54 protein-coding genes and 1 pseudogene (1 of these 55 running past the window's edge) are annotated in these 56,147 nt (G+C 62.6%); 34 read left to right on the top strand and 21 right to left on the bottom strand.

Annotated elements, in window-relative coordinates; all coding sequences use genetic code 11:
- Positions 1-348, bottom strand: partial view of an OB-fold domain-containing protein gene (locus IV091_RS04905; RefSeq protein WP_293465908.1) — the 5' portion only. 66 nt of this gene lie to the left of the window's left edge; 348 of the gene's 414 nt are visible here — the first part of the coding sequence; its start codon is at positions 346-348; its stop codon lies off the left edge, out of view.
- Between the two features lie 187 nt (positions 349-535).
- On the opposite strand from IV091_RS04905, the gene IV091_RS04900 reads away from it, so the two are divergent.
- The 15 genes from IV091_RS04900 to IV091_RS04830 all read left to right on the top strand — a co-directional run bounded on the left by IV091_RS04900 (position 536) and on the right by IV091_RS04830 (position 16,493).
- Positions 536-1,231, top strand: coding sequence for an SDR family NAD(P)-dependent oxidoreductase (locus IV091_RS04900; protein WP_293465905.1), 696 nt, complete (start codon positions 536-538; stop codon positions 1,229-1,231).
- On the top strand, positions 1,231-1,704 hold the full coding sequence (locus IV091_RS04895) for a hemerythrin domain-containing protein (protein ID WP_293465902.1): 474 nt from the start codon (positions 1,231-1,233) through the stop codon (positions 1,702-1,704). Before IV091_RS04900 ends, IV091_RS04895 begins: the two co-directional genes overlap by 1 nt.
- Entirely contained in the window at positions 1,701-2,705 is a 1,005-nt protein-coding gene (locus tag IV091_RS04890; RefSeq protein ID WP_293465899.1) for a fumarylacetoacetate hydrolase family protein, read from the top strand. The genes IV091_RS04895 and IV091_RS04890 overlap by 4 nt, the downstream gene beginning before the upstream one ends.
- 214 nt (positions 2,706-2,919) lie before the next feature.
- Positions 2,920-3,891: a tripartite tricarboxylate transporter substrate binding protein gene (locus tag IV091_RS04885; protein WP_293465896.1), complete on the top strand. Its 972-nt coding sequence runs from the start codon at positions 2,920-2,922 to the stop codon at positions 3,889-3,891.
- 110 nt (positions 3,892-4,001) lie between these two features.
- Positions 4,002-4,955, top strand: coding sequence for a porin (locus IV091_RS04880; RefSeq protein ID WP_293465893.1), 954 nt, complete (start codon positions 4,002-4,004; stop codon positions 4,953-4,955).
- Between the two features lie 17 nt (positions 4,956-4,972).
- Complete coding sequence (locus IV091_RS04875; protein ID WP_293465890.1) at positions 4,973-7,246, top strand: CoA transferase; 2,274 nt, start codon at positions 4,973-4,975, stop codon at positions 7,244-7,246.
- A 29-nt stretch (positions 7,247-7,275) separates the two neighbouring features.
- Positions 7,276-8,013: an SDR family oxidoreductase gene (locus tag IV091_RS04870; protein WP_293465887.1), complete on the top strand. Its 738-nt coding sequence runs from the start codon at positions 7,276-7,278 to the stop codon at positions 8,011-8,013.
- 23 nt (positions 8,014-8,036) lie between these two features.
- Positions 8,037-9,332 carry an acyl-CoA dehydrogenase family protein gene (locus IV091_RS04865; protein WP_293465884.1) on the top strand — a complete coding sequence of 432 codons (1,296 nt, stop codon included), beginning with the start codon at positions 8,037-8,039 and terminating at the stop codon, positions 9,330-9,332.
- Positions 9,329-10,384, top strand: a complete 1,056-nt coding sequence (locus IV091_RS04860; protein ID WP_293465882.1) for a phosphotransferase family protein — start codon at positions 9,329-9,331, stop codon at positions 10,382-10,384. Before IV091_RS04865 ends, IV091_RS04860 begins: the two co-directional genes overlap by 4 nt.
- Before the next feature lie 42 nt (positions 10,385-10,426).
- Positions 10,427-11,197, top strand: a complete 771-nt coding sequence (locus tag IV091_RS04855; RefSeq protein ID WP_293465880.1) for an SDR family NAD(P)-dependent oxidoreductase — start codon at positions 10,427-10,429, stop codon at positions 11,195-11,197.
- Positions 11,198-11,261: 64 nt separating this feature from the next.
- The gene (locus IV091_RS04850) at positions 11,262-12,281 is read left to right on the top strand and encodes an amidohydrolase family protein (protein WP_293465878.1); all 1,020 of its coding nucleotides are present in this window, start codon (positions 11,262-11,264) and stop codon (positions 12,279-12,281) included.
- Positions 12,282-12,293: 12 nt separating this feature from the next.
- Positions 12,294-13,262, top strand: coding sequence for a Rieske 2Fe-2S domain-containing protein (locus IV091_RS04845; RefSeq protein ID WP_293465876.1), 969 nt, complete (start codon positions 12,294-12,296; stop codon positions 13,260-13,262).
- A gap of 37 nt (positions 13,263-13,299) precedes the next feature.
- Positions 13,300-14,343 (top strand): oxygenase, encoded by a 1,044-nt coding sequence (locus IV091_RS04840; protein WP_293465874.1) that lies wholly within the window; start codon positions 13,300-13,302, stop codon positions 14,341-14,343.
- Positions 14,344-14,382: 39 nt separating this feature from the next.
- Positions 14,383-15,204 carry an SDR family oxidoreductase gene (locus IV091_RS04835; RefSeq protein ID WP_293465872.1) on the top strand — a complete coding sequence of 274 codons (822 nt, stop codon included), beginning with the start codon at positions 14,383-14,385 and terminating at the stop codon, positions 15,202-15,204.
- 92 nt (positions 15,205-15,296) lie between these two features.
- Positions 15,297-16,493: an MFS transporter gene (locus IV091_RS04830; RefSeq protein WP_293465870.1), complete on the top strand. Its 1,197-nt coding sequence runs from the start codon at positions 15,297-15,299 to the stop codon at positions 16,491-16,493.
- Positions 16,494-16,525: 32 nt separating this feature from the next.
- On the opposite strand, the gene IV091_RS04825 is transcribed toward IV091_RS04830, so the two are convergent.
- On the bottom strand, positions 16,526-17,458 hold the full coding sequence (locus tag IV091_RS04825) for a LysR family transcriptional regulator (protein WP_293465868.1): 933 nt from the start codon (positions 17,456-17,458) through the stop codon (positions 16,526-16,528).
- Positions 17,459-17,564: 106 nt separating this feature from the next.
- Here IV091_RS04825 and IV091_RS04820 point away from each other — a divergent pair, with 106 nt between their 5' ends.
- From IV091_RS04820 to can, 3 genes are read left to right on the top strand one after another with little or no spacing between them, the layout of a single operon-like run.
- Positions 17,565-21,080, top strand: a complete 3,516-nt coding sequence (locus tag IV091_RS04820; protein WP_293465866.1) for an indolepyruvate ferredoxin oxidoreductase family protein — start codon at positions 17,565-17,567, stop codon at positions 21,078-21,080.
- Between the two features lie 42 nt (positions 21,081-21,122).
- Entirely contained in the window at positions 21,123-22,307 is a 1,185-nt protein-coding gene (locus tag IV091_RS04815; protein ID WP_293465864.1) for an isovaleryl-CoA dehydrogenase, read from the top strand.
- 20 nt (positions 22,308-22,327) lie between these two features.
- Positions 22,328-23,011, top strand: coding sequence for a carbonate dehydratase (gene can, locus IV091_RS04810; protein WP_293465861.1), 684 nt, complete (start codon positions 22,328-22,330; stop codon positions 23,009-23,011).
- Positions 23,012-23,209: 198 nt separating this feature from the next.
- Here can and IV091_RS04805 read toward each other — a convergent pair whose 3' ends face one another.
- Positions 23,210-24,457, bottom strand: coding sequence for an MFS transporter (locus IV091_RS04805; RefSeq protein ID WP_293465858.1), 1,248 nt, complete (start codon positions 24,455-24,457; stop codon positions 23,210-23,212).
- Positions 24,458-24,901: 444 nt separating this feature from the next.
- Between IV091_RS04805 and IV091_RS04800 the strand changes: the two genes are divergently transcribed.
- Both IV091_RS04800 and IV091_RS04795 read left to right on the top strand, forming a co-directional pair.
- On the top strand, positions 24,902-26,302 hold the full coding sequence (locus IV091_RS04800; RefSeq protein WP_293465855.1) for an aromatic ring-hydroxylating dioxygenase subunit alpha: 1,401 nt from the start codon (positions 24,902-24,904) through the stop codon (positions 26,300-26,302).
- A 34-nt stretch (positions 26,303-26,336) separates the two neighbouring features.
- Positions 26,337-26,903 carry a 3-phenylpropionate/cinnamic acid dioxygenase subunit beta gene (locus IV091_RS04795; RefSeq protein WP_293465852.1) on the top strand — a complete coding sequence of 189 codons (567 nt, stop codon included), beginning with the start codon at positions 26,337-26,339 and terminating at the stop codon, positions 26,901-26,903.
- Positions 26,904-26,966: 63 nt separating this feature from the next.
- On the opposite strand, the gene IV091_RS04790 is transcribed toward IV091_RS04795, so the two are convergent.
- Positions 26,967-27,734, bottom strand: a complete 768-nt coding sequence (locus tag IV091_RS04790; protein WP_293465849.1) for a DUF2889 domain-containing protein — start codon at positions 27,732-27,734, stop codon at positions 26,967-26,969.
- 138 nt (positions 27,735-27,872) lie between these two features.
- On the opposite strand from IV091_RS04790, the gene IV091_RS04785 reads away from it, so the two are divergent.
- Positions 27,873-28,673: an SDR family oxidoreductase gene (locus IV091_RS04785; protein WP_293465846.1), complete on the top strand. Its 801-nt coding sequence runs from the start codon at positions 27,873-27,875 to the stop codon at positions 28,671-28,673.
- Positions 28,674-28,720: 47 nt separating this feature from the next.
- On the opposite strand, the gene IV091_RS04780 is transcribed toward IV091_RS04785, so the two are convergent.
- Both IV091_RS04780 and IV091_RS04775 read right to left on the bottom strand, forming a co-directional pair.
- Entirely contained in the window at positions 28,721-29,443 is a 723-nt protein-coding gene (locus IV091_RS04780; protein WP_293465843.1) for an SDR family oxidoreductase, read from the bottom strand.
- A gap of 235 nt (positions 29,444-29,678) precedes the next feature.
- The gene (locus tag IV091_RS04775; RefSeq protein WP_293465840.1) at positions 29,679-31,307 is read right to left on the bottom strand and encodes an ATP-dependent acyl-CoA ligase; all 1,629 of its coding nucleotides are present in this window, start codon (positions 31,305-31,307) and stop codon (positions 29,679-29,681) included.
- A gap of 142 nt (positions 31,308-31,449) precedes the next feature.
- On the opposite strand from IV091_RS04775, the gene IV091_RS04770 reads away from it, so the two are divergent.
- The 7 genes from IV091_RS04770 to IV091_RS04740 all read left to right on the top strand — a co-directional run bounded on the left by IV091_RS04770 (position 31,450) and on the right by IV091_RS04740 (position 38,165).
- Entirely contained in the window at positions 31,450-32,223 is a 774-nt protein-coding gene (locus tag IV091_RS04770; protein ID WP_293465837.1) for a TetR/AcrR family transcriptional regulator, read from the top strand.
- A gap of 220 nt (positions 32,224-32,443) precedes the next feature.
- Positions 32,444-33,538 carry an amidohydrolase family protein gene (locus tag IV091_RS04765; protein ID WP_293465834.1) on the top strand — a complete coding sequence of 365 codons (1,095 nt, stop codon included), beginning with the start codon at positions 32,444-32,446 and terminating at the stop codon, positions 33,536-33,538.
- The gene (locus tag IV091_RS04760; RefSeq protein ID WP_293465831.1) at positions 33,535-34,386 is read left to right on the top strand and encodes a fumarylacetoacetate hydrolase family protein; all 852 of its coding nucleotides are present in this window, start codon (positions 33,535-33,537) and stop codon (positions 34,384-34,386) included. The genes IV091_RS04765 and IV091_RS04760 overlap by 4 nt, the downstream gene beginning before the upstream one ends.
- 13 nt (positions 34,387-34,399) lie before the next feature.
- A complete protein-coding gene (locus IV091_RS04755) occupies positions 34,400-35,302 on the top strand; it encodes a 3-hydroxyacyl-CoA dehydrogenase (RefSeq protein WP_293465828.1) in 903 nt (300 codons plus the stop codon).
- The gene (locus IV091_RS04750; protein ID WP_293465825.1) at positions 35,299-36,471 is read left to right on the top strand and encodes a thiolase family protein; all 1,173 of its coding nucleotides are present in this window, start codon (positions 35,299-35,301) and stop codon (positions 36,469-36,471) included. The genes IV091_RS04755 and IV091_RS04750 overlap by 4 nt, the downstream gene beginning before the upstream one ends.
- A gap of 13 nt (positions 36,472-36,484) precedes the next feature.
- A complete protein-coding gene (locus IV091_RS04745; RefSeq protein WP_293465823.1) occupies positions 36,485-36,994 on the top strand; it encodes a carboxymuconolactone decarboxylase family protein in 510 nt (169 codons plus the stop codon).
- Positions 36,984-38,165, top strand: coding sequence for an MFS transporter (locus tag IV091_RS04740; protein WP_293465821.1), 1,182 nt, complete (start codon positions 36,984-36,986; stop codon positions 38,163-38,165). The genes IV091_RS04745 and IV091_RS04740 overlap by 11 nt, the downstream gene beginning before the upstream one ends.
- A gap of 163 nt (positions 38,166-38,328) precedes the next feature.
- Here the strand turns inward: IV091_RS04740 and IV091_RS04735 are convergent, their stop codons facing one another.
- From IV091_RS04735 to IV091_RS04720, 4 genes are all read right to left on the bottom strand, one after another.
- On the bottom strand, positions 38,329-38,739 hold the full coding sequence (locus tag IV091_RS04735; RefSeq protein ID WP_293465819.1) for a nuclear transport factor 2 family protein: 411 nt from the start codon (positions 38,737-38,739) through the stop codon (positions 38,329-38,331).
- Between the two features lie 11 nt (positions 38,740-38,750).
- Positions 38,751-39,098, bottom strand: coding sequence for a nuclear transport factor 2 family protein (locus IV091_RS04730; protein ID WP_293465817.1), 348 nt, complete (start codon positions 39,096-39,098; stop codon positions 38,751-38,753).
- Between the two features lie 35 nt (positions 39,099-39,133).
- The gene (locus IV091_RS04725; protein WP_293465814.1) at positions 39,134-39,733 is read right to left on the bottom strand and encodes a glutathione S-transferase family protein; all 600 of its coding nucleotides are present in this window, start codon (positions 39,731-39,733) and stop codon (positions 39,134-39,136) included.
- A 205-nt stretch (positions 39,734-39,938) separates the two neighbouring features.
- Positions 39,939-40,970 carry a hypothetical protein gene (locus tag IV091_RS04720; RefSeq protein WP_293465811.1) on the bottom strand — a complete coding sequence of 344 codons (1,032 nt, stop codon included), beginning with the start codon at positions 40,968-40,970 and terminating at the stop codon, positions 39,939-39,941.
- A gap of 200 nt (positions 40,971-41,170) precedes the next feature.
- Here IV091_RS04720 and IV091_RS04715 point away from each other — a divergent pair, with 200 nt between their 5' ends.
- From IV091_RS04715 to IV091_RS04705, 3 genes are all read left to right on the top strand, one after another.
- Entirely contained in the window at positions 41,171-41,899 is a 729-nt protein-coding gene (locus IV091_RS04715; protein ID WP_293465808.1) for an SDR family oxidoreductase, read from the top strand.
- Positions 41,900-41,985: 86 nt separating this feature from the next.
- Positions 41,986-42,690: a TetR/AcrR family transcriptional regulator gene (locus tag IV091_RS04710; protein ID WP_293465805.1), complete on the top strand. Its 705-nt coding sequence runs from the start codon at positions 41,986-41,988 to the stop codon at positions 42,688-42,690.
- Between the two features lie 173 nt (positions 42,691-42,863).
- Complete coding sequence (locus IV091_RS04705) at positions 42,864-44,138, top strand: cytochrome P450 (protein ID WP_293465802.1); 1,275 nt, start codon at positions 42,864-42,866, stop codon at positions 44,136-44,138.
- 200 nt (positions 44,139-44,338) lie between these two features.
- On the opposite strand, the gene IV091_RS04700 is transcribed toward IV091_RS04705, so the two are convergent.
- The 5 genes from IV091_RS04700 to IV091_RS04680 form a co-directional block, all read right to left on the bottom strand.
- Positions 44,339-44,662, bottom strand: coding sequence for a 2Fe-2S iron-sulfur cluster-binding protein (locus IV091_RS04700; RefSeq protein ID WP_293465799.1), 324 nt, complete (start codon positions 44,660-44,662; stop codon positions 44,339-44,341).
- Positions 44,663-44,699: 37 nt separating this feature from the next.
- Entirely contained in the window at positions 44,700-45,824 is a 1,125-nt protein-coding gene (locus IV091_RS04695; RefSeq protein WP_293465796.1) for an acyl-CoA dehydrogenase family protein, read from the bottom strand.
- 44 nt (positions 45,825-45,868) lie between these two features.
- On the bottom strand, positions 45,869-46,672 hold the full coding sequence (locus IV091_RS04690; RefSeq protein ID WP_293465793.1) for a crotonase/enoyl-CoA hydratase family protein: 804 nt from the start codon (positions 46,670-46,672) through the stop codon (positions 45,869-45,871).
- 141 nt (positions 46,673-46,813) lie between these two features.
- Entirely contained in the window at positions 46,814-48,121 is a 1,308-nt protein-coding gene (locus IV091_RS04685) for an amidohydrolase family protein (RefSeq protein ID WP_293465790.1), read from the bottom strand.
- Between the two features lie 201 nt (positions 48,122-48,322).
- Positions 48,323-49,144 carry an IclR family transcriptional regulator gene (locus tag IV091_RS04680; protein WP_293465787.1) on the bottom strand — a complete coding sequence of 274 codons (822 nt, stop codon included), beginning with the start codon at positions 49,142-49,144 and terminating at the stop codon, positions 48,323-48,325.
- Between the two features lie 298 nt (positions 49,145-49,442).
- On the opposite strand from IV091_RS04680, the gene IV091_RS04675 reads away from it, so the two are divergent.
- The 3 genes from IV091_RS04675 to IV091_RS04665 all read left to right on the top strand — a co-directional run bounded on the left by IV091_RS04675 (position 49,443) and on the right by IV091_RS04665 (position 51,484).
- Positions 49,443-49,667, top strand: a complete 225-nt coding sequence (locus IV091_RS04675) for a ferredoxin (protein WP_293465785.1) — start codon at positions 49,443-49,445, stop codon at positions 49,665-49,667.
- A 29-nt stretch (positions 49,668-49,696) separates the two neighbouring features.
- Positions 49,697-50,455, top strand: coding sequence for an SDR family NAD(P)-dependent oxidoreductase (locus IV091_RS04670; RefSeq protein WP_293465783.1), 759 nt, complete (start codon positions 49,697-49,699; stop codon positions 50,453-50,455).
- A 69-nt stretch (positions 50,456-50,524) separates the two neighbouring features.
- Complete coding sequence (locus tag IV091_RS04665) at positions 50,525-51,484, top strand: VOC family protein (protein WP_293465780.1); 960 nt, start codon at positions 50,525-50,527, stop codon at positions 51,482-51,484.
- A 74-nt stretch (positions 51,485-51,558) separates the two neighbouring features.
- Here IV091_RS04665 and IV091_RS04660 read toward each other — a convergent pair whose 3' ends face one another.
- The 6 genes and pseudogenes from IV091_RS04660 to IV091_RS04635 all read right to left on the bottom strand — a co-directional run.
- Positions 51,559-52,419 carry an SDR family oxidoreductase gene (locus tag IV091_RS04660; protein WP_293465777.1) on the bottom strand — a complete coding sequence of 287 codons (861 nt, stop codon included), beginning with the start codon at positions 52,417-52,419 and terminating at the stop codon, positions 51,559-51,561.
- Between the two features lie 55 nt (positions 52,420-52,474).
- Entirely contained in the window at positions 52,475-52,678 is a 204-nt protein-coding gene (locus tag IV091_RS04655; protein WP_293465774.1) for a hypothetical protein, read from the bottom strand.
- A 28-nt stretch (positions 52,679-52,706) separates the two neighbouring features.
- A complete protein-coding gene (locus tag IV091_RS04650; protein ID WP_293465772.1) occupies positions 52,707-53,639 on the bottom strand; it encodes an electron transfer flavoprotein subunit alpha/FixB family protein in 933 nt (310 codons plus the stop codon).
- Positions 53,640-53,661: 22 nt separating this feature from the next.
- Positions 53,662-54,411 (bottom strand): electron transfer flavoprotein subunit beta/FixA family protein, encoded by a 750-nt coding sequence (locus tag IV091_RS04645; RefSeq protein WP_293465770.1) that lies wholly within the window; start codon positions 54,409-54,411, stop codon positions 53,662-53,664.
- Positions 54,412-54,720: 309 nt separating this feature from the next.
- On the bottom strand, positions 54,721-55,698 hold the full coding sequence (locus IV091_RS04640; RefSeq protein WP_293465767.1) for an acyl-CoA dehydrogenase family protein: 978 nt from the start codon (positions 55,696-55,698) through the stop codon (positions 54,721-54,723).
- 15 nt (positions 55,699-55,713) lie between these two features.
- A pseudogene (locus IV091_RS04635) lies at positions 55,714-56,147 on the bottom strand (acyl-CoA dehydrogenase family protein); the annotation flags it as partial.

Genomic DNA, 56,147 nt, shown 5'->3' with positions numbered 1-56,147 from the left:
AATAACCCGCACCGGCATGTCGATGCGCACTTCTTCGGGCGCGATGCCGACGATATTGCTCAGAAAGCGCAGGCCCGGCTGATCGTCCAGCTCGACGATGGCGACTACGTAAGGCACCGGCAGGTCAGGTACCCAGGCCTGGTGGTTGATGGTGAAGCTGGCGACCTTGCCGCGCCCGGAAACGGCGCGCGGCCCGACCTCGAAGGACTGGCAGTTTGGGCAGATCGGCGCCGGCGGATGGAAAAAGCGCTGGCAACCGCCGCAATGGCAGATGTTGAGCTGCCCGGTGGCGCCGCCTTGCCAGAACGGCGCGGTGTCCGGGGTTAGGAGAGGGAGTTTTCTCTTCATCAGGGCTTGTCCTTCGGGAGTTTGTATGACGCTCGTCGATTCAAAAAGATTGAATGCGCTGGTTTGATTTTATGAACACTATCTGCGAAACTGTATAGAATAAATGAAAATATTCCTAGGGTGCCATCCCTTGAGACCTGCAGCCGGGTCGCCGGCGCCTTTCCACAACGAGACAAGCGAGACCCTTATGTTCACGAAGATGCCTATTTCCCCCAGAGTCATCGTCACTGGCGGCCTTGGCGTGCTGGGGCGCAGCGTCGGCGCCGAGCTGACGGCACGCGGCGCCCGCGTCGCCCTGGTGGACCGCGCGCTGCAGCTAGATGTGGCCGGCATCGAGGTGGTTGTCGGCGGCGTCGATCTGGGCGACGCCGCGAGCGCGGCCGCCGCGTTTTCGCAGGTCGCCGAGCGGCTCGGCGGCATAGATGCGATTGTCAACGTGGCGGGCGGCTTTGCGTGGGAAACGCTGGAGGGCGGCTCGGTCGAAACCTGGGACCGGCTCTACACCATGAACCTGCGCACGGCGGTGATCGCCTGCCACGAAGTGCTGCCCTACCTGCTGCGCCAGCCGACGGGGCGCATTGTCAACATCGGCGCGCTGGCGGCGCAAAAGGCCGGCGCCGGCATGGGTGCCTACGCGGCATCGAAAGCCGGCGTGGCGCGGCTGACCGAATCCCTGGCCGAGGAACTGAAGGACCGGGGCATCACCGTCAATGCCGTGCTGCCCAGCATCCTGGACACGCCGGCCAACCGCGCCGACATGCCCGATGCCGACGTGACGCGCTGGGTGACCACCCAATCGCTGAGCGGGGTGATTGCCTTCCTGTTGTCCGACGATGCCCGCGCCATCACCGGCGCCAGTCTGCCGGTGGCCGGGAGAATGTGATGGCCGCAACGATGCAGTGGAATGATGGATTCCTGCTCGGCCTGCCCGCCATGGACGACACCCATCGCGAGTTTGTTCAATGCGTCGCGGGAATACAGAGCGCTTCGGATGCTCAACTGCCGGACCGGCTGGAAGATTTCGCCCGGCATGCGGTGGCGCATTTCGGGCAGGAACAGCAGTGGATGGAAGGCAGCGATTTTCCGGCCACCCAATGCCATGCCGATGAACATTCAGCCGTTCTGGCTTCCGTGCGGGATGTGCAGGCGCTGTTGGCGCAGGGCGTCAATCCACAGGTCGCCCGCGACCTGGCCCAGGCCTTGGTTGACTGGTTTCCCGGCCATGCGGACTACATGGATGCGTCCTTGTCGCAATGGATGAGCAAGCGCAGCCATGGTGGCGCGCCCGTGGTGTTGCGACGCAACGTGGTTCGCAATGCCTGCGATGTGTCACTTGAATTGAAAGAAACCCCATGAGATTAGTCACTTTCCAGGGCGCCGACGGCCAGCAGCGTTCGGGTGCGTTTTTCAACAACGACCAGCAGGTGCTGGACCTGCGCCAGGCCAGCCAGTTGATTCGCGGCGGCGACGGTTTGGCACTGGCCAGCGTCCAGTCCTTGATCGAAGGCGGCGACGAGGCCCTGGCCGAAGCGCGCGCCTTGCTGTCGCGCTCCCCCGTTGAGGCCGTGCGCGAGCGCAGCCAGGTCAAGCTGCTGGCGCCCATCCAGCCGCCGATCCAGATGCGCGACTGCTCGTGCTTCGAGTTGCACCTGCGCCAGGCTTTTGCCGCCGCGCGCAAGGGCCGCGCCTTGCGCACGCCCGACCCCGAGGCAACGCTGGCGGCCATGAACACCCGCGCCGACGACCGGGTGATCGACACCTTCAACCGCCAGCCGATCTACTACAAATGCAACCGTTTTGCCACCATCGGCATGGACGACGATGTGATCTGGCCGAGCTACAGCAGCATGCTGGACTTTGAACTGGAGTTCGGCTGCTACATCGGCAAGCGCGCCAAGGACGTGCCGCGCGAAAAAGCCCGCGACTATATTTTTGGCTACACCATCTTCAACGACATCAGCGCCCGCGATGCCCAGGCTATCGAGATGGGCGGCATGCTCGGCCCGGCCAAGAGCAAGGACTTCGACACCGCCAACGTCATGGGACCCTGCCTGGTCACGGTCGATGAACTGCCCGACCCTTACAACCTCACCATGATCGCGCGCGTCAACGGCGAGGAATGGGGCCGGGGCAACACGCGCGACATGCGCTGGCAGTTCGAGGACGTGATTGCCCACATTTCGCGCTCCGAGACGCTGCATGCCGGCGAGTTCCTCGGCTCGGGAACGGTCGGCAATGGCTGCGGGCTGGAGCAACTGCGTTACCTGAAACCGAACGACGTGGTGGAGCTCGAAGTCGAGGGCATCGGCATCCTGCGCAGCCGCATATTACGCCCGGCGACGGCCACCGTAGCCTGAGTCACCTGACCGATTTGGCGATGCCTTTGCATCGATGGAAACGCACGCCTGTGCATCGAGGAACATCGGGAAAATTTTCTGACAAGCAGGGCTTCGCCACGCCTGATTAGAGGGTTTCCCCTGCCATCTGGCCTCGATGATTGTTCTACTATTAGATGTAAATTCTGAGGTGAAAATAAAAGTCTCCAAAAAACCTCTACACAGAAAGAACTGCATGCCCTCGTTTCGTACCGCTCTTCGTGCCGTCACTGCAATCGTCGGCATCGCGGCTGCCTTCACAGCCTCGGCCCAGACCTATCCGGCCAAGCTGATCACCTTTGTCGTTCCCTTTGCGGCAGGCGCCGCGCCGGACGTGTTCGTGCGCACCATCGCCCGTGACATTGCCCGTGAGGCGGGGGTGCCGACCATCGTGGAAAACCGGCCGGGCGCAGGCTCGATCCTGGCGGCGCAGACGGTGGCGAGGGCCGCACCTGACGGCTATACGGTGCTGGTGACCGGCAATGTCGCTTTTACAGGCAATCCGCACGTGTATAAGAAGCTGGGCTATGACCCGGTGAAGGATTTCACGCCGGTCACGACACTGTCGAAGGGGCCGATGTATCTCTACGTCAATCCGCAGAAAGTCCCGGCCACCAACATCACCGAACTGGTCAAGCTGATTCAAAAGGATCCCGCCAAATATTCGTTCGGCTACACCAGCATCACCAGCCGGCTGCCAGCCGAGGTGTTGCAGCAATCGACCGGCGTGAAGATTCTGGGTGTTCCCTACCGAAGTGGCGCCTCCGCGACGCCGGATTTGCTGAGCGGCCAGATCGACATGCTGTTCACCGACTTTTCAGCCTGGACTTTTGTCAACTCGGGCAAGCTTCGCGCCATTGGCGTGACCGACCTCAAGCGCAGCCCTTATGCGCCAGAGCTGCCGACTTTTGAAGAGGCTGGCGTCAAGGGCATGGACATCGGCTTCTGGCTGGCGGCCTATTTGCCGGCCCATGCGCCCGCACCGGTGGTGGCCCGGCTGCACCAACTGCTCTCCAAGGCAACCCAGGCGCCCGAGCTGAAACCGTCCTACCAGGCTTCGGGCACTTTTGAATTCCTGATGCCGGTAGGGGAGCTTGCCAAGTTTCAGGCGAAAGAGCGTGCCGCCTGGGGCCAGATCATTCGTTCCGCCGGCATCCAGCCCGAATAGAGCGCTTTCAGCCAGTCCTGCCTCTTCCCTGCGGGTGCTGCAGGGTTGCGGTTCCCGCTCGCTTGCCGGCGCCCGTCCGGCACACCGTTTCACAAGAAAGAAAAATAGTCATGTTGCATCGCAAACAGCTGGTGGCGGCGGCCTTGATGAGTGGCGTTGCCGCAATGGCCGCCGCGCAGTCATCGGTCACCGTGTTCGGGAAAATCGATTCCGCCTACGTCAAGAAGATCGGTTCCCCCAACAAAATACTGGATGAGGGTGCGCAGAGCCGCTTCGGGATTCGCGGAACGGAAGACCTGGGCGGCGGCCTGAGTGCCTTCTTCTGGCTGGAAAACCGATTCAAATCTGACACGGGCCAGCAGAACGGCGCGCGTTTCTTCCAGGGCCAGTCGATACTCGGCCTCAAGGGCAACTGGGGAAGCGTCACTATCGGCCGGGATTATGTCGCCGGCTATATCGAGGCGCAGATCGTTCCCGACCCCTTCATCCACACCGGCGTGTCGTCCATGGTGCTGACCGGCACCGGCGGCATTGGCACCGTGCGCAACGATGGGGGCTTCACTTACCAGTACAAGAATCCGAATTTCAGCGTTTCCGCGCAGCGTGCCAATGCGGTGGAGCCCAACAGCGCCACGCTACCGGCGGCAGTGACGCGGGAACACCCGTTGAGTCTGGCCGCCTCGTACCGCCATGGTTCGCTCTACGCGGCCTACAGCTACGAGAATCCAGGCGGCATCAACGACGAATGGCAATTCGCCACCGTGCAGGCCCCCGTCGGCCCGGTCACGCTGTCGGCCGGTTATGGCAGCGGCCACGCCAATGACGCAACGAAGCGGCGCAGCTGGATCGTCGGCGCCTTCATGCCCACGGCGAGCGGGCGCTTCAAGATCGCCTACGGCAGCCTGAAGAACACCAGCACCGATGCAAAGCTCATGGACAAGTTCGCCATTGGCTACAACCACCACCTGTCCAAGCGCACGTTCGCCTACCTGAACCTGGCGCGCGACCAGCGGGCGCTCAGCAGCAAGGGTGGCTTCGACGTCGGCATCCAGCACAACTTCTGACGCCGGGCTGAACCACCATGTCCACGCAAGTCCATCCAGAAGATCGGCCCAAAGGCATTCTCAGCGGCTTGCGGGTCATCGACCTGGCCGCCGGTCTTGCCGGCTGCGCGACGGCGCTCTACCTGGCCGAAGCCGGCGCCGAGGTGCTGAAAATCGTGCGACCGTCTTTGAGAGCGGATGACGATGCGGTGCTGTTCCGGGTGCTCGATCGCGGCAAGCGGCGGGTCGATGCCGGACTGCAGGAAGGCGGCGAATCCGAAACGCTCAAATCGCTGCTGGCAACGGCCGACGTGCTGGTGCATGACCTGACGCCGGCAGAGGCTGAGGCCTGGTCGCTGGGTGAACTGACGCTGGCCAGGCAATACCCGTCCCTGGTGATCGCCTCGATTGGCGCCTGGCCGCGCGGGCATGCCTGGTCGGATTCGCCGCTGCGCGAAACCCTGGTGCTGGCGCGGCTGGGACTTCTCGACGAACAGCCGGGCCATCGACCGGGGCCGATTTTTATCCGCATGCCGTTTGCCAGCTGGATGGCGAGCTGGCTCAGCGCGATTGGCGTGATGGCGCGCCTGCTGGCCCGCGACCGGGACGGGCGCGGCGGCATTGCCAACACCAGCCTGGCGCAGGCGGCGCTGGCCACGATGACGATGCACTGGTCGCGCGCCGAGCGCCCCAGCCCGGCTTTCGCCAAGGGGCTGGACAAGAACACGCCGATTCCCCTGCACCAATGCGCGGACGGACGCTGGATTCATGTCCATTACTCGCCCGACGCCGCGCCCTGGATGGCGCAGGCGCTGGCGGAAATGGGCGAGCAGTCGGTGGCGCGGGCCAACGCCCTGTGGCCGCCCAGCCATGTGGCGCCCAACTTCGGCGCCAACAGGCAGATCATCGCCACCCGCTCGGCGCAGGACTGGGTGGCGCATTTCTGGGCCCACGATGTCTCGGCGCAGATCGCAGCGCCCTTTGGCGAGATCTACAGCGATGCGCAGGCGCGGCTCAATAGCTATGCAATCCAGGTCGAAGACCCGGTGCTGGGGCGCACCTGGCAGCCGGGTCCGGGCTACAGCGTGGACCCGCCGGCGCGGGTACGCCAGCCGGTGCCTGCGCTGTCGGCTGAGAACGCAGCCGCCTGGACGGATGTGCCCGCCAGCGCAGCGCCACGGCTTGTACCACCTGACGCCGCCGCACCGGCCCTGCCACCGCTGCACGGCTTGAAGGTGCTCGACCTGGGCGCCTACCTGGCCGGCCCGTTCGCCTGCATGGTGCTGGCCGACCTGGGCGCCGAGGTCATCAAGGTCGAGCCGCCGGCGGGCGATGCCATGCGCCGCCTGGAAAAGATATTTGCAGGAACCCAGCGCGGCAAGCGCGGCCTGGCGCTCAAGCTCGGTGTGCCCGGCAGCCAGCCGGTGCTGGAGGCACTGGTGAGCTGGGCCGATGTGGTCCATCACAACGTCCGCCTGCCGGCTGCACGAAAGCTGGGCATTGCGCCCGAGCAGCTGCGCGCCCTCAAGCCCGAACTCGTCTGCGCCCATGTCAGCTCCTACGGCCCCACCGGGCCACGCGCCGACTGGCCCGGTTTTGACCAGCTGATGCAGGCCTCCTGCGGCTGGGAAGTCGAGTGCGGCGGCGAAGGCAATCCACCGATGTGGCTGCGCTTTGGCGTGGGCGATTTCCTGGCCGGGCTGTCGTCGGTGTTTGCCTTGCTGTTGGCCTTGTACCAGCGCGCGCGCACCGGCCAGGGCCAGGCGGTGTCCTCGTCCCTGCTCGGGGCCATGCTGATGACCGCCAGCGAAGCCGTCGTCCAGCCCGACGGACGGCTGACGCCGATTGAGCATCTCGATGCCGGGCAGACCGGTGTGTCGGCCACCCATCGAATCTACAGTTGCAGCGACGGCTGGATTGCCGTGGCCGCGCTGACGGCGCCAGAGGTCGAGTCCTTCAACCGGCTGACAGGCGACGACCCTGTTACCTGTCTGGGCGCCATGGTCCGCGCTGCGGCGCTGGCCTGTCTCCAAGCCGCCGGCGTTCCCTGCGAGCCCGTGCTGGAGGCGCAAGCCGCGGCCTTTCTGGCCAGCGCCGAGCATGCCGCCAGCGGCCTGCATGCGCATTACCCGCATGCGCAGTATGGCGCGCTGCAGCAGATCGGGGCGCTGTGGGATTTCAACGACCTGCCATTGGCCATCAACCGGCCGCCGCCCGTGCTGGGCGAACACAGCCGCGAGGTGCTGGAGATGCTGGGTTTTACCGCGCAAGACATCGAGGCGCTGCAGGTCCAGGGCCTGACGCGCCTTTGAAACAACGTACTAAATAACGGAGACAAGCGATGAACGAGCTGGATTTTTCAGGCAAGACGGTACTGGTGGTGGGCGGCTCAAGCGGCATTGGCAACGGCATCGCCCGTGCCTTCAAGGCCCGCGACGCCACGGTGTACGTCTGGGGCACACGCCCAAGCGCCGCCGACTATGCCGACTCGCCCGACTCCCATCTGGAAGGCCTGCACTATGCGCAGGTGGACGTGTCGGACGCTGCAAATATCGAAAACTGCGCACTGCCGTTTGACCGCCTCGACGTGCTGGTGCAGGCACAGGGAACGGTGCTCTACGACCTTCAGGAGTTCAAGACCGCCGGTTTCAAGAAGGTGCTCGACGTCAACCTGACCAGCCTGATGGCCTGCGCCGACAAGTGTTTTGATGCGCTGAAGGCAGCCAAAGGCAGCATGATCATCGTCAGTTCGGCGGCGGCTTTTCATTCGACACGCGGCAACCCGGCCTACAACGCGTCCAAGACCGGTGCCTTCGGCCTCACGCGCACGCTGGGCGAAGCCTGGGCGCGGGACGGCATTCGCGTCAACGGCATTGCGCCGGGGCTGGTCGATACCAAGCTGACCCGCATCACCACCGCCAACCCGAAGCGCCTGGAAGGCGCGCTGCGCAATATTCCGCTCGGGCGCCTCGGCACGCCCGAAGACATGGCGGGCGTGGCGCTGTTTTTGGCATCGCCGCTGTCGTCTTACATGCTGGGCCAGACCCTGCTGGTGGACGGCGGCATGTTGCTGGCCTGACGCGCTACCAAGGAAAAACAACCATGTCCTGGAACTTTGAAACCGATCCCGTCTTTCAGCTTGAACTCGACTGGATTGACCAGTTCGTCCGCGAAGAGGTCGAGCCGTTAGAGCATGTGCTGGGCAGCCCCTGGGACATTCATGCCCCGTTATTCAAAACCCTGGTGCGGCCCCTGCAGCAGCAGGTCAAGGCGCGCAAGCTGTGGGCCTGCCACCTGGGGCCGGAACTGGGCGGGCCGGGCTACGGACAGGTCAAGCTGGCGCTGATGAACGAGATTCTGGGCCGCGCGCTGTTCGCCCCTATTGTCTTTGGCTGTCAGGCTCCCGATTCCGGCAATGCTGAAATCCTTGCCCATTACGGCACGCCGGAGCAAAAAGAGCGCTACCTGCTCCCCCTGCTCGCGGGCGACATCGTCTCGTGCTTTGCCATGACCGAGCCGCAGGGCGGCGCCGACCCGCAGGTGCTGACGACCCGCGCCGTGCCTGACGGCGGCGACTGGCTCATCAGCGGCCAGAAATGGTTTGCCTCGAACGCGCGCTACGCGAATTTCTTCATCGTGATGGCCGTGACCGACCCGGCGGTATCGGTTTACAAAGGCATGTCGATGTTCATCGTGCCCGCCGGCGCGCCGGGCTTGAGTATTTTGCGCAACGTCGGCATGGCCGACGAAACGGCCACCCATGCCTACCTGGAATTCGACCAGGTGCGCGTTCCGGCCGACCACATGCTGGGCGCGCCCGGCGAGGCCTTTGCGGTGGCGCAGGTGCGCCTCGGCGGGGGCAGGGTGCATCATGCGATGCGCACCATCGGGCTGGCCCAGAAGGCGCTTGATGCCTTGTGCGAGCGTTCGCTGTCGCGCCATACCCAGGGCAGCCGGCTGTCCGACAAGCAGATGGTGCAGGAAAAGATTGCCGACTCGTGGCTGGAACTGGAGCAGTTCCGCCTGCTGGTGATGCGCACCGCCTGGCGCATCGACCAGTACCAGGACTACCAGAAGGTGCGCAAGGACATCGCCGCGGTGAAGGCCGCGATGCCCAGGGTGCTGCACGACATTGCCGCCCGCGCCCTGCATTTGCATGGCTCGATTGGCGTCTCGTCGGAAATGCCTTTTGCCGGCATGATCTCCCGCGCCTTCCAGATGGGCCTGGCCGATGGTCCCACCGAAGTCCACAAGATCACCGTGGCCAAACAAATGCTGCGCGAATACCGGCCCTGCGATGAGTTGTTTCCGGCCTACCACCGCCCCACGGCGGCTGCGGCGGCGCGGGAAAAGTTCCAGGCCGCGCTCGACGCGTTGACCAGCGAGACTGCGTCATGACAACGCCAGGCTGGGAGGAAGCCGTCGATGTGCTGCGGCTGGCGCAGTGGATGGACACGCAGCAACTGGAGTGTGGTCCGATTCTAGAGGCGGTGCAACTCACCGGCGGCACGCAGAACATCCTGCTGCGTTTCAGGCGCGGTACACGCGAATTCGTGCTGCGCCGTTCACCGCTGCATGCCCGGCCGGAAGTTTGCGCCACCATTGCCCGTGAGGCACGGGTGCTGGCCGCACTGGCGGGAACGGCGGTGCCGCACCCGACCCTGTTCGCCGCCTGCCTGAACGAGCAGGTGCTGGGCGCGCCGTTCTACCTGATGGCGCCGGTCGAGGGCTTCAACGCCTCGGCCAGCGCGCTGCCGGCGCTGCATGCGGGCAATGCTGACATCCAGCTCCGCATGGGGTTTTCGATGGTCGATGCGCTGCTGCGGCTGGGCGAGATCGATCCGCAGGCTGTGGGTCTGGGCGACTTCGGCAAGCCGCAAGGATTCCTGGCGCGCCAGGTGGCGCGCTGGTCCAGCCAGCTGGAGAGCTACCAGGTGCATGTCGGCTGGCCGGGGCCAGCGTCGTTGCCCGGCGTGGCCGAGGTCGCGCAATGGCTTCAGGCGCATCGTCCGGAACCCTCCCGCACCGGCATCCTGCACGGCGACTTTCATCTGGCCAACGTGATGTTCAGTCCTGATTCGGCTGAAGTCGCAGCCGTGATTGACTGGGAATTGGCCACAACGGGCGACCCGCTGCTCGACCTGGGCTGGCTGGTGGCCACCTGGCCGGACGCCAGCGGGCAGGGCGCCGGCACCATTCATGTCACGCCCTGGCAGGGCTTTGCGACCGCTGCCGAACTGGTGACGTACTACCGCGAGCGCAGCCCGCGCGACCTGTCAGCTTTCGACTGGTACGTGGTCCTGGCGCGCTTCAAGCTGGGCATTCTGCTTGAAGGCAGCCATGCTAGGTCCTGTGCCGGAAAGTCGCCGGAGGCGCTCGGCCGCCAGCACCATGCGTCGGCGATCCGTCTGTTCAATCAGGCGCAAGAACTGATGGCCCAGCTCGCCTGAGGGCAAGCGTGGCCATCCACCTCAATTTTCAAGGAAATAACAATGAATGTTTTGAACAAACGCGTGATCGTCACCGGCTCGTCCAGCGGCATTGGTGCCAGTGCGCTGAAGGCGCTGACCGCCGCCGGCGCCAAAGTGGTCGGCATGGACCTGAACGACGAGGCGGGCCACAGCATTGCCGCCACGGCGTCAGAGGCCGGTCCCGGCCAGGCGCATTACCTGCGCTGCGACGTAAGCCAGCGGCAAGAGGTCGAAGCGGCGTTCGGCGCCGCCGTGCGCCAGCTCGGCGGGCTGGACGTGCTGGTCAACATTGCAGGCGTCGAGCGCAAGTCGCCGGCCGAATCGATCTCGCAGGAAGACTGGGATTTGATGTTTGATGTCAACGCGCGCGGCACGCTCAACACCAACCAGGCGGCTTTCACCCACCTGCGCGAGCGCGGCGGCCAGATCATCAATTTTGCCTCGGCGGCTGGCGTGATGGGCGTGCCGGGTCTGGCCCACTACTCGGCCTCCAAGGCGGCGGTGCTGGGATGGACCCGAACGGCGGCCAAGGAATGGGGAAAGTATGGCATCACGGTGAATGCCGTCGCGCCGGCGATGTGGACGCCCATGTACGAGAAGTTTCGCGAGCGTCTGGACGGTGTGCAGCTCAAGGCGCATGACGACATGATGGCCGGCCTGATTCCTCTGGGTGGCCGGCTGGGCGACCCCGACCACGACATGGCGCCGGTGCTGCTGTTCCTGGTCAGCGACGCTGCCCATTTCATCACTGGCCAGACCCTGGCGGTCGATGGCGGACTGATGATTCCCTGAAACCAGTCCGGCGTGCCTGCCCGACGCAAGAAGATTTATTCACCCACCCATGAGGAGATAACCCATGTTGATCGACGTTCACGCTCACCTTTTAACCAAAGGCATGTTCAAGCGCCACGAGTTCTGGGGGCCGTTCATGAAGACCCAGGGGCTAACCGTGGGCCATTTTTCACTCGGCACCACCCAGCCCACAAAGGCGAAAGACGACGACGAGGCCGAGGCCAACCTCCTGGCCCGCATGACGCACCAAGCCCGGCGCAAGCTGATGGCCGAGCGCGGCGTGGACAAGCTCGTGGTGTCCGCCCCTTCGCACGCTTTCATGTACTGGGCCGGTGAATTCGGCGACGAGTACGCAGCCATCTGTAACGATGAGATGTCCGGTTTTTGCGCCCAGGATCCCGAGCATTTCGATTTTTGGGCGCATGCCAACCTGGCCAACCCGGCAGGTGCTGCGCGAGAAATAGAACGCGCCGTGATCCAGCTTGGCGCCAAGGGTGTGTGCGTCGGCGGCGCCAACTTCAACGGCCTGGAGGCGCACAGCGAGGAGCTGTTTCCGGTATGGGAGGTCATGCAACGCCTGGGCGTTCCCGTCATGGTGCATGGCTACAACCAGTCCATCTGGCTGGGCGAGAACCATCACACCGACAAGTTCGAGACCAGCTCGATCGTCGGCGACTGCGTCGATGAAACGCTGTTTTTCTGGTACCTGATCAACGGCGGCGTGCTCGACGCCTTTCCGCACCTGAAGACCTACATCACGCATGCGGGCGGCATGGCTGTGTTCCAGCTTGGCCGTCTGCACGACCTGAACCGGGTCATGGGGCCCGATTCGCGCAACCAGCGCCCGCTGATGGATTACATGCCCAATTTCTACTTCGACCTGGATGTGCATCATCCCGCCCTGCGGCGCGGCGTGGCCGAAGTCGTGGGCGTAGACAACCTGCTCTACGGCACCAACTTCGGCGGTGCCTACGACCACGGCGACCTGACCGCCGGCATCGGTCTGTCGGATACCGACCGCGAAAAGGTCCGCAGCGGTAACGCCATCAAACTGCTGAAGCTGAACGAAACCATTGCTGCCTGACAGGGTTTCGCCATGAATCATCTGACCTCATCCCCGAACTGGTGGGCTTGCGCGCTTTCCGAGTCGGTGAACGACAAAAAGCCGCTTGCCGTGGTCTGCAACGGAGAGGCGCTGGCGCTGTTCCGCAACACAGCGGGCGAGGCCTTCGCCCTGGAAGACCGCTGCCCGCACCGGCGCGTGCCGCTGTCGCTGGGCACCGTCAAGCCGGGCGGGCTGCAATGCGGCTACCACGGCTGGACTTTCGACGGCGGCACCGGGGCCTGCACCACCATTCCCAATTTGCGCGACACCGAGCGCGTCCCGCCGCGCTATGGCGCGCGCGCCTACCCGGTTGCCGAAGTGAATGGCTTCGTGCATGTCGGCCTGGGCGGGTCTGGACTTGGCCGTCCAACCCAAGGCCTGCCCAGCGCCGGCTACCAGCCGCAGGGCAGGGAGTTCACGGGCGCCGCGACGGTCAACATGGCGCATGGTGAATACCTGGCCGCGATGCTCGACGGCCCGGACTGCCTGCTGGCTTTCGATGGTGTTCGCATGACCGACTTCTTCCTGGGAGATTCGCGCCGCGAAGGCGGCAGCCTGGTGCTCGACCGGGGCGCGGTCTGGAAAAAGCAAATGCTGCCGTCGAATTTCGTGGTCGATTACCCGCTGATCGTTCGCACCACCCTGGCGCTGGCGGGCGGCGCGGTCCAGGTGGACTTGCTCGATGTTGATGAGTCGCCGGTCGTCACGGTGTTGATGGGCGTCAGCCCGAGCCGTCGCGGCACCACCAGCCTGTGCTGGCGCGGCTTTTGGCATGCGGTCCGCCTGGCGGGTGCGCCCCTGCGCTGGCGCAGCGCCCGTGCGCTGGGCAAACCGCCGTTCGAGGTGTTTGACGACATCAAGGGTGCGGCCATTGCCGCGCTGCTGGTGGCCCCGTCGCGCGAACTGGAAGCCGCCCGCACCGGATTTACCGCCTCTGCGCCCCTGCGCACGGCCGCATGAGTCATCAACGCCAAAGTTGCCCGCAACAGGAGTTTTCATGAACACCGCCACCCTCGCCGAAGCCCTGTTCGTTGAGGCGCCGCGCAAAGCGCCGCGCCGCGACTGGACGCCCATCAACTACGACCTGCGGGACACCTGGTTCCCGGTGTCGCACAGCCGCGACGTGAGCGAGCGGCCGATCCGCCGCATCATCCACGCGCAGCTCTACTTCCTCTGGCGCCAGCACGGCCGGCCGATGGCGGCGGAGTTCCGGCCCGACCAGCTGGAGCGCCTTCGGCCCCAAGCGAGCGCCTTCACCGGCGGGTCCGGCATGTATCCGGTGGTCGAACGCTACGGCTACCTGTGGGTCTGGTACGGCAATCCGGAGCATGCCGATGCCCGGATGATTCCGCACATTCCTTTCCTGCCGCTGGACGGCAGCCTGCCGGGCTACACCCAGCGCACGGTGCGCTTCGACGCCACGTCGGCGCTGTCGGTCGAGAACCTGATCGACCTGACGCATGCCGACTTTTTGCATGCCAACACGATTGGCGACGGCATCTCGGACTCCGACGTGGTCGAAGTCGAATGGACCTCCGAGACCGTCACCCGCACCCGCACCGTGACGCAAAAGTCGGTCGCGCCCATCATGCGCTGGGTCGGCGGCGTGCGCGCCAAATTCCAGGATTTCCGGGCCGTGCTGCATGTGCATCTGCGCAGCAACGTGTGTATCTCCTACCCGCGCTTCAGGCCGGGCTACGACGTGCCCAACCTCCAGCCTTTCCTGCCGGTGGGCAAGCACCGCTCGCGCGGCGACGTGACCTTCAACACCACCGCCGCGCCCGCACCGTTTCGCTACGTGATGCCGCGCATTGCCTACGTCATCCAGCCGCAGGACAACTCGGTGGTGCGGCCGCAGAACCCATGCTATTTCGAGCCGGGCGACCGGCCCGACCTGCATTCGCGCTTCGACACGCCGGGCACGCGCTACCGCTTCCAGATGGAGCAGCTGGCGGCGCGACAAAGCCGGGGCGAGATGGCTTATGGCACGGACGCCGACCCCGAGCGTGACATTAGCGTGCTGTTAGGCATGAAGGACTGATGCATGAAAAAAACAAAACATAACCACAAGGAGACTCGAATGAACGGACAGGAATTAAAAGGCAAGGTGGCGCTCATCAGCGGCGGCGCGGGCGCGATTGGCTCGGCCACGGCCCGGCGGCTGGCGCAGGACGGCGCACGCGTGGTGATTGCCGACCTGCCGGGCTCGCCGATGCACGAAGTGGCCGAGGGCCTGCGCAGCGACGGGCTGGACGTGGTGGCACACGCGCTGGATTTGTCTCAGGAAGACAGCATCCGTGAGGCGATGGCGTTTACCGCCGCGACCTATGGGCGCCTGGACGTGCTCGACAACAACGCCGCGATGAAGGGCCTTCCGGCCGATGGCGATGTTCTCGGCATGAGCACCGAGTTGTGGGACCAGGTGATGGGCTGCAACGTGCGCGGAACGATGCTGATGTGCAAGTACGCGCTGCCGCTGATGATCCGGGGCGGCGGCGGCTCCATCATCAACATCAGCTCCGGCACCTCGGTCGCCGGCGAGCGTTACCAGACCGCCTACGCCGTATCCAAAGGCGCCATCAACACGTTGACGCTGTATGTCGCCAGCCAGCATGGCGCCCAGGGCGTGCGCTGCAATGCGCTGCTGGTGGGCTCTGTGACCACGCCGGCCATGGAACGCGCATTGCCCCAGCCGATGCGCGAGGTGCTGTGCGCCCACAAGCTGACCGGCCGCCTGGGCCTGCCGTCGGACATTGCCGAGGTGGTCGGGTTTTTGGCCTCGGACCGCTCGTCCTGGGTCACCGGCCAGCTCTGGGCGGTGGACGGCGGCTATTACGCGCACCAGCCCACCATGCCGCAGTTCGCGGCGCTGAGGGCGGCTGTGAGTGCGAATGGCGCGTGAGCCTCAGGTTTTTCCTCAACTCATCATTGCAGCCCTGATGGCGCGCGTTCCCACGGGTCTGTGTGGCAATGCCTGAGACAGTATCCCCCGCGATGAATGACAGCGGAAAATCCTCGCTACAGATCAACCTGTCCATTCTTTTGATCGTTTGCTTTAATTTCGCCTCCTATGTGTGCAATGGGCTGCCGCTGGCCGTGCTGCCCGGCTATGTGCTCAACGACCTCGGCTTGACCTCGGTAGTTGCCGGCATCGTGATCGGCGTGCAGTATCTGGCCACGCTGCTGTCGCGGCCCATGGCGGGCAGCCTGGCCGACCGGCTCGGTGCCAAGCGCTCGGTGGTGTATGGCTTGAGCGGCTTGATCCTCAGCGGTGCGCTGACCAGCCTGGCGATTTTTCTGCACGGACTGCCCTGGCTTGCCTTGCCGCTGCTGCTGGCCGGGCGGGTCGTGCTGGGCATGTCTTCGGCCATGATCTCGACGCCTTCCTGCGCCTGGGCCATTGGCACGTGCGGCACGCCGCATACCGCAAAGGTGATGTCGTGGAACGGCATTGCCGCCTATGGCGGAACGGCCGTGGGCGCGCCGCTGGGCGTGCTGCTGCGCGATGGCCTCCATCTCGCCAGCATTGGGCTGGCCACAGCGCTGACCGGCATTTTTGCCCTGGTGTTCGCCTTGACCAAGCGTCCCGCGCCTTTGGTGCCGGGCGTGCGACTTCCCTTTGGCCATGTCTTCCTGGCCGTCATGCCCAATGGCATGGTGATGGCCTGCAGTTCGGCCGGGTTCGGCAGCCTGACCGCCTTCATTGCCCTTTATTTCGACAGCCTCGGCTGGGCCAACGCCGCCTATTGCCTGAGCGGTTTTGGCATCGGCTTCATTGCTGCCCGGCTGGCTTCTTCCAGCTTGTTGCCGCGTTTCGGTGGCTACCGGGTCGTGGCGGTCTGCATGCTGGTGCAGAGCCTGGGTCTGGTGCTGGTCTGGCTTGCGCCCTTGCCCTTGATCGTGATGGTGGGTGCAGCGCTGACGGGTATTGGCGTGTCCTGGGTCTATCCGGGACTTGCGCTCGAAACCCTGGCGCGAACGCCGCCAGCCAACCGGGGTTCGGCGCTCAGCGCGTTGTCATTGTTTTTCGATCTGGCGGTGGGAATGGCGGGGCCAGTGATGGGTTTCATCGCTGCCGGTTTCGGCTACGCCGGCGTCTTTCTTTGCTCGGCGCTGTTGTCGTTGGGCGGCTTTGTGCTGGTGCTGTTTCTATACCGCCGGCACGCGCAGCCTTCTACTGTGCAGCTCTGAGTGTGCCGACGACAACCTGCAAGCGTGATCGTTCACTCCACCGCCTGGGCGCTGACCGACACCTCCAGGTATTTGCGAAATGCATCGGCGACTGGGCTCAGTTTCTTGCTCTTGAGCCAGATCAGGCCCACTTCCATGGCCGGTATCGCATTCTTCAGCGGCACGGTGCGGATGCGTCGGCCCTCTAGAGACCAGGGGCGAAACACCATGTCCGACAAGATGGTGACGCCCAGGCCCAGTGCCACCATTTCCCGCACTGCTTCCATCGACGACGTGCGCAGCAGGGTAAGGGGCTGCAATCCGGCCTGTTCCCAGTAGCGCATGGCCGCGATATCGCCTTCGTCCACCAGCGGCAGGATATAGGGAAACGGCATCACGTCCTGTAGCGCCACCTGCGCCACGTCGGCCAGCGGGTGATTCGCCGCCACCCAGAGCTGGCGCCGCGAGCGGGCCAGCGGCAGCCGCTCGAAGCGCTGGAGGTCGGGTATGTTGGACGTGAGCGCGACCGCCAGTTCCAGCTCGCCGGCGCTGATGCTCGCTTCGATCTGGGCGCGGTCCTGCTCTACCGGCACGATGCGAACGCCCGGATGCTGCTTCTGGAACTTGGCCACAAAGGGCAGTAAAAAGTAACCCAGCACCGTGTAGCTGGCCGCCAGTTGCAGCGTTCCGGTCACCTCGCTGCGGTCGCGAAACGGATGGCGGGCCGCCTCATCGGCTACTTCCAGCACCGCATTGGCATGCTGCAGGAACAAATGTCCTTCATAGGTCAGCGCCATGCCGCTGCGGCTGCGCTCGAACAGCAGTGTGCCCAGCACCCGTTCCAGCTCGGCAATCGCGGCGGTCATGGTCGATTGGGTGACATGCAGTTCGATCGCCGCCAGGGAAACCTGCCCGGTCCGGGCTACGGCTGTGAAGTATTGGAGCTGGCGCAAAGTGAAGCGGATCGCGGGTTGGAGGATAGGCATCGTTTTTACCGATATTGGTTAACAAGTAATTGAATTTTACAAACTATGCAGAAATTGTGAAACTGTTCAATGAGACAAGAAACCCACTAGAACGCCAGGAAAAGCTATGAGCCTTAACGAGTTGAATACAGCGGTCACGCTGGAAGACAAGTACACCCAGCCCGCAGGCCGCGTGTACATGACGGGCACCCAGGCGCTGGTGCGCCTGCTGCTGGCGCAAAAGCAGCGCGATGCCGCCGTCGGCCTGAACACGGGTGGCTTTGTCTCGGGCTACCGGGGCTCGCCGCTGGGCGCCGTGGACCAGGAGCTGTGGAAGGCCAGCAAGCACCTGGACGCGCACAACATCAAGTTCGTTCCGGGCCTCAATGAAGAACTGGCCGCCACCGCCGTCTGGGGCTCGCAGATGCTCAGCCTGGACGCCAAGGCCACGGTTGATGGCGTCTTTGCCCTGTGGTACGGCAAAGGCCCGGGCGTGGACCGCAGCGGCGACGTCTTCAAGCACGGCAACATCGCCGGCTGCGCCAAGCACGGCGGCGTGCTCCTGATCGCCGGCGACGACCACTCCTGCAAGTCGTCGAGCCTGCCGCACCAGAGCGAACACGCCTTCATCGCGGCCATGATCCCAGTGATGAACCCGTCGGGTGTGCGCGAGTTCATCGAGTTCGGCCTGCACGGCTACGCCATGTCGCGCTACTCGGGCTGCTGGGTCGGCTTCAAGTCGATCAGCGACACCATCGAATCCTCGTCGTCTTTCGAGATCGATCCGATGGCGGTCGAGATCAAGATTCCGGACAGCTACCCGATTCCGGCTGACGGCTTTCACATCCGCTGGCCCGATCCTCCGCTGGAGCAGGAAAACCGCCTGCAGCGCGAGCGCCTGTATGCGCTGCTCGACTATGTGCGCTTGAACAAGCTCAACCGCCAGGACTGGAGCGCGCCCAGCGCCAAGCTCGGCATTGTGACCACCGGCAAGAGCTACCTCGATGTGCGCGAAGCCCTGGCGATGATGGGCATCGACGAGGACGGCGCTGCGGCCATGGGCCTGCGCCTGCTCAAGATCGGCGTCTCGTGGCCGCTGGAGCCGCAGTGCATCCGGGAGTTTGCCGATGGCCTGGACGAGATTCTGGTGGTCGAGGAAAAGCGCCAGATCATCGAATACCAGATCAAGGAGCAGCTCTACAACGCGCCTATCGCCTCGCGCCCGCGCGTGGTCGGCAAGTACGACGAAACCGGCGAGTGGGTGCAGGTGCCGCACGACGGCATCCTGCTGTCGCCCAACGGCGAACTGACGCCGGCGGCGATTGCCAACGTGATGGCCGCGCGCATCGCCAAGGTGCTCGGCATTGAATCCCTTGGCGAGAAGGGCCGCGAATACCTGATCGAATGCAAGGCCGCCGACGGCTTCACGCGGGTGGACCTGGGCTCGCGCCTGCCCTACTTCTGTTCGGGCTGCCCGCACAACACCTCGACCAAGGTGCCCGAGGGTTCGCGCGCTGTCGCCGGCATCGGCTGCCACTACATGGCGCAGTGGATGGACCGCAGCACCGAGACCTTCACCCAGATGGGCGGCGAAGGCGTGTCGTGGATCGGCCAGTCGCATTTCACCGGCACCGAGCACATCTTCGCCAACCTGGGCGACGGCACCTACATGCATTCGGGCTCGCTGGCGATTCGCGCGTCCAAGGCGGCCGGCGTCAACATCACCTACAAGATTCTGGTCAATGACGCGGTTGCCATGACCGGCGGCCAGCCGGTCGAAGGTGCGCCCACCGTTCCGCAGATTCTCCAGCAGGTGGCCGCCGAAGGCGTGGAGCATATCTACCTGGTGACCGATGAGCCCGACTTGTACCAGGGCATGGCCGGGCTGCCGGCCGGCGTTCCGATCAGCCACCGCGACGGCATGGATGAGTTGCAAAAGAGCTTGCGGGAAATGAAGGGCGTTTCCGTGATCGTCTATGCGCAGGTCTGCGCGGCCGAAAAGCGCCGCCGGCGCAAGCGCAAGGAGCTGATCGATCCACCCAAGCGCGTGGTCATCAACGAGGAGGTGTGCGAAGGCTGCGGCGACTGCGGCGTGCAGTCCAACTGCGTGTCGATTTTGCCGCTGGAAACCCCGCTGGGCCGCAAGCGTGTCATCGACCAGAACTCCTGCAACAAGGACTACTCCTGCGTGAAGGGCTTTTGCCCGAGCTTTGTCACCGTCGAGGGCGGCGCGCTGCGCAAGCCGTCCAAAGCCAAGGCTACGCCCCCGCAAGGGCTGCCGATGCCGGTGCTGCCCCGCCTGGATGAGCCCTGCAACGTGGTGATCACCGGCGTCGGCGGCACCGGCGTGGTGACCATCGGCGCCCTGATGGGCATGGCCGCGCACCTCGAAGGCAAGGGCGTGCTGGTGCTGGACATGGCGGGCCTGGCGCAAAAGGGCGGCGCGGTCATGTCCAACGTGCGCCTGGCCGCCACGCCGGCCGGCCTGCATGCGGCCCGTGTCGCCTCGCGCCAGGCCGATGTGGTGGTGGGTTGCGACCTGATGGTCGCTGCCGCCAAGGAAGCGCTGGGCACCATGTCCACCAGCCGCACCCGCACGGTGATGAACCTCGATGTGGCCCCGACCGGCGCGTTCACGCAGAACCCCGACTGGGAATCGGCGCCCGACGCCCTACTGCAGCGCGTCAGCGAGGCGACGCTGCTCACCGACTCCCTGAACGCCAGCGCCATTGCCACCGCGCTGATGGGCGATGCCGTTGCCACCAACGTGTTCTTGCTCGGCTACACCTGGCAAAAAGGCTGGATTCCCCTGCAAGAGGCTTCGCTGATGCGGGCCATCGAACTCAACGGCGCAGCGATTGCCATGAACAAGGCAGCTTTTGCCTGGGGCCGCCAGGCGGCCCTTGACCTGGGCAAGGTCCGCACAGCCGCAGGCCTGGACAAGCCCGGCCAGGTGATCCTGATGCCGGCGCGCACGATGCCCCTTGAAGCCTTGATGGCCGACCGCATTCAGCGCTTGACCGGCTACCAGAACGCGGCCTATGCCCGGCGCTATGAAGCCGTGGTTCGGGACATTGCCGCGACCGAACAGCAGCGCACCGCCAGCGACCGGCTGGCTAGAGAGGTGGCCATGAGCCTGTACAAGCTGATGGCCTACAAGGACGAATACGAGGTGGCGCGGCTCTATGTGGACACCGGATTTTTCGAGCGCATCGGCCAGCAGTTTGAAGGCGACTACAAGCTGCGCTTTCACTTGGCGCCGCCGCTGCTGTCCAGGCGCGATGCGAATGGCCACCTGGTGAAAAGCGCTTACGGGCCATGGGTTGCGACGGCTTATAAATTCCTGGCCAAGGCCAAAGCGCTGCGCGGCACGCCGCTGGACATCTTTGGCTACACGGCCGAGCGCCGCCACGAACGCGCCGCCATCGGTGAATTCGAGACGCTGATGCGCAAGGTAGCGAACGAGATCACGCAGGGCAATACAAAGACCGCCCTGGAATTGGCGCGCCTGCCGCAAAGCGCGCGCGGCTATGGGCACGTCAAGGAAAACAACGAGCGCGCTGCCGCCACTCGCCAAGCCCAGCTGCTGAAGGAATTTGCCATCCAGCAGCCTGCGCCCCTGCCAGAGCGCGCAGTTGCCTGAAACTATTTGCAAACCTGATCAATAACCACAACGGAGACACCCATGAACCATCTTCCCGGCCTCGCCTTCGACCTGGGCGAAACCATCGAAATGCTGCGCGACACCGTGCAAAGCTTTGCCGCCGAAGAAATCGCGCCGCGTGCCGCTGCGATTGACCACGACAACCTGTTTCCCGCCGACCTGTGGAAAAAGCTCGGCGACCTGGGCCTGCACGGCATGACCGTGAGCGAGGAATACGGCGGCACCGGCCTGGGCTACCTGGCGCACATGATCGCGATGGAGGAAGTCTCGCGCGCGTCGGCGTCCGTGGGCCTGTCGTATGGCGCGCATTCCAACCTGTGCGTCAACCAGATCCACCGCAACGGCACCGAAGCCCAAAAGCAAAAGTACCTGCCCAGGCTGGTCAGCGGCGAACATGTCGGCGCCCTGGCGATGAGCGAGCCCAATGCGGGTTCGGACGTGGTCAGCATGAAGCTGCGCGCCGACCGCAAGGGCGACCGCTATGTGCTCAACGGCTCCAAGATGTGGATCACCAATGGCGGGGACGCCGACACGCTGGTCGTGTATGCCAAGACCGATGTCGAGGCCGGCCCACGCGGCATCACCGCCTTCATCATCGAAAAAGGCCAGGACGGCCTGAAAGGTCTGTCCTTTGGCACCAAGCTCGACAAGCTCGGCATGCGCGGCTCGAACACCTACCCGGTCTTCTTCGAAGACTGCGAAGTGCCTCTTGAGAATGTGCTCGGCGTGGAAGGGGGCGGCGTGAAGGTGCTGATGTCCGGCCTGGACTACGAGCGCTCGGTGCTGTGCGGTGGCCCGCTGGGCATCATGGCGGCGTGCATGGACGCAGTGCTGCCCTACACCCATGACCGCAAGCAGTTCGGCCAGAGCATCGGCGAGTTCCAGCTCATGCAAGGCAAGATGGCCGACATGTACACCACCTGGCAGGCCTGCCGTGCCTATGGCTATGCGCTGGGCCAGGCCTGCGACCGCGCCGACCATGCGCGCTCGCTGCGCAAGGACGCGGCCGGCGCCATCCTGTACCTGGCCGAAAAAGCCACCTGGATGGCCGGCGAAGCGATCCAGACGCTGGGCGGCAACGGCTACATCAACGAGTACCCGGTCGGCCGGCTGTGGCGCGACGCCAAGCTGTACGAAATCGGTGCCGGCACCAGCGAGATCCGCCGGATGCTGGTCGGACGTGAACTGTACGCCGAGACCCTGTAATAGTTCGCCGGAACAGCGCCATGTGCAGCCTCGACGGACTTTTTGCCAACAACAAGGCCTGGTCGGCGCAACGCGTGGCCGATGACCCCCACTACTTCACCGAACTGGCGCAGCAGCAGGCGCCTCGCTACCTGTGGATCGGGTGTTCGGACAGCCGCGTTTCGGCCAACGAGATACTAGGTTTGCAACCCGGCGAGGTGTTTGTTCATCGCAACATCGCCAATCTGGTCGTCAATTCGGACCTGAACTGCCTGTCCGTCATCCAGTTCGCGGTCGAAGTCCTGAAGATCGAACACATCATGGTGGTCGGCCACTACGGCTGCGGCGGCGTCCAGGCCGTCGTGGCGCAGCGGTCGGTCGGGCTGGCGGACAACTGGCTGCGCCATGTCGAAGACATCGCGCACAAGCATGCCGAACAGCTTGACGGCATGAAGAGTGACGCGGAGCGGAGCACGCGCCTGTGCGAATTGAACGTGATCGAGCAGGTGGCCAACGTCTGCCGCACCACCACGCTGCGCCGCGCCTGGCATAAAGGCCAGCGCGTCGAGGTTCATGGCCTGGTCTACGGCCTGGCCGATGGGCTGCTGCGGCGCGTAGGTGTCAGCGCCAACGGGACGCAGGCATGGGCCGAGCGCTATCGCGAATCGCTGCAAAGCCTTCACCCGCGAAATTCTTTTGAAGAAAAGACCAGATCAAGGTTTTGACCACCAAGAGGCGTGAAACCGGTCGCGTTCGAGGAAACAGCATGGACAAGAGCCGCAAGGTCCGGTCCGCAGGGCTTGGGTATTGAACTGGCCGGCTGTGCCGCTGCCTGCCAGCTCTTCAGTCAGCAAGGTCATGCATAGGGGTTGCTTCGGGACGCATGCAAACAGTGCTTGCGGGCGCTGGGCGGGTGGCGAACTTCAAGACTCCTGGGCCTTCAGTTCGACATGCGCCTCGGCCTGCACGGAAATATGGCGACTGCGCCACAGGACCACCAGGCTCATGGCGGCCGAGGCCAGCAAGGCCGTCTTGATGGAGAAATGCGTGGCGACCTGTCCCCACAGAGCCGCACCCACGGCGCTGCCGCCCATGATGGCCATCTGGTAAATGGCCATGCCACGGGCACGCATGCCGTTGGGCAGCACCAGCTGGGCTGACATGGTGAAGGTATTGACCACGCACAGCCAGACCCCGCCCGACAGGGCCAGCGCAGGCGCGAGCACCCAGACTGAGGGGGCAAGCGCGGCGACCGTGGTGGCCAGGGCATAAAGCACCACGCCGACAGCCACCACGCGGTCACGCGAGGCCGAGTCCGACACCCTGGGCAGGATCACCGCTGACACCACCGCACCCGCACCCAAGGAGGCCAGCAGCAGCGTGTAGGTGGTGGTGTCGGCATTCAGCCCTTTGGCCAGCAGCGGAAGCAATGCAATCAGGCCGATGGAGTGCAGGAAGAACTCGAAGACGCGCAGCAGGATGTTGCGCATCAGGGGCGACTGCCGTACGAAGCGCATGCCGCCGCGCATCGTGGCCAACATGCCTTCGCCCTGATGGACGGGTTGCCCAGAATTCGGCCCTGACTTGAGGATCAGCACGCACGACAGGATCGACAGCGCGGCATTGAGCGCAAATATCGCCGCCATGCCAAAAGAAGCCATCACCACACCTGCCAGCAAAGGCCCGGCTATGCGCGACACGTTGATGGCCAGCGCATTGAGCGTGAGGGCGGACGTCAATTGCTCGCGCGGCACCAGTGTCGGGACAATCGCCGAGAACACCGGAAAGCGCATGGCCAGACCGATGCCGTTGGCAAAACACAGCAGTAGCAACCAGTTCGCCGTCAGCCAGCCGCCGGCGGCCAGCACCGCCAGGGCGGCGGACACCAGGGCAATCCAGAACTGGGCAAACGCATACAGCCGCTTGCGATTGACCATGTCGGCCAGCGCGCCGCTGGGCAGGCCGAGCAGAAACAGCGGCAGACTGGCCGAAGCCTGCACCAGCGCCACCATCATCGGCCCCTCGGTGAGCTGGGCCATCAGCCACGAAGCGCTCACGTCGTTCATCCACATGGTCATGTTGCCGGCGAGCCAGGCCAGCCAGAGCATGCGAAAGATCCGGTTGTCCAGGGGCGCGAGCAGGGAAGAAGAAGGAGGGGGTTTGGAAGTCATTGACGCGATGGTTTTCCCGGAGGTTAGCACCAAAGTAAACACATTGTCTTAAAACGTTTACTTTATTAGATTTTTCCATCACTTCAATGGCATCAACCTGCATTCAGGCGCATTGGCTAGGCCCCGTGATCAAGGCCATGTCGATGCCTGCTGAAAATCAAACGAATAAACGAATCCCCTATGGGATCAGAGGGTGCCGACAAGGCAAGAATTCGGTTTCCTGTTTCAAGGTCTCGATTGACCGGTAAACAGAATGCCTTGCCATTTAAGGGTTTACGCTAATTTGAAGGGTTGAGCTGGGGTGAAAATCAGCTGCACTACGCCCTGAAACTCCCAAAAACAGGGCGTAACAAGAGAAATCTTGATATTTTGTGTACATTGAATAGGAAAGTGTTTATATTTAGAGTTCGCCCAGCAGAGGGCGGATCTAAAGGAGACCCTTACATGCTTACCCAGACCAGTCCCACGTTGGCGGATGGAACCAAGGCTGCCGACCTGGTGAACATCGCGACCCGAGAGGTTCAGATGCGCGCCCTGTCCGACCCTGAACTTTACGAGTTAGAGATGGAGCGAATTTTCGGCAAGACCTGGATCCTTCTCGGTCATGAATCCGAGATTCCCAAGTCGGGCGATTTCATGGTCCGCGACCTGGGGTCCGACTCGGTGCTGGTCACGCGCGACAAGACCGGCGACGTGAATGTTCTGCTCAACGTCTGCTCGCACCGCGGCATGCGTATCTCGACGCTGGACGCGGGCAACACGCAAATCCACACCTGCATCTACCACGGCTGGGCGTTTCGCCCGAACGGCGCCTTTCTGGCCGCTCCGGTCGAGAAGGAATGCATGCACGGCAAGATCATGACCAAAGAGCAGCTGGGCTTGACGCGGGCCCGGGTGTCGCTGTATGGCGGACTGATCTTCGCCACCTGGAACATCGAAGGTCCTTCCTTTGAGGAGTTCCTGGGCGATACCAAGTGGTATTACGACATGCTGTTCTGTCGCACGGACAAGGGCATGGAAGTCCTCGGCCCGCCGCAGCGCTTCACCGTGCGCGCCAACTGGAAAGCCGCTGGCGAGCAGTCGGCGGCTGACGGCTACCACACGCTGACGCTGCACCGCTGGCTTGGCGAGATCGGCGCCTATTCCAAAAAAGGCGAAGGCGAGAGCGGCGGCGGCGACTTGAGCCCCGAGATGTACGGCGTCGAGGTCAGCTCGCCGCACGGCCACGCCTTGCGCTGCATCGACCTGGGCCGCAAGATCCGTCGCCTGACCGGCCTGGACCCGGACAAGCTTTCCACGGAAGAAAAACTCAATGCCTTGCCGCCGGTCGGCATCACCGCCGAGATGGTGCCGCAGCTCCAGCGCAACCTGAGCGCCGATCAGCTCAAGGTGCAGACCTCGATGCCGCCTCAGGTCGGCGGCATTTTCCCGAATGTGCTGTTCGGCTTTGTCTACATTCCGCAGGCCGACGGCACGGTGGTCGGTTCGATGACGATGCATGCCTACGTTCCCAAGGGTCCGGACAAGCTGGAGTTCGTCAACTGGATCTTCGCCGAGAAGGACGCGCCGCCCGAGCTGCGCGAAAAAATGCTCAAGCAGACCATCCAGCTGTTCGGCACCTCGGGCATGGTCGAGCAGGACGACTCGGACACCTGGCCGCACATGACGCTGGCCGCCAAGGGCGCGATGGGCAAGAAGCAGACCATGAAATACCAGGCGGTTTACGAAACCGGAAAGCCCGAAGGCTGGCCCGGCCCGGGCATCGTCAACGAAGGCTTCACCAAGGACGACACGCAATGGCACTGGTGGCTGCACTGGCGTGAACTGATGTCAGCCTCGCATTGACAGCCCGCAGCACCATCTCCAAGGAACACAACCCATGAGCGAAGTAACAGAACGCCTCCCGGCTTCGGCCGAGGTCAAAACGCAGCGCGTGCCCATCGGCTCGCCCCTCTATAACCAGGTGGTCGAATTTCTTTACGATGAAGCCTGCATGCTGGACGAAATCCGGCTGAAGGACTGGGCCGCCACCCTGGCTGAAGACCTGGTGTATGCCGCCCCGCTGCGCCAGACAAGGCCGATGGCCCACCAGGCTGACAGCGTGATCCGGACCATGCAGCACTACCACGACGACTACCGCTCGATCATGGGCCGCATCATGCGCCTGACGGGCACCAAAAGCGCCTGGGCTGAAGACCCGCCGTCGCGCACGCGCCGCCTGGTGACCAACGTGCGCGTGGAAGCCACGGACAAGCCCGACGAGTTCAAGGTTCGCAGCTACATGCTGATCACCCGCAGCCGTTTCAATTTCGACGATTTCGACCTGATCAGCGGCGAGCGGCATGACGTGCTGCGCCAGAGCGGCGACACCTTCAAGCTGGCGCGGCGCGAGATCATCCTCGACCAGGCCGTGCTGGGAACGCCGAACCTGGCGATTTTTCTATAGTTTTGTCTCGCCTCCATGGCCGCGTCAACAACCCCTGCGGGGGTCGTTTTCTTTTGGCGCTGTTCATTGCGTCGCGCGGCCAGCGGCAACGTCATCAGCATCGCTGAATGCGAGCCATTCCTGGTCATCCAGGCACAAACGCTCAGGGGTGTCGGCAAAGTCCCAGGTCGAACCTATCATGCGCAGCGCCTGCATGGCCCGTTGTGGCTGCTGGGAGAAGCAATGCGCGTTGGGGCTGGCATGGACTTGCGCATCCAGGTTCATGCCGCGCCCCTTGGAAATTCCCGTGGCGCGCCGCAGCACCAGCGCGGCTTCGGCTTCCTCCGGCGGCAGCGTTGCCAGCGCCCAGCGCGCCATGCCCAGGTACAGGTCCATGCCGGCATAGGGCGCCGGCCCCTGGATCACGGTATCGAGCACATCCCAGGCAAGGAAAGGAACACCGTCGCGCAAGAGACGCGCCTGTGTGCGCAGTTCCACCCGCCGTGGCACCTCGATGTCGTACTGGCGCCGCGCCGTGCCGCGCGCAGCCGCGGCGATGGCCAGGCCAGTCAATTCAAACAGGTGCGTGCATTGTTCCGTCGGGTCGGTGACGCGGGTGACCTCGTGGGCAATGGGCGAGAGCTTCATTCCCAACAGCAGGTCAAGTTTTTCCACCGCCATGCCGCAAAGCGAATAGGGGCGTCGCGGGGCGCTTGCGCTGATGTTCGAAACCATTCCGTCGATGCTCACAAGCTCGACCCGGAAGTGGTGAAAGTCGTCTTCAAGGACGGCGCGCACCCGGGTTTGCGCGGGTCTGAATCGACTGCTGAGGATGATGCGGCGTCTGAACATGAGATGGAAGTCCCGGTTGCGCTTCCAAAGACGCGGGAGCGCGCCATGGAGCGGTCATTTAAGCAAAGTGTTGCTGACACTTCTTGCCTTAAAGTGTACGATACATCTAAATGTGTTCAATTTAATATGGGATTTCGCATGGCATTGCTTGAAAACAGGATTGCAATCATCACCGGCGCCGGCGGCGGCATCGGACGCGGCGTTGCACTGGCCTTTGCACGCGAAGGCGCGACCGTGGTGATCGCGGAAATTGACGAGGCCACCGGCGCCCAGGTCGAGCAGGAAATCAAGGCGCTTGGCGGCCGCGCGCTGTTCGTCAAGACCGATGTCACGAGCAAGGCCTCCATCGAAGCGGTGGTGCAGGCCAGCGTGGACCAGTTTGGCCGCCTGGACATTCTGGTGAACAACGCCTTCATTCCGACGCCCAATGTGCTGCTGGAGGACAAGACCGACGAGATGCTGGAAAAAACCCTGACCTCGTCGCTGTGGGCTTCCTGGTGGGCCATGCGCGCGGCGATGCCGCACATGCGCAAGCAGTGCTGGGGCCGCATCGTCAATTTTTATTCCATCGACACTGAAACCGGCGCCTGGCTGCATGCGGACTACAACACCGCCAAGGCCGGCATCGTTGGCCTGACGCGCAGCGCGGCTTCGGAATGGGGCCGCTTCAACATCACTGTCAACGCGATTGCACCGACGGCGATGGGCGCCACCTTTCACAAGCTGGCGGCCGAGAACCCCGGTTTTGCCGAACGCTCGGCAGCAGCGCGTCCCCTAGGGCGCTCGGGCGACCCTGAACTGGACATCGGCCCGGCCGTGGTGTTTCTTTCCAGCGAAATGTCGCGCTTCGTTACCGGCGAGACGCTGCATGTGGATGGTGGCCTGCATCTGCCAGGCTATAACTCGCGGCCGGCCAATGTCCCGGTACGGGAATATTGAAAGCTTTCCTCGTCTTTTCTTGACGCCACTTGCCGCAAGCGGAGGACTTATACCGATTCCGCCGACGAGACCAGCAGCAGGCGCGCGACGTTGGCCCGCTCGGGTTGCGCCAGCATGAAATGGACTGCGGCGGCAATATCGGCCGGGTCCAGCTGCGGCGTCTGGTCGGCCCGCACCGTTTCACCCCGGGCGCGCATGTGGTCGAAGATTTCGGTATCAGTGGTGCCCGGTGCAATCGTGCCGACCCGCACGCCCGACCCCTTGAGTTCCACGCGCAGCGCCGAAGTGAAGATTTCCAGCGCATGCTTGAGCCCGCTGTAGACGCCGACCGACGATGAGCTGAGGTAGGCGCCGATGCTGGAGACATTGACAATCGCGCCCGCCTTCTGCTGCTTGAAGCCGCGTGCAAACAGATAGGATGCGCGCACCACCGCATCGAAATTGACCCGCGTCATTTGCGCCAGCGCGTCGAGGTCGATGGTGTCGAGCGAACCGGCCACGAACATGCCGGCGTTGTTGACCAGGATATCGACACGTCCGTAGCTTGACAGCGCCAGGTCCAGCAGAGCCTGGGGCGTCTGCGGCAGTTCGATTGCCGCCGGCAGGTAAACGCAAGGGCCTGGCAATTCGGCAGACAGGGCTTTCAGCCGGTCTTCGCGCCGGGCGGTGATCACCAGCCTGACGCCCTCAGCGCTCAGTTTGCGGGCAATGGCTTCGCCAATCCCCGAAGATGCGCCAGTGATGATCGCGACCTTGTCACGTAATTCCATGCGGTTTTCCAATATAGGGTGAAAGCGGCTGTAATCGAATTCCGGGCATTAAATTGCTGATATTTCTTGTCTTAAAGTGTACGATACATGAAAATATGTTCAATTTAATGAATTGAATTTGGCCTGGCCAGATTAAAAACAGGGGAGGCCGTGATTGCGTTGAAACACCATGAACAAAGTGCGCACGCCATGAAAACGGGACCCGAAGGTCCCGTTGACAGTGCCTGGTTTTGGATCAGCGTTTGGCGACCTTGATGTCGGTCGCCTCCAGGTCCCAGGTGGTGGGTGTCTTGCCTTCGTCGCGCAACTGGTATTTCAAGATGCGGCCTTGCGGATTCTTCGGCAGGGTGTCCCGGAACTCGATATAGCGCGGCAGCGCGTAGTAAGGAACAGCGTTGGTGGACCAATGGAACAAAGCCTCATGCGTCAGCGTGGAACCCGAATTGAGGATGGCGGTGACCTTCACGTCATCCTCGCCTTTGTCGGAAGGAACCGCGTGAACCGCCACCTCGGCAATATCGGGGTGGTTGGCAAAGGCCGACTCCATCTCAAAGCTCGAGATGTTTTCCCCGCGCCGGCGCAAATAGTCTTTCTTGCGGTCCACGAAGTAGAAAAACCCCTCGTCGTCGAATTTTCCAATATCGCCCGTATGAAACCACATGTTGCGCATCAGCTTGAGCGTGTCTTCCGGACGCCGCCAGTAGCCCATGAACATGATGTCCGGGCGCTGCGGACGGCAGACGATTTCGCCGGCGGTATTGGCTGGCACTTCACGATCCAGGTCGTCAACGATGCGCACGTCGAAATCGGGAATGCGCTTGCCCGACGAACCCGGCGCGGCAGGGTTCCCAGCCGCCAGCGAGGTAATGACGCAGGCCTCGGTCAGGCCGTAGCCGTTGCCGCCGACCAGTTTGGCGCCAAAACGCTCACGCCAGATATTCTTGTTCTCTTCGGTGAATGGATTGCCGCGCACTGTATGAATCTGGCCGAAACAGCGCTTGGCCGCCTCGGTGTCGGGCGCATTGGCCAGCAAGCCGCCCATGCCGCCGAGAATCGACGCGATGGTTGCGCCGCTGCGCTCGACCTCGGGCCAGAAATTGGACACCGAAAAGCGCGGAATGATGGCGACCCGGGCGCCGACCAGGATGTTCGAAATGATGCCGACCGCCAGCGCATTCATGTGAAACAGCGGCAGCGGGGTGATCGTCACGTCTTCGGCGGTCGCTGGTCCGGCACGCAGTTGCAGGCGCGCCAGGTTGCACATGAAGTTGTAGCTGATCATGCAGCCCTTGGACGGTCCGGTGGTGCCCGAGGTGTAGATCAGGCTGGCCAGTTCCCAGGGGTTCGGCTTGGTGGGCAGGGGCGTGTCGTCGCTGCCGCGGTGCGCGTCGAGCGCGGCCAGCGGCACGGCGCCACAGGAGGCCTCAAGGCTGGCGCCGCGATGCAGCACCTGCCTGACCTCGGCCAGCAGATGCGCGACCAGGCCAATGCGCTCGACATAGCCCGCTTCGCAGATCACCAGCGCGGCGCCGGCATCTGCGATCTGGTGGCGCAAAAAGTCACCGCGCAGCGCTGTGTTGATCGGCACATGCACGGCGCACAACTTGTTCACGGCCAGCCAGGAAATCACCGCGTCGATGTTGTTGTCCAGCATCGTGACGACGGTTTGACCCGCCTGAATGCCCAATACGGCCAGAGAATTAGCCAGACGAGTCGAAAGTTCATCAACTTGTCGATATGTGTACAGTTCCCCCGAAAAATCGAGCAAAACCCGCTCAGGATGCGCCATCACAGCGCGTTCGAGTGCGGCGATCACGGTGTCTTGTTCACCGAGCGACCATGAATCCAAATTTCCAGTGCCCATCTGTCATCCTCTCGCTAAAAGCATTGAGGGAAGCCTCAATAATTCTAATAGAAGAATCAAATTCTATTATCGATATGCCGTTAAACATCTACGGGGAAACCCTAGACCGTATTCCAAAACAATTTTTTAAGGAAAGAAACCAATGAACAGTCCAACCCTCAAGCGTGTTGTGAGCAAACCGAAGACCCGGTCAGCAACCCTGATCAAGCCTGTGCCGCCTGTCGTGGTGCCGATGGAAACACGGGCATCCAAAGCCTTGGGCAGCGCAGATGTCACGGCTGCAGAGCCGGCCGAAACCGCCGTGATTTCGATTGAAACCCGGCGCCGACGCGGCAACCGCCGCTCCGAGCAAACCGTTGACAACATCCTCATGGCCACCGAGGAGGTGATTCTCAAATCGGGCGCAGATCGCATCTCCATCCTGGAGGTCTGCAATACGGCGGGCGTGTCGCGCGGGACTTTCTATCGCTACTTCGCCTCCCAGGAGGAACTGCTCGACGCGTTTTCCAGGCACAGGCGAGAGAATTTTCACAAGTCGCTGACGGAAGCCCTGACGCCCTGCACCGACCCGGATCAGCGGTTCGCCACGATGGTCGAATTTGTCGATGCCTACCTGGCAAGCGGCCGTTCGCGGCGCATGCTGCTGGTGGCGCCGGAGTTCGCGCTGAAGTTTTTCAAGCGCATCTTTCACGATGCCGTGGTTCGCTTTCAGGACCTTCTCGGCCCGGTGTTCGATGCCTGGGATGAACGCCTCGATTCCAAGCTCGATCGCGAGTTGATCTGCGAGCTGATCGTGCGCTTCATGCTCAGTGAACACCTGATCGGTGACGACTCCGACCGGCGAGCCATGCCCAGGCGCATCGCACGGCTGGTCGAGTCGCTGCGCCGTGGCGGTGGGGGACTGGCCCGGCGCTGAACGAGCCGGTCAGGGGGAATTAGCAGGTGATGTGGAGGCCTTCAACATGCAAATTTTAATAAAGTTAAACACATTTGCAAAATATGACTAAACTTGGCATGATGTCGCACGTCTGAACCTGTTTTCGATCTCCTGGATTTTCTCTGGGGTGTGTTGATCGCGGTTCTGGCAAGCCCTTCGCGGCCTCACAAGCCGCGCCCACATTACTCAGGAGACCTCCATGCTTATCGACCTTCATGCCCATGCACCGCATCCCGACTATTACGACCAGGACCCGTACTGGGGACCGGCCTTTGAGTCGCAACCCGACGGCGACATCAAGCTGCGCGTTGGCGACTGGATCCTGAGCCTGGGCGCGCCCGAGCGCAAGGCTGCGCTGCGCAAGGCCAAAGCCGAAGGCAAGGCGCTGAGCGTCAATGAATACACCTCGCGCTGGCGCGATCCCAACACCCGCCTGGCCGGCATGGATGCCGCCGGCCAGAACGCCCAGGTGGTGTCGGTGCCGTCGCACTGCTACATGTACTGGACCGAACTGGACTACGCGATTCCGTTTGCCCAGAAGGTCAACGATGTCCTGGCCGAATACTGCTCGGCAGCGCCTGACCGCCTGATGTACTGGGCCCAGGCTCCCCTGCAGAATCCGGTGGAAGCGGCTAAGGAAATCCGCCGTGCCTGCACCCAGCTGGGCGCTAAGGGCCTGGGCGCGGGCGGCTCGAACTTCGGCGGCCTGGAATTCGACTCCAAGGAGATGGACCCGGTCTGGGAAGCGCTGTGCGACCTCGATCTGCCGATGTTCGTGCATGGCTACAACCAGTCGGTCACCTGGGGCGACAAGGCCAACACCGACCGCTACGAGACCACAGCCATCGTCGGCATGAACTACGACGAAACCAAGGCCTTCTGGTACCTGGTCAATGGCGGCGTGTTTGACCGTTTCCCCAAGCTCAAGGTGTACATCACCCACGGCGGTGGCTTTGTGCCCTACCAGCTTGGCCGTCTGGCGCAGACCAACCCGAACCTGGATGTATTCCACAACAAAAAACCCGTTCTGGACTACCTGCGCAACTTCTATTTCGACGTCGAGCTGCACGAGTTGCCCATGCGCCAGGCGCTGATCGAGGTCATTGGCGCCGATCGCATCCTGTACGGCAGCAACTTTGGCGGCAGCGACGCCATCCGGCACGACCTGACCGATGGGCTGAAATTGTCGGATGACGACCTGCAAAAAATTCGCTGGAAGAACGCCTGCGAGCTGCTGCATCTGGACCCCGCCAAAGTCGGCGCAACCGCCACCAAGCCAGCGGTGAGCGCATGAAAATCGCACGCTGCACAGACGGCGTTGCGCCGTTCTGGGCCGTGGTGAACACCGAGCGCGGCGAAGTCACGCCGATTGCCGGTGCGTTTGCCGACTGGGCGCCCGCGCTGACGCGCGGCGAAGGCGCTAGCGCGCTGCAGATGGCCGGCCCGGCCCGGCCGCTGGCCGGCGTTCGGTTGTTGCCGCCCATCGAGAAAGTCAACCGCGTGATGGTGGCTGGCGCCAACTACGCCAAACACCTGGCGGCCGACTTTGGCATGAAGTCGCACCACCAGCCGATTGCATTCCTGAAAGCCTATGGCGCGCTGATCGGGGCCAACGACCCGATCCGCTACCCACCATTGACCCGCGAACTCGATCATGAGGTCGAGCTGGTGGCGGTGATTGGCGCTGGGAAGGTGGATCGCCAGAACCCGCTGTCTAGCGTGCTGGGCTACACCGTCGGCAACGACGTCAGCGCGCGAGACCTGCAACGCAGCGGGCCGCCTGGCGTCGGCATGGACCTGTTCGCGGCCAAAAGCCAGGACCGCACGACAGGACTTGGGCCGTGGATCGTCACGCGTGATGAGTTCCCCGAAGGCAGTCCCAAGTTGCGCCTGCGCCTGAAGGTCAACGGCGAGACGCGTCAGGATGCCTCGTCTGGCGACATGACCTGGGACGTGGCCGAACTGGTGCGCTTCGTTGACGAGCGCTCGACTTTTGAATGCGGCGACGTGCTGTTCACCGGTTCCCCCGAGGGCACCGGCCATGGCACCGGCCGCTTCCTTAACCCTGGCGATGTGGTGGAGGCAAGCGTGGAGGGCATCGGCACCTTGTGCAACACGGTCTCGGCCATCGAACCTGCATGAACGGAGAAAAAATATGAGCTTACAGAACAATAAAGTGGTGGTGGTCGGGGCCGGGCTGATGGGCACCGGCATTGCCCACGCCTTTGCCGCTTCCGGCTTTGCAACCACGCTGGTGGACAGCAACGGCCAGGCGCTGGACCGTGCGCAACAGGCGATTCACAAGATCCTCGATGACGGCGTCAAGCTCGGCAAGATTGAGGCGGCGGCCGCCGAGGCGGCCAAGTCCTGCCTTGCGATGCAGCCCGACTTGACCGCCGCAGCGGCGGGCGCGCACCTGCTAATCGAGACCGTGTCGGAAAACCTGGCGGTCAAAAAGGCCGTGGTGACGCAGGCGGCGGCCGAAATGGCCGACAACGCGATTTATTCGACCAACACCTCGGCCCTGAGCGTCACCGAAATCGCCACGGCAGTCGCTTCTCCGGAACGCGTGGTGGGCATGCACTTTTTCAATCCGGTTCACAAGATGAAGCTGGTCGAACTGGTGCGCGGCCTGGCCACCAGCGACGAAACCGTGGCGACGATGCGCGCATATTGCGAAGCGATCAACAAGCAGTCGATCGTGGTCAGCGAGTCGCCCGGCCTGACCACCAGCCGCATGTCGGCGCTGGCCGGCAACGAGGCGATGTGGATGCTGCAGGAAGGCACTGCCACCGCCGAGGACATCGACACTGCGCTGCGCCTGGGATTCAATCACCCGATGGGTCCGCTCGAACTGGGCGACCTGACGGGCTGGGACACCCGGCTGGCGGTGCTGAAATACCTGCACCAGACTTTGGGCGACAAGTTTCGCCCGTGCCCGCTGATCATCAAGATGGTCGCGGCCGGGCGTTACGGCCGCAAGACCGGCCACGGCGTCTACAAGTATGAAAACGGCCAGCGCGTGCCGGGCTCCGGCATGAAGGGAAGCGCGCTGTGAGCCGCGATGTCGTGATTGTCGGCGCCGCGCGCACGCCGGTCGGCAAGTTCCGGGGCAGCCTGGCCGGCGTTCGCGCCGACCATCTGGGCGCGCTGGTAATTGACGAACTGGTCAAGCGCGTCGGCCTGAGCCCCGAGGTGGTTGACGATGTGATCTTCGGCTGCGTCACGCAAATCGGCGAGCAGTCGGCCAACATCGCCCGTACCTCGCTGCTCGGTGCTGGCTGGCCGGTGTCGATTCCCGGCCTGACGATTGACCGAAAATGCGGCTCGGGCGAAGCGGCCGTGCATGTGGCGGCTGGCCTGATCGCCTGCGGCGCGGCCGACGTGGTGGTGGCTGGCGGCGCTGAAAACATGAGCCGCGTTCCCATGGGCAGCAACCGCGACCTGCATGGCGAGGCTTTCGGCTGGATGGCTGCTGGGCGCTATGAACTGACCGGCCAGGGCGAAGCCGCCGAGCGCCTGTGCGATAAGTGGCAGCTCAGTCGCGAATCGCTCGATGCGTTTGCGGTGGAAAGCCATCGCCGAGCCACCGCAGCGGCGGCGGCAGGCTGGTTCAAGAGCGAGATCGTTCCGGTGCCGGTGGCCCAACTGCGGGAAAAATCACTCGAAGGCGACGCTCCGCTGTTTGTCGCCGACGAAACCATTCGCCCCGGCACAGCCGCCGAGAAGCTGGCCACGCTGAAAAGCAGCTTTCGCCCCGACGGCCGCCTGACCGGCGGCAATTCGTCGCAAATCTCCGATGGCGCGGCCATGCTGCTGCTGATGTCGGCCGACAAGGCTCAATCCCTGGGCGTCAAGCCGCGCGCCCGTGTCAGAGCCGTCGCCACGGTCGGCTCTGACCCGACGCTGATGCTGACCGGCCCGATTGCTGCGACGCGGCTGGTGCTGGTCAAGGCCGGGCTGACGCTCGACGACATCGATCTGTTCGAGGTCAACGAAGCCTTCGCGCCAGTGCCCCTGGTCTGGATGAAGGAAGTCGGCGTGTCGCACGAAAAGCTCAACGTGAATGGCGGCGCCATCGCGCTCGGCCATCCATTGGGTGCCAGCGGTGCGCGCATCATGACCTCGCTGCTGCATGAGATGGAGCGCCGTGGCGCCCGCTACGGCCTGCAGACGATCTGCTGCGCCGGTGGCATGGCGACGGCCACCATCATTGAGCGACTCTAGCCCGGCACCGGCCATGGCTTTGCTGCCGATGATTCCGCTGGCGGATTTTCCGCCGGCGCTGGCGCAAGCGGTGGAGCGGGGCGTGCAGACCCGCATGCTCAGCTCCACGCTGCCGATCCAGGTGTGGGCGCACCGCCCGGCGCTTGCGCAGGCCTGGCTGGCCACGCTGGACCAGATGCACATCCACGGCATTCTCGATGCGCGGCTGCGCGAACTGGTGCGGTTGCGCATTTCCGCCTTCACCACCTGCCGCGCCTGCCAGGTCGCGCGCAAAAGCGGTGAAGTGAGTGAGACGGATATCGCCTGCCTCTCTTCGGAGGACGCTCGTTTTAGCGCGACTGAACGTGCTGCCCTGCGCTATGCCGAACTGTTTGCGTCGGACCCGCTGTCGATTGATGAAACCATCTTTGCCGAACTGGCCCTCTATTTCACGACCCCGGAAGTGGTGGAACTCAACATGTTTTGCGCGCTGATGCTGGCCGGTGGCCGCATGACCCAAGCGCAGCGCGCCTATGAAGCCTGAAGCGGCGACGGCTGACATCAGCCGATCGACCGTGATGGCGCTGGTGGCCTGCCAGGTGGGCCTGCACGGTTGCCTCAATGGCGCCCGCATGGCGATTCCCCTGCAAGCGCTGCAGCAGGGACTGGGTGCCACCGTTCTGGGCATGCTCATGGCCCTGTTTGCGGTGCTTCCGGTGTTACTGGCGCTGCCGGCCGGGCGCATGGCCGACCGCCTCGGTTATCACCGGCCGGTGCATCTGGCTCTGGCGCTGTCGTTCGCCGGGGCGCTGGTGGCCGCATCGTCCGGGCATCTTCTGGCGCTGTGCATCGCCGCGCTGCTGGTCGGCGCAGGCTCCAGCCTGGGCATGATCGCGCTGCAGCGCAGTGCCGGCCGGCTGGCCCGCAATCCGGCAGAGCGGCTGCGTATCTTCAGCTGGATTGCCCTGGCGCCCGCCATCGCCAACTTTGCCGGGCCGATGATGGCCGGCGTGCTGATTGACCATGCCGGTTTTCGCACTGCCTTTGCGGCCTTGGCGCTGCTGCCGCTGCTGACGCTGGTGTTCACCCGCTGGGTGCCGCGCGAAGACATCGTCCCAAAGCCAAAGTCGGCTAACGCAGGACCGCCTGCAAAAGCCTGGGACCTGCTGCGCCTGCCCGACTACCGGCGCCTGCTGTTCATCAACTGGCTGATTGCCGCGACCTGGGATGCGCACAGCTTCGCCTTGCCCATCCTGGGCCACGAACGGGCCTTGAGCGCCTCGGCCATCGGCATGGTGCTGGCCGCTTATGCCATTGCTTCTGCGGCCGTTCGCCTGCTGATCCCGATGGTGGCCGAACGCTTGTCACCGCGCCTGATGATGGGCGTTGCGCTGGCCATGACGGCGGCCATGTTCGGGGTGTATCCGCTGCTCGATAGCGCCTGGGCCATGGCCGGCTGTGCCGCCTTGCTGGGTATCGCCTTAGGCGCAATTCAGCCGGCGGTGATGTCCACGCTGCACCAGGTCACGCCACCGGATCGCCAGGGCGAAGCGATAGGCCTGCGCACGACCTTTGTCCATTTGTCCACGCTGGTGATGCCGCTGACGTTTGGCGCCATAGGCGCTGCGCTCGGGGTGGCGCCCGTGTTCTGGGTCACCGGTGCCGTGCTGTCTCTGGGGGCCTGGCAGGCCATGCGCCTGCCCAGGGCCTCCTGAATTGGAGCGCATTGGTTTTTGATGGCCAGCAAACAATTTTAAAGCATCAAATAGGCCTCTGGCGCAGGCACAAACTGTACAAGCAGCTATTAATTCAGTAGCAAAGACTGCTGGCTGTCTTAAACACCTTGATTGCAAGCCAGGTGGTTTTTCGTCAGCAGGTTCAGGGCGCGTCCGCAAATCCCCTGAACTGGCTGGTATCTACCGTTTCGCCTGCCGGTGGCTTGAGAAAGTAGCAGACATACAGCCGCCCCGGCTCAAAGCGGTAGGTCTCAATGCTCTCAATCGACTGGTCCGTGCCATTGATCAGGTTGCCATGCTGGACCGCCGCCTCATGGCCGTTGATGATGGTCATGCCCACTTGCAGCGTGATCTGGTGGTTGTGCTTGTCCCACATCTCCTCGATCACCAGCCAGCCGTCTTCCTGCCGGGGCCGGCCGGCGTACTGGATGTCCAGCAATTCGGGTGCCATTTCCCGGTACAGGGCCATGAAGCCAGCCTTGTCATGCCGGTTCCACGCTGCCACCTGGCCGGTCATGAAGTTCTCGATACGGGCTTGATCAATATTGTTCATGGTGCTGGCGCTCAGGGTTGCTGGATGAAATAACGGACGACGACCCGGCCGGCGTCAAAGCTGTACAACTCGATGGTCTCAATGGCCATCGCCGTGCCGCGCACCTTGTTGCGGTTGTGGCAGGCCGCTTCATCGCCATTGATGATCATCAGCACTTCTTCGATTTCAATCTTGGCGCTTTGCTGCGCCCACATGCCTTCCAGCACCGGCCAGCCGTCGCTCATCGGCCGGCCGACATATTCAATCTGCAGGCCGTTGGGCGCTGCCTTTGCGTAGGCGGCGAAAAAGCCCTCCTTGTCGCCCGCATTCCAGGCCTTGACCTGGGCGTGTAAAAAATCCGCGATGGCTTGTTTTTCCATGTTTTTCTCGATGGTGGTTAAAGATCAGTGTTCGGCTAGGCAGCGCGCGGTCCACAAGACAGGTCTTTCAAAATGGCACGCTGGCGTGCGGGGCGATCAGCCCTGGCCAGGTAGGCATCGAGCACCACGCTGGGCCCCAACAACGGGCGTGCTTGCTCAAACAGGCTCATGTAAAGAATGTCCACTGCGGTAAAACGCTCACCCAGGATGTAGGAGCCGGAAGCCAATATGGTGTGGATGTGCTCCATCATCGCGTCGTTCAAATGTGACATGGCCGCGTCTTGTTCCAGCAGTTTCTTGCCCTTCATGTAAACCAGGGGTTCGGTCAGGCCGACCTGGTAGAACAGCCAGGTGAGGTAGCGGGCGCGCAACGGGTGGCCCACCGGCACGCCCACTTCGGCATGCGGAAACAGGTCAGTCAGGTAGAGCGCGATGGCGCCCGTTTCGGTGACCACCTGGCCCTGGTGCGCCAGTGCCGGGGTGTAGCCATGGGGATGCGGGTTGCGTGGATCGGCATGGCTGCCGTCAGCCTCAGGGTAGCTGACCACTTCGACCTGATAATCGGCGCCCAATTCTTCGAGCAGCCACAAGATGCGCGACGAGAACGATCCGGGGGCATGGTAGAGCATCAACATGGCTTGGTGCTAGCAGTTTTCAGGCTCTCGCCGGTGTCCTCAACACAGTCAAATGTCGTCGGTGTCTGATGACAGAGCATTTCTTTATATTTCCCAAGCATGGTTATTCCCTTCCTCTGGCCTTTGTTTGCGGTCTGTTCTTGTCATTTCATGGACTGGCGGTTCAAGTCAGGACTTGCGTTCCCGTCGGACTTGTCTTGACGGGTCAAAGATCAGCACCACGCACATTGCGCGCGGTGCCGTTGCGGCAATCCGATTCGCCCCAGCCGAACCAGCGGTCGGGTTCGCGGGTGTCGCCGACGCGGCGCCAGCGGCCTTCCTGTTGCGCAGTGATCGGGAAGCCGCCCACAAAGTCGATCATTTCGCCCTTGGGGCAGGGCAAGAATTCCCATTCCTCCTGGCCATCGAGCACGATGCAGGCGCTTTCGACGAAATAGCTGCCTTCCTTGTGCCTCACACTGGCTTCGATGTCGGTAGTGGTGCGAATCTCGCCCTTGTCATTCTGAAAAATGGCGTATCCCAGGTTGTCATGGCCCACCATGAAGGAGCCGACATCCCAGCTGCCGTCCTGGTAAATCGTCGCGAAAGACCACCAGAGCACATGCATGTGGTTGTTGACCACCAGGTCTTTCTTGAAGTGGACGGCGCCGCCTTCGGCCATGTACACCTGGTCGAAAACCATCATGCCCTTGACCTGCCGGCCATCGCAGGTGCCGGCGATGTCGAAAATCTGCGAGACGTAGAAGGTTCCCCATTCCACGCCGGGCAAATACCACTGCATCCCGTTGCCCATCAGCGGTCCGCTCAGGTCGAACAACCCGTCCTCCTGCCAGCGGATGCCGTCGGCGCCGGCCCGGATGTTCCAGGGCGTTCCCGGCTCGCCTTCCAGGCTGGACCAGCAGGCGGTGTCGCCGTCCAGCCAGCGCTGGGGAAACAGCGTCATGGCGCGCGGCGTCATGCGTGACTTGTCGATGCGCAGATGCTCGCCGTCCAGCCGGGTGGACTGGTAGATGAACTTGGTCGGGTTCGGCGTGCTGCCGGGTTCATTGACGGCGCGCACAAAGGCGTAAATCTCGCCCTCGTCGTCGCGCACGCAGCCAAACGGCATGCCCTTGGTGATCTTCAGGCCGAAAAAGCCGCGCAGATCGTGCATCGCACGGCCGCTGACCTGGTGCGGCGCCACCAGCACCTGGTAGGCAAAGTCACCGCGCTCGGGAAGGGTCTTGAAATGCTTCATGTCCGTAAAGTCCTGATCACTTGGGTGATTTTTAAGGTTGATGCGAGGCAGTCTATCGATGGATTACGCTGTGCACGCAGCCATCGTTTGACCCCAGATCAAATTTTCATTAAACAAATTTAAGATTAGTGTATAAATTTACTTGATGGCATCAGGGTAAGCCCGGGGCAAATCATTTAATTGAAAAAGGAGACAAGGACATGGATTTAATTCAAGACAAAGTTGTGATGATCACCGGCGCCAGCAGCGGCATCGGCGAGGCCTGCGCGCGCCGGCTGGCGCAGCATGGCGCCAGGCTGGTGCTGGCGGCGCGGCGCACCGACCGCCTGGCCCGGCTGGCCGAAGAATTCGGCGAAAACACGCTCTGGGCAGCGGCTGATGTGACCAGGGTGGAGGAACTCGAAGCGCTGGCGACGGCGGCACGCGAGCGCTTTGGCCGCATCGACGTGCTGATCAACAATGCCGGCATCATGCCCATTTCAATGCTGGCGCAGGGCTGCGTTGACGACTGGAGCCGCATGATCGACGTCAACATCAAGGGTGTCCTCCACGGCATCCATGCGGTGCTGGGCGGCATGCTGGCGCAGGGCAGCGGACACATCATCAACATCTCATCGGTCGCCGGGCTGACGGTCGGCCCGGGAAGTGCGGTCTACTCGGGCACCAAGTTCGCGGTGCGCGCCATCAGCGAAGGCTTGCGCCAGGAATGCGTTGGCAAGGTCCGGGTGACCACGATCTGCCCCGGACTGGTGGCCAGCGAACTGACCGAGAGCATCACGATTCCGGCTTTCAAGGAGCGGGCGCAAAAGCTGTATGAAGGCGCGATCTCCGCCGATGCCATTGCCGATGCGGTGGTGTATGCCATCGGCCAGCCGGATCAGGTGGCCGTCAATGAAATCGTGGTCCGGCCGTTGTCGCAGAGTTTCTGAGCGGGCAACGCCGGCCTAAAATGGGCCGGCTGGCGACGCAGGCAATGGGCCGCAGGGTTGCCATGCTTCACCGAGATTGCCACGCCATGCCCCTTTCCGATGCCGAGACAACCACGTCACCCTCCAAGAAGCGCGCAACGATCACCCGGTTGCTGAAGGAGGCGCGCCAGGCGTTTTCCGAGAAAGGCCTGGCAGGTGCGCGCGTGGATGAGATTGCACGCGCCGCAGGCGTGACCAAGCAGCTGGTCTACCACTACTTCAGCAGCAAAGAAGAACTGTTCGCCAGCGTGTTGGACGAGTCGGCGCAGGATGTGCTGGCCGATCTGCTGGCGCTGGAACTCGATCACCTGCCGCCTACCGTTGCCCTGCGCGTTTTGCTGGAGCATTCCTTTGACCAGTACCGCAGCGACCCGGCACTGGGTGCGCTGGCGCAGGAGGGTTTGCGCTTTCACGAACACAACGTGGTCCATCGCAACCACTTTAGCGACATGGCGCCGGCCCTGGTGACCCAGATGGAGCGCATCCTGCGGCGCGGCGCGGCCAGCGGCGAATTCCAGCAAGGCGTCGATGCACGCCTGTTTTGCGCTGCCTCGGCCCTGGTCACGACCGGAGGGTTCACCAATCGCTACACCGTGTCGGCAGTCGCCGGCTTTGACACGACTTCGCCCGGAGGTATTGCCGCCTGGCGCCAGTTCTCGGTTGATTTTGTTCTGGCCTCCATCCTGGCGGGCAACCGTCCCGTGTTGCAGCGGCCCGCCCTGCACGACCAGCACCCAGCCTGCGAAATATGAGCGCAGCAATGAAAGTCAGTAGGAAAGTAGCGGTCGATTCGGTAGATCGACGCTTGTATTCCGAATTTAAGTGAGTCACAATTGAATTATGTGTTCAATATAATTTCATTGACAAGGGACCAATCCATTGTTGATCCCTTTGAACTCAGCACATCAACCATTAAGGAGACCTGATGAGCAAGCCTGAAACGACCACGCTTGAGAGCGCTTATGCCGGTGTAGCCGACAACTACAAGGGCAGCGATGTGGATCTGCATGCGATCTACCGTGACATGCGCAAGAATTCGCCGGTGATCGCCGAGAACTTCATGGCCCGGCTGGGCGTTCCCAGCATTGCCGGCCTGGATGCCAACCGGCCGACCTTCACGCTGTTCAAGTACAAGGATGTGATGGCGGTGCTGCGCGACGCCACCAACTTCACCAGCGGCTTCATTGCCGAAGGGCTGGGGGCATTTTTCGACGGCCTGATTCTGACCGGAATGGACGGCGACGAACACCGCAAGGCGCGCGCCTTGCTGCAACCTGTCTTCATGCCCGATGTGGTCAACCGCTGGCGCGATACCAAGATGGACCCCATTGTGCGCAATGAGTACATCCTGCCCATGCTGCCGGGCAAGCAAGCCGACCTGATGGATTTCGGGCTGCATTTCCCGATCCGGCTGATCTACTCGCTGATCGGCTTTCCCGACAACCGGCCCGAGCAGATCCAGCAGTACGCGGCCTGGGCGCTGGCCATCCTGGCCGGCCCGCAAGTCGATGCCGAGAAGGCTGCGATGGCGCGAAAAGCCGCCATGGAAGCGGCCCAGTCGCTGTACGACGGGGTGAAGATCGCCGTGGAGCAAGTCCGCAAGGACGGCGCGCAGGGCGACGACCTGATCAGCCGCTTGCTCCGTGCCGAGTACGAGGGGCGCCAGCTCGATGACCACGAAGTCACCACGTTTGTGCGTTCCTTGCTGCCGGCTGCGGGCGAGACCACCACGCGCACGTTTGGCTCGCTGATGACGCTGCTGCTGGAGCGCCCGGCGGTGCTCGAACGTGTGCGCAACGACCGCAGCCTCGTGGGCAAGGCGATTGACGAGGCGGTGCGCTTTGAGCCGGTCGCAACCTTCAAGGTCCGCCAGGCCGCGAAAGACCTTGAAATTGGCGGTTTCCAGATTCCCAAAGGTGCGATGGTCCAGTGCATTGTCTCGTCGGCCAACCGCGACGAAGACGCTTATGAAAACAGCGAAACCTTCGACATCGACCGCAAACCCAAGCCGTCGTTCGGCTTCGGCTTCGGCCCGCACATGTGCATCGGCCAGTTCATCGCCAAGTCCGAGTTGCAGGTGGCGGTGAATGCCATTTTGGACCTGCTGCCCAATATCCGGCTTGACCCGAGCAAGCCGGCGCCGAAGATTGTCGGTGCCCAGCTGCGCGGGCCGCATTCACTGCCAGTGATCTGGGACTGAAAAAGGGCGACATGATGTCGCCTTTTGTTCTTGTGCATCTGCCGTGAGGCTTGGAGCGAAACCGTTTTAACCAGTAGACGACTTTTTAGCATCAAATAGGCCTCTTGCGCAGGCATGTATTGCGCGAGCAGCTATGAATTAAGTAGCAAAAAGTGGCCGGGCACCTTGAATTCCACGATTCAACTTTAGGTGGTGACGCTCTAATTCTGGGTCGCGGGCAGGTGCACGACCAGTCCGTCGAGTTCCGCGCCCATTGTCAGCATGCACGACAGCCGGCTGTTCGGGCGGCGCGGCTCGGCCGTGCAGTCCAGCATGGCATCTTCCATCTCTTCCATGGGCGGCAGCCTGGCGAGCCAGGATTCTTCGACATAGACGTGGCAGGTGCAGCACTGGCAGGCGCCGCCGCAGTCGCCGTTGATGCCGGCCAGGCCGCGCTCCAGCGCGTTCTGCATGACGGTGCCGCCTGGCTGGACCTCGATGTCCGAGCGCAGGCCCAGATGGCTGATGTATGAAAGTTGGGGCATTTTTTATCTCCTGATGAATTGGACGGGCCGCGGCGAACTACAGTGACCGGCTGATGATTTCCTTCATGATCTCGGACGTTCCGCCATAGATGCGCGACACGCGGGCATCGACCCAGGCGCGGCTGATCTTGTATTCGCTCATGAAACCGTAGCCGCCGTGCAGCTGCAGCAACTCGTCGAGCAGTTTTCCCTGCATCTCGGAGCCCAGCAGCTTGCACATCGCGCCGACCTCTGCCGACAGCTCGTTGCGCATCGCCTTGGCCAGGCAATCGTCGACGAACACGCGCAGCATGGTGACCTGCGCCTTGACTTCGGCCAGCTTGAAACGGGTGTTCTGGAAGTCGAACACCGTCTTGCCGAAGACCTTGCGGTCGCGCGTGTACTGGATGGTTTCGTCGAGCAGCGCCTCGACCGAAGCCGCCGCGCGAATCCCGATGATGGTGCGTTCCCAGGCCAGCTGGTGCGTCAGGTACTTGAAGCCCTGGTTTTCTTCGCCCAGCCGGTTTTCTGCCGGGACGCGCACATTGTCGAAAAACAGTTCCGACGTGTCCTGGCCCTTGAGGCCGATCTTTTCCAGCAGCTTGCCCTTGGAAAAACCGGGGCGGTCTTCTTCGACGCAAATCAGCGTCAGGTCCTTGGCCTGCGGGTCGAGCTTGGTCGCGGTGACTATCAACCCGGCATTGCCGCCATTGGTGATGAAGGTTTTCTGGCCGTTGACGATGTAGTCATCGCCCTCGCGGCGGGCCGTGGTGCGCATCGAGCGCAAATCGCTGCCGATGCCGGGCTCGCTCATCGCGATCACGCCGATCAGCTCACCGCTGACCATGCGCGGCAGCCAGCGCTGTTTTTGTTCTTCGGTGCCGTAGGCGACGATGTAAGGCGCGACGATTTCGGAATGCGTCGTGAAGCCGATGGCGGTGGCATTGACGCGCGCCAGTTCCTCGATCATCACCGCCGAATGGCCGAAGTCGCCGCCAGCGCCGCCGTATTCTTCCGGCACGGTGGAGCACAGCAGGCCGATTTCGCCGGCCATGCGCCAGATGTCTTTCGGCACGATGCCGGCATGCTCCCACTCGTGCAGGTGTGGCACGATTTCCTTGTCGATGAAGCGCCGCGCCTGTTCGCGGAATTGTTCGTGGTCTTCGCGGAATACAGATCGCATGGTCATGTCCTGGAGGTCAACTGAAGGGGGAGGGCGGACCGCGTTCAGCGGTCTTTATAGACAGGCTTGCGCTTGTCCAGGAAGGCGTTCACCGCTTCCAGATGGTCGTCGGTGTGGTGCGCCAGCGCCTGGTAGGCGGCCGAGAGTTCGAGCAGCGAGTCCAGCCGCATGTGCTGGCCTTCGCGCAACAGCCGCTTGGTCAGGCGCAGCGCATGCGAAGGATTGCCGGCGATGCGCTGGGCCAGCGCCTGGGCATGGGCCTGCAACTGGTCGGCGGGAACGATTTCGGCGACCAGGCTCCATTCGAGCGCCTTCGCCGCGTCGATGGTGTCGCCGGTGAAGGCCATCAGGCTGGCGCGCTGCATGCCGATGACGCGCGGCAGCAGCCAGGCGCCGCCGTCGCCTGGCACGATGCCGACCTTGACGAAGCTTTCAGCAAACAGCGCCTTGTCCGATGCAATGCGGATGTCGCACATGCAGGTCAGGTCGAGACCGGCGCCAATGGCCGGGCCGTTGATGGCGGCGATGACCGGCACGTCGAGTTCGTACAGCGCCAGGGGAATCTGCTGGATGGTGTTGCGGTAGCTTTCGCGCACCTCAAAAGGCGAGCCGGCAAAGATGCCGCCCCGGTCGCGCATGTCCTTGACATTGCCGCCGGCGCAAAAGGCGCTGCCTTCGCCCGTCAGCACCAGGGCCTTGATCGAGCTGTCGCGCCGGACTTGGTGGCACAGGTCCACCAGTTCGAGCATCTGCGCCGGCTCGGTCAGCGCGTTGCGCGTCTCGGGCCGGTTCATGCGGGCGGTGACGACACCGCCATCGCGCTCAATGATCAGAAAAGGCTGGCTCATGGGCTTGCTTTCAAAAAACGGGCGGGCTAGTTCAAGACTGCCCGAAATGATGGCTGGCCACAGCGTGACTGTGCCGGCCTGGCCGGAACGCAGCGACCCTTGGCTCCGCAATGGACCCGGGATCGCTGCGTGGACAGCGTTTTACAGCGCCGTTTGCGCGTCAGCCGCCTCGAACATCTTGTTGATGTCGCCCGACGTGACGGGCTTGTTCGGGTCGCGCAGGGGAGCCGCGCCGCCCATGCCCAATGCCGGCTCGATGCTCACATGCTTGGCCTGGGCGCGCAGGGCGCCGACAGTGCAGTTTTCACGCCCCAAAATGGCGAACGGGTCATACGAGAACTCGCGCATGGTGTTCAGGTGGGTGATCTTGTTGATCACGTCATCGGGCAGATGCTGGGACTGGCGCCAGAACACATTGGCCGACTCGGGCCAGGTGCAGTCGGAATGCGGGTAGTCGCATTCCCAGGTCACCTTGTCAACGTTCAGCGAATCGAGGTTTTTCAGGCCGAATTCATCTTCGATGAAGCAGGTGATGATGTGTTCGTTGAAGATGTCGCTCGGTTTTTTGTCGCCGAAGTTCGACATCGTCCAGGCATTGTGGTGCTGGTGCGTGAAGTTGGCCCGCTCCAGCAGGTAGGGAATCCAGCCGATGCCGCCTTCGGACAGCGCCATGCGCAGCTTGGGGAACTTCTTCCACATGGGCGCCCAGATCCAGTCGGCCGCCGAATTGGAAATCGAGATCGGCATGGAAGTGATCCAGGCGTCGATGGGCGATTCGTCGGAGGCATGAGCCGCCTTGACGCCGGTGCCGATGTGGCAGCAGATCACGACGTTGTTGTCGGCGCAAGCTTTCCACAGCGGGTCCCAGCGGTCATTGTGAATCGAGGGGAAGCCATGGACCGTCGGGTTGTCGGACAGCGTCAGGGCATGCACGCCGAGCTTGGCCATGCGTTCGACTTCGGCCGCTGCGGCCTGCATGTCCCACCAGGGAACGATCATCACCGGGATCATGCGGCCCGGTGCGGCGCTGCACCAGTCGTGGAAATGCCAGTCGTTGTAGGCCTGGATGGCGGCCAGTGAAACCCCTTTGTCGGGGTAGCTCTGGAAGCGCTGGCCGGCAAAACCGGGGAAGGTCGGAAAGCACAGCGAGCCCAGCACGCCATTGGCGTTCATGTCCTCCACGCGCGCCTTGATGTCAAAGGTTCCCCGGCGCATCTGGTCGTAGCCCAGCGGCTCCATGCCGTACTCTTCCTTGGGCCGGCCGACGACAGAGTTCAGGCCCATGTAGCCGGTGGCGATTTCTTCAAAAACCCAGACGTCGCGGCCATTGGCCTTCACGACCTTGGGTTCGCGGCCTTTGTACTTCGCCGGCATATGGCGGGTAAAGGCGTTTGGCGGTTCAATCACGTGGTCGTCCACGCTGACCAGAATCAGGTCGTCCAGTTTCATCGAGTGCCCCTAGGAGTAAAAGGCCGCCGTGGGTCGGCTGGCCAGGTTGATATTGCGTTCGTGCTGGCTATGTTAGCCAAAGTTCTGAACATAATCAAACTATCTGTTCATATTAATCAGCTAAAAACAGCAAACCTAGGGTTAACGATGACGTGAGCGCGCCTGACTTGCCGTGACAAGGCTGAGCTGAAGTCAGGGGATTCAGAACAGGATGGATTCCAGCCGGTGCCCCAGGTCGCGCACCGCTTCGCCCAGGGTTTCAACTTGAGCTTCGTCGCGGTCCCCGCGAATCATGACCGTGGACACGGTGAAGGCAATGTTGCCGCTCGGATCGCAGACAGGTGCAGCAATGGCAAGAACTCCGTTGGCGAAGTAGCCGTCATCGCTGGCCCAGCCACGGCGCCGGGCCAGGTTGACTTCCGCCAGGTAACTGTCGAAGGAAATCGGCCGGGCCCAGCGGATCTGCTCGAACGCTTCGCGTATCTGTTCGTCGTCCAGTCCGAGCCGGCCGGTGAACAGTCTGCCGCTGGCGCCCATGAGGATGGGCAGGCGCTGCCCGGTAGGCATGTTGATATGCAGGTTGGTCGGGCTGGACTCTGACCTGATCAGCACGATGCGGTCGGTGCCCAGCCGTCGCCAGAGCGTCACTGTGACGCCAAACTCGGCAGCTAGGTCGTGCATCAACGGGGAAGCCAGTTCAATGCGCTGGCCACGCGTCACCAGCTGCTCGACCAGCCGCGCCAGCCCCAGCCCGGCCGAGTAGGTCTTTGACAGCGGGTTGAAATCGACGACGTCCTCGGCAACCAGGGTTCGCAGGATGTTGAAGCAGGTGCTGGAATTGATCGACAAGTGGCGCGCAATGTCGGCGGCGCGCTCGGGCGTTCCGGTCTGGGCGAGATAACGCAGGATGCTGACGGCATTGACGACGGGCCGGACAATGACGGCCCGCGTTGCAGATTTTCCCTCGGCCGGCAGGACTGTCTTGGATTTGGGCTTTCCCCTGGGTGTTGCGTGTAATTCCATGGCGGTGGTTTTAGGGTTCATGGTTTGGCCGTTATGGGAGGGACTCTGCATGTACCGCATGCAGAAAGCCTTTGTTTCGGATGCTTGCTCGGTGACGTGTCTTGCCGTTTTAACACGATTCTATATACAGAAACTTGGTCTGATATGTGAATTGCCGTGCAGGAAGTCTTATCTACTCTGCACAGAAGGTCGAGCGGCCTGTTGAAAGGGTTTGTACCTATACAGTGCTTAACACTTTATCAATAAATGTGCATATACTTTGTCTGATGAAGACTTGCCACAAGCCAAAGGAGATGACATGAGTTCTGACAAAAAGATGGTGCTTCGCGTTAGCGCAGACCGCAGCCGGTGTTGTGGCTATGGCTTGTGCGCCCAACTGTGCCCGCAGGTCTACAAGCTCGATGCTGACGGTCTTGTCTATCTGGAAACTGACGTCGTGCCCCCGGAGCTTGAAGAAGAGGCCCGCGAAGGTGCCGCTGCCTGTCCTGCCGAGGCACTGGCTGTCGAGATCGTTCCAGAATAACCCGTCGGGTGAAAGCGAGTTTGAATCCCATGGGACGTATTGAAGGCAAGGTTGCGCTGATCAGCGGAACGGGTGGCGGTCAAGGCAGGGCAGCGGCGCTGCGCTTTGCCCGCGAAGGTGCCAAGGTGTTCGGTTGCGACCTGAACGCCAGTGCCCAGCAGGAAACGCTGGATTTGATGCAGGCCGAGGGTCTTCAGATGGCGGGCAGCGGCAGCGTCGATCTTGGCGACCCGGCGCAAGCCAGTGCTTGGGTTGAAGCGGCGGTGGCCGAATACGGACGCATTGACATTCTTTACAACAACGCATCTGCCGCGCGCTTTGCCTCGATTGCTGACATGTCTATAGAGGACTGGCAGTACACGCTGCGCAATGAGCTGGACATTGTTTTCTTTCCCACCAAGTATGCGTGGCCGCACCTGGCCGTGCGCGGGGGCGTCATCATCAACATCTCGTCGGTGGCTGCCTGGGGTGCATCCACGGTCACCGGTATCGGCGCCCATTCGGCGGCCAAGGCCGGGGTCGTGGCGGTCACGCGCCAGATGGCGATCGAGGGCGTGAAGAGCCGCATCCGTGCGGTAAGCATCAGCCCGGGCGTGATTGCCACGCCGGGAACCCTGCCTTTCCTGAGCAACCCGGCCACACGCTCGATATTGCTCGACGGTGTTCCGATGGAGCGGCCCGGCGAATCCGACGAGGTGGTGGCCACCGCGCTGTTCATTGCTTCTGACGAGGCTTCCTACATCACCGGCACCGACATCGTGGTTGACGGCGGCATGCTCGCCGTCTGACCTCTTGCGCTTTCGGGAATACGCCACAAAGCGTCCGAAGCATCGACAAAACGACATCAAGGAGACATCATGGACATCATTGGCATGGGCTATCTCGGCTTCGAGTCAAGCAATCTGGACGCCTGGAGAAGCTACGGGCCGGAAGTGATGGGCTTTCAGATCGGTCCTTCACCCGAGGCTGACCGTGATTCGCTGTATTTCCGCATGGACGACCGCCGCCACCGGCTGGCGTTTCATCCCGGCAAGGTGGACCGCCTGGCCTATGTCGGCTGGGAAGCGCGGGGCAAGCTTGAATTTCGCGCGGCAACGCAGAAATTCCGCGACGCTGGAGTGCAGGTCACGGTTGGCGACGCGGCGCTGTGCGAGATTCGCGGCGTCAAGGAAGTGATCCGCTTTCGTGACCCGGTGGGCAACCAGCACGAACTGTTCTACGGCCAGAAGTGGATGCCGCGCTCCTTTGTGCCGGGCCGCCCGCACGGCGGCTTCGTGGCCGATGCACGGGGTATGGGCCACGCGGTCATCATCACACCGGAGTTTCCGCCTGAGCTTGAGAGCTTCCTGACTGAATTGATGGGCTTTCATTACTACGGCGCCGGCGCAGGCAAGGGAAAGACCGCGTTTTACCGCGCCAAGCTGAACAACGAAACCAGCCACGACATCGCCTTTGGCCATGGCCCCAACAAGGCGGGCATCCAGCACGTCGGGCTTTTTGTCAAGAGCCTGCGCGATGTCGGGGAAACCTACGACATCGTCAAGAAGCGCCAGCTGCCGATGATGATGACGCTGGGTGCGCATGTGCAGGACCCGCATGTGTCGTTCTATCACTTCTCGCCGGGCGGCTTTGCGTTCGAGGTGATCACCGAACTGGAGCCCTGGCACAACGACGGTTTCGAGTTGAACCCGGAAAAGCTCAGCACCTGGGGTCATGAACTGGTCGGCCCCATTTTGGGCGCCAGCGTCCGAACGCCGGAAGAAGTGCTTGATGAAGAAGGTCTGGCCATCCTCAATCGCCTGCGCCAAAACGCCTGAAGGCTGGCGGGTTTCGCCAGCCTTCAGAATCTCAATTCATGTGAAACAGTAGGCAGCGGCGCCGCTGCCCGCCATCACTCCTGCGCAATGGCAGCCGCTTCACCTCGCAGGCGGATGGTTTCATGGAAATCACGCTTGAGCGTCGGGTAATAGGCAATCTGGCCACCCATGCCGCCAGCGATTTCGATGGATGCCGCGCTGATGAAGCTGGCATATTCGCTGGACAGGAAAAGCGCCATGCCGGCCACGTCCTCGGGTTTCCCGAAACGGCCAATTGGCACCACCTTCAACACCATGGCGTCGAATTCCTCGCGGGTGCAGCCGGGCGGCATTTCCCTGAAATGGCGGTCCCACTGGCCGGTGTCTATCCAGCCCATGTTCAGCGTGTTCACCAGGATATTGTCTTTTGCCAGCGACATGCCGAGTGACTTGGACATCGCGATGCAGGCCGCGCGGTTGACCACCGACGGAATGCCATCGGGTGTCGGGTACACGCCGGCCAGCGCATTGATCTCGATGATCCGGCCCCAGCGCTGCTGGCGCATGTGTGGCACCACCGCCTGAACAAAGCGGAAATGGCCCATTTGCAGCACGTTGGCATGCTCCAGGATTTGCTCCGGCGTCAGCGTGTCGATATTGCCGCCCTGGCCCTGGCCGGCGTTGTTGACCAGCACGTCGATACCGCCCCAGGCGGCCGCGATTTCTTCGACGAAACCCTTGACCCCGGCGGTGTCCGTGACACTGACCGTCCGGGCGATCACGTCTTTCGCACCGCACAGTTGGAGGTCATCGCCTGCGGCCTTGACGGCCGCTTCGTTGCGCGCGCAAATCGCAACGCATGCGCCTTCGGCTGCGAAGGCACGCGCAATCGCCTGGCCGATGCCGCGTGAAGCGCCTGTCACGATCACCCGCTTGTTGCTCAAATCAATCTGCATAAATGGTCGCTTTCTTGGGCATCTGGTTCAGCCCATTTGGGATTAATTTATTAGTCTAAACACTATTTGTAAATGTGTTTATATTTTCTTTGATCTTACCGTTTGAGAAGCGGTTTTTGCCAGACAAACTCAAGTGGAGTTGACTGCCGTTGGCAAAACAGTTTCTCTGGTCAGGCTTGTCAGGATCATTTAAAAAGCGTGCGTTCTGGTCACCTTGCCGGGCTCGAAGCTCCTGCAGACATTGGCGTAGAAAGGCCATTGACTTCTCCTCAAATTCGCTTGGCGAACTACAGCGCGGCGATCAATTCCGGCACGGCGGTAAACAGATCGGCTTCCAGCCCGTAGTCGGCCACGCCGAAGATCGGCGCCTCGGCGTCCTTGTTGATCGCCACGATCACCTTGGAGTCCTTCATGCCCGCCAGGTGCTGGATGGCGCCCGAGATGCCCACGGCCACGTACAGCTGCGGCGCGACGATCTTGCCGGTCTGCCCGACCTGCCAGTCGTTGGGTGCGTAACCGGCATCGACCGCCGCGCGGCTTGCGCCCAGCGCGGCGCCGAGCTTGTCGGCCAGCGGCTCCATGACCTCGTGGAACTTCTCGTTCGAACCCAGCGCGCGCCCGCCCGAGACGATGACCTTGGCCGCCGTCAGCTCGGGCCGGTCGCTCTTGGCGATTTCACTGCCCAGGAAGGACGACTTGCCGCTGTCGGCCACGCCACTTTGCGTTTCAATGCTTGCCGCGCCGCCGGTGACAGCGGCGGCGTCAAAGCCGGTGGTGCGCACCGTGATGACCTTGACCGCGTCCAGGCTCTGCACGATGGCAATGGCGTTGCCCGCGTAGATCGGGCGCTCGAAGGTGTCGGCGGCATCAACCTTGGTGATGTCCGAAATCTGGCCCACGTCGAGCAGCGCCGCGACGCGCGGGGCGATGTTCTTGCCGCTGGCCGTGGCGGGAAACAGGATGTGGCTGTAGCTGCCGGCCAGGGCCACCACCTGCGCGGCCATGTTCTCGGCCAGGCCGTGGGCGAAGTGCTCGCCCTCGACATGGATGACTTTGGTGACGCCGGCTATTGTGGAGGCGGCTTGCGCAGCGGCGCTGGCGTTCAGGCCGGCCACCAGCACATGCACGTCGCCGCCACACTGGCTGGCGGCGGTCACGGTGTTCAAAGTCGCCGGGCGGATGCTGGCGTTGTCGTGTTCTGCAATGACTAAAGCGGTCATGGTAGGGGTGCTCCGTTCTTGTTTAGATGACTTTGGCTTCGTTGCGCAGTTTGTCCACCAGCGCGGCGACATCAAGCACCTTGATGCCGGCGCTGCGCTTGGGCGGCTCGCTGACCTTCAGCGTCTTGAGGCGTGGGGCCACGTCGACGCCCAAGTCGGCTGGCTTGACGTTTTCCAGCGTCTTTTTCTTGGCCTTCATGATGTTGGGCAGCGTGACGTAGCGCGGCTCATTGAGGCGCAGGTCGGTGGTGATGATTGCCGGCAGCGTGAGCGACAAAGTTTCCAGGCCGCCATCGACCTCGCGCGTGACCTTAGCCACGCCCTCAAGCACTTCGACTTTCGAGGCGAATGTCGCCTGGCCCCAGCCCAGCAGGGCAGCGAGCATCTGGCCGGTCTGGTTGCAGTCGTCGTCGATGGCCTGCTTGCCCAGGATCACGAGCTGGGGTTGCTCTTTATCGACCAGCGCTTTGAGCAACTTGGCCACGGCTAGCGGCTGCAGTTCTTCGGCGGTCTCGACCAGGATGGCGCGGTCGGCGCCAATCGCCATGGCGGTGCGCAGGGTTTCCTGGCACTGCAGCACGCCGCACGAGACGGCGATGACTTCCGTGGCGACGCCCTTTTCCTTGAGCCGAACGGCTTCCTCGATGGCGATCTCGTCGAACGGGTTCATGCTCATCTTGACATTGGCGATGTCAACGCCCGAGCCGTCGCTCTTGACGCGGACCTTGACGTTGTAATCGACGACGCGCTTGACGGGGACAATGATTTTCATAGGGTGCTTTAAAAAAGTAATGAATTCAGTTGAAGAACTGCCGTTGACCAACTCTCTGATAAATGACCATCAACGTATTGAGGAAGCACTCGTTTTAACCAGCAAACAAAGTTTTAGCATCAAATATGACTTTAGTGAAAGACGGGTATGCAAAAGCAGCTATAAATTTGGTAGCAAAAGCTATCAGGTGTCTTGAGCGCCGTGATTGAAGGTCAGGGGAATTTCTCCGGGTTTGAATCAGATAGATCGCGATCAACGGGTGTGTGGCCCGGATAATTTCCAGGCACGACCCATGGTGCATTGAGGAAATTACACGGTGCGAATGAAATCCGAAAGCGACATATCGCCCTTCAGGACATGCTCGCCGACGACCCGGTTCCAGTAGGCTTCCGACCCATGGCTCATGCGCCACTCATGCAGGCGCCGGGTCAGCAATTGCAGGTCATATTCTTCCGTGACCCCAATCGCGCCGTGCAGCGCATGGGCGGTCGCGGCGACCAGCACGGCCGCTTCGCTGGTGCGTGACTTGGCCATCGCCGCGGCTAAAAGGGACGGTGTTTTCCCGGCGCCCTGAAAGGCCGCTTCTGCGGCAATCGACGCGGCGGCCGTGTGCTCGGCCATCACACTCAGCTGGTGCTGCACCGCCTGGAATTTGCCGAGCGACTTGCCGAACTGGTTGCGGTCGTTGCAATACTGCAGTGTCATTTCAAACAAACGGTTCATGGCGCCGCTAAGCAGGGCCGCATGCAGCGCTGCTGAAAAGCTTGGTAACAGCGCGCCGCCTTGCGCAGCGCGGATCACTTCGCTGTCGTTTTGCCAGGTGAGGTTTGCCGTCAGGCTGCGATGCACACCCGTGGCCTGGCGCTGCGCTGCGGCACAATGCAGCAGCAGCAATGTATCGCCATCATTGGCCAGCACGAAGTCAGCCATCATTCCATACGGTACCAATGCGCAGGTCATGCTCGCGTCGGTGTTGCGCCGGACGCCTGCGGCCAGCGTGATCATGCCCGGCGGTATCGCGAACTGTGACGCGACCAGCGCCCGGGCGACGATGGTCTGCGCCACCGGTACCGGCACCGCGTAGCGTCCAAAATGGCTCAGAATCGGAAACAGCTCGGCCAGGGAAAGTTCGGCCCCGCCGTCAGCTTCAGTGGCCAGAAGTTCCAGAAATCCGGCACCCGCCAGGGATTCCCATAAGGCGGTGGGTGAGCTACCCGCCTCAATGGAACGCACCACAACCGGCGTGCATTGGTCTTTGAGAATGTCTTCGATGGCTTCTGCAAACATGGGTTTTGTTCTTTCTTAGCGCAAGCCCAGACCACGCGCGATCATGCCGCGCAGGATCTCGCGCGTGCCGCCGCGCAGGGAGTAAGTAGGGGCAATCTGGCTGACATAAGCCACGGTCCGGTACAGGTCGGCATCGACCGGTGCCTGCGGGTCCATGGCGATGGCCGCTTCGATGAGGGACGGAATGCTTTGCTCGAATTCCGTCCCGATGTCCTTGATCAGCGCGGCTTCGACCACCGGGCTTTCGCCATTGACCAGCTTGCTGGTAACGGCAATCGACATGTTGCGCAGCGTCGCCAGGTGGGTGGCAAAGCGCCCGATAGTGGCGGCGTAGACTTGGGGATCAGGACTTTTTCGCAGACAGCTGATCCAGTGCTCCAGCAGCACGATGCTCGAATAGATGCGTTCCGGGCCGCTGCGCTCGAAGGCCAGTTCGGCATTGACCTGTG

This window comes from Polaromonas sp., assembly GCF_018780625.1.
Lineage (GTDB): Bacteria > Pseudomonadota > Gammaproteobacteria > Burkholderiales > Burkholderiaceae_C > Polaromonas.
The sequence above is the reverse complement of the archived record's forward strand: the minus strand, read 5'-3'. Positions and strand labels throughout refer to the sequence as shown.

Excerpts from the sequence above, each read along its gene's own strand:
- IV091_RS04900 (WP_293465905.1), top strand. The coding sequence starts at position 536 with ATGTTCACGAAGATGCCTATTTCCCCCAGAGTCATCGTCACTGGCGGC.
- IV091_RS04895 (WP_293465902.1), top strand. The coding sequence starts at position 1,231 with ATGGCCGCAACGATGCAGTGGAATGATGGATTCCTGCTCGGCCTGCCC.
- IV091_RS04890 (WP_293465899.1), top strand. The coding sequence starts at position 1,701 with ATGAGATTAGTCACTTTCCAGGGCGCCGACGGCCAGCAGCGTTCGGGT.
- IV091_RS04885 (WP_293465896.1), top strand. The coding sequence starts at position 2,920 with ATGCCCTCGTTTCGTACCGCTCTTCGTGCCGTCACTGCAATCGTCGGC.
- IV091_RS04880 (WP_293465893.1), top strand. The coding sequence starts at position 4,002 with ATGTTGCATCGCAAACAGCTGGTGGCGGCGGCCTTGATGAGTGGCGTT.
- IV091_RS04875 (WP_293465890.1), top strand. The coding sequence starts at position 4,973 with ATGTCCACGCAAGTCCATCCAGAAGATCGGCCCAAAGGCATTCTCAGC.
- IV091_RS04870 (WP_293465887.1), top strand. The coding sequence starts at position 7,276 with ATGAACGAGCTGGATTTTTCAGGCAAGACGGTACTGGTGGTGGGCGGC.
- IV091_RS04865 (WP_293465884.1), top strand. The coding sequence starts at position 8,037 with ATGTCCTGGAACTTTGAAACCGATCCCGTCTTTCAGCTTGAACTCGAC.
- IV091_RS04860 (WP_293465882.1), top strand. The coding sequence starts at position 9,329 with ATGACAACGCCAGGCTGGGAGGAAGCCGTCGATGTGCTGCGGCTGGCG.
- IV091_RS04855 (WP_293465880.1), top strand. The coding sequence starts at position 10,427 with ATGAATGTTTTGAACAAACGCGTGATCGTCACCGGCTCGTCCAGCGGC.
- IV091_RS04850 (WP_293465878.1), top strand. The coding sequence starts at position 11,262 with ATGTTGATCGACGTTCACGCTCACCTTTTAACCAAAGGCATGTTCAAG.
- IV091_RS04845 (WP_293465876.1), top strand. The coding sequence starts at position 12,294 with ATGAATCATCTGACCTCATCCCCGAACTGGTGGGCTTGCGCGCTTTCC.
- IV091_RS04840 (WP_293465874.1), top strand. The coding sequence starts at position 13,300 with ATGAACACCGCCACCCTCGCCGAAGCCCTGTTCGTTGAGGCGCCGCGC.
- IV091_RS04835 (WP_293465872.1), top strand. The coding sequence starts at position 14,383 with ATGAACGGACAGGAATTAAAAGGCAAGGTGGCGCTCATCAGCGGCGGC.
- IV091_RS04830 (WP_293465870.1), top strand. The coding sequence starts at position 15,297 with ATGAATGACAGCGGAAAATCCTCGCTACAGATCAACCTGTCCATTCTT.
- IV091_RS04825 (WP_293465868.1), bottom strand. The coding sequence starts at position 17,458 with ATGCCTATCCTCCAACCCGCGATCCGCTTCACTTTGCGCCAGCTCCAA.
- IV091_RS04820 (WP_293465866.1), top strand. The coding sequence starts at position 17,565 with ATGAGCCTTAACGAGTTGAATACAGCGGTCACGCTGGAAGACAAGTAC.
- IV091_RS04815 (WP_293465864.1), top strand. The coding sequence starts at position 21,123 with ATGAACCATCTTCCCGGCCTCGCCTTCGACCTGGGCGAAACCATCGAA.
- can (WP_293465861.1), top strand. The coding sequence starts at position 22,328 with ATGTGCAGCCTCGACGGACTTTTTGCCAACAACAAGGCCTGGTCGGCG.
- IV091_RS04805 (WP_293465858.1), bottom strand. The coding sequence starts at position 24,457 with ATGACTTCCAAACCCCCTCCTTCTTCTTCCCTGCTCGCGCCCCTGGAC.
- IV091_RS04800 (WP_293465855.1), top strand. The coding sequence starts at position 24,902 with ATGCTTACCCAGACCAGTCCCACGTTGGCGGATGGAACCAAGGCTGCC.
- IV091_RS04795 (WP_293465852.1), top strand. The coding sequence starts at position 26,337 with ATGAGCGAAGTAACAGAACGCCTCCCGGCTTCGGCCGAGGTCAAAACG.
- IV091_RS04790 (WP_293465849.1), bottom strand. The coding sequence starts at position 27,734 with ATGTTCAGACGCCGCATCATCCTCAGCAGTCGATTCAGACCCGCGCAA.
- IV091_RS04785 (WP_293465846.1), top strand. The coding sequence starts at position 27,873 with ATGGCATTGCTTGAAAACAGGATTGCAATCATCACCGGCGCCGGCGGC.
- IV091_RS04780 (WP_293465843.1), bottom strand. The coding sequence starts at position 29,443 with ATGGAATTACGTGACAAGGTCGCGATCATCACTGGCGCATCTTCGGGG.
- IV091_RS04775 (WP_293465840.1), bottom strand. The coding sequence starts at position 31,307 with ATGGGCACTGGAAATTTGGATTCATGGTCGCTCGGTGAACAAGACACC.
- IV091_RS04770 (WP_293465837.1), top strand. The coding sequence starts at position 31,450 with ATGAACAGTCCAACCCTCAAGCGTGTTGTGAGCAAACCGAAGACCCGG.
- IV091_RS04765 (WP_293465834.1), top strand. The coding sequence starts at position 32,444 with ATGCTTATCGACCTTCATGCCCATGCACCGCATCCCGACTATTACGAC.
- IV091_RS04760 (WP_293465831.1), top strand. The coding sequence starts at position 33,535 with ATGAAAATCGCACGCTGCACAGACGGCGTTGCGCCGTTCTGGGCCGTG.
- IV091_RS04755 (WP_293465828.1), top strand. The coding sequence starts at position 34,400 with ATGAGCTTACAGAACAATAAAGTGGTGGTGGTCGGGGCCGGGCTGATG.
- IV091_RS04745 (WP_293465823.1), top strand. The coding sequence starts at position 36,485 with ATGGCTTTGCTGCCGATGATTCCGCTGGCGGATTTTCCGCCGGCGCTG.
- IV091_RS04740 (WP_293465821.1), top strand. The coding sequence starts at position 36,984 with ATGAAGCCTGAAGCGGCGACGGCTGACATCAGCCGATCGACCGTGATG.
- IV091_RS04735 (WP_293465819.1), bottom strand. The coding sequence starts at position 38,739 with ATGAACAATATTGATCAAGCCCGTATCGAGAACTTCATGACCGGCCAG.
- IV091_RS04730 (WP_293465817.1), bottom strand. The coding sequence starts at position 39,098 with ATGGAAAAACAAGCCATCGCGGATTTTTTACACGCCCAGGTCAAGGCC.
- IV091_RS04725 (WP_293465814.1), bottom strand. The coding sequence starts at position 39,733 with ATGTTGATGCTCTACCATGCCCCCGGATCGTTCTCGTCGCGCATCTTG.
- IV091_RS04720 (WP_293465811.1), bottom strand. The coding sequence starts at position 40,970 with ATGAAGCATTTCAAGACCCTTCCCGAGCGCGGTGACTTTGCCTACCAG.
- IV091_RS04715 (WP_293465808.1), top strand. The coding sequence starts at position 41,171 with ATGGATTTAATTCAAGACAAAGTTGTGATGATCACCGGCGCCAGCAGC.
- IV091_RS04710 (WP_293465805.1), top strand. The coding sequence starts at position 41,986 with ATGCCCCTTTCCGATGCCGAGACAACCACGTCACCCTCCAAGAAGCGC.
- IV091_RS04705 (WP_293465802.1), top strand. The coding sequence starts at position 42,864 with ATGAGCAAGCCTGAAACGACCACGCTTGAGAGCGCTTATGCCGGTGTA.
- IV091_RS04700 (WP_293465799.1), bottom strand. The coding sequence starts at position 44,662 with ATGCCCCAACTTTCATACATCAGCCATCTGGGCCTGCGCTCGGACATC.
- IV091_RS04695 (WP_293465796.1), bottom strand. The coding sequence starts at position 45,824 with ATGCGATCTGTATTCCGCGAAGACCACGAACAATTCCGCGAACAGGCG.
- IV091_RS04690 (WP_293465793.1), bottom strand. The coding sequence starts at position 46,672 with ATGAGCCAGCCTTTTCTGATCATTGAGCGCGATGGCGGTGTCGTCACC.
- IV091_RS04685 (WP_293465790.1), bottom strand. The coding sequence starts at position 48,121 with ATGAAACTGGACGACCTGATTCTGGTCAGCGTGGACGACCACGTGATT.
- IV091_RS04680 (WP_293465787.1), bottom strand. The coding sequence starts at position 49,144 with ATGGAATTACACGCAACACCCAGGGGAAAGCCCAAATCCAAGACAGTC.
- IV091_RS04675 (WP_293465785.1), top strand. The coding sequence starts at position 49,443 with ATGAGTTCTGACAAAAAGATGGTGCTTCGCGTTAGCGCAGACCGCAGC.
- IV091_RS04670 (WP_293465783.1), top strand. The coding sequence starts at position 49,697 with ATGGGACGTATTGAAGGCAAGGTTGCGCTGATCAGCGGAACGGGTGGC.
- IV091_RS04665 (WP_293465780.1), top strand. The coding sequence starts at position 50,525 with ATGGACATCATTGGCATGGGCTATCTCGGCTTCGAGTCAAGCAATCTG.
- IV091_RS04660 (WP_293465777.1), bottom strand. The coding sequence starts at position 52,419 with ATGCAGATTGATTTGAGCAACAAGCGGGTGATCGTGACAGGCGCTTCA.
- IV091_RS04655 (WP_293465774.1), bottom strand. The coding sequence starts at position 52,678 with ATGGCCTTTCTACGCCAATGTCTGCAGGAGCTTCGAGCCCGGCAAGGT.
- IV091_RS04650 (WP_293465772.1), bottom strand. The coding sequence starts at position 53,639 with ATGACCGCTTTAGTCATTGCAGAACACGACAACGCCAGCATCCGCCCG.
- IV091_RS04645 (WP_293465770.1), bottom strand. The coding sequence starts at position 54,411 with ATGAAAATCATTGTCCCCGTCAAGCGCGTCGTCGATTACAACGTCAAG.
- IV091_RS04640 (WP_293465767.1), bottom strand. The coding sequence starts at position 55,698 with ATGTTTGCAGAAGCCATCGAAGACATTCTCAAAGACCAATGCACGCCG.